Below are 57,671 nucleotides of genomic sequence, written 5' to 3'. Positions count from 1 at the left end.
ATTTACATTATAACTTATATTATAATAAAATGAGGGAAAATCAACTATAGAAAATTTGAAAGGGATGGTTTTAATGAATTTAAGCCCGTTTATTAAAGTAGATGATGTAGAACAGGCTCTTACATTTTATAAAAATGCGTTTGGTGGTAACGAAAAAATATTAAATGAAACAAACGGGAAAACCTTACATGCGGAGCTTCATGTTAATGAAACAGTTGTATTACATATTTCCAGTACATATGGTCGTGAATGGAGCAATGACAATACGAACATTATTTTAACTTTCGATGATTTGGCTACTCAAAAACAAGTGTATGATAAATTAAGTGAAGCAGGAGACCCTCATATGCCTCTGTCTAAAACATTTTTTAATGCGATGCATGGACAAGTGAAAGATCAGTTTGAAGTCAATTGGCTCATGAATTGTTTCTTAGACTAATAAGATAAAATGTTCAAATTTCGATTATATTAATGTAAAAGTGGTATTAATAACTAATAAAAGCTAATCACAATAGGGGATAAAATATGTTTATTAAAGAATCATTTGAAAATATTACAATTCAAGTTTTTGAAGAAAAATATAAATCAGCTTTATATCATTTTAAATTGAGCGAGCGTCAACAGATATATTCTTCTTTGCCCAAAGACGTGCTTGATGATGCGTTAAAGGACGAAGACAGAGTGGCTAACATCGCCTTAAATGATGAAGGCGAAGTAGTCGGTTTCTTTGTATTACATCAATATTATCAACATGAAGGTTACGATACACCTAAACAGGTTATATATGTTCGTTCTTTATCTGTAAATGAAGACTTTCAAGGGTTTGGATATGGTACAAAAATGATGATGTATTTGCCACAATATGTCCAAAAGCTATTTCCAAATTTTAATCATTTATACTTAGTCGTAGACGCAGAAAATAAAGGTGCATGGAATGTATATGAACGTGCAGGTTTTATGCATGCTGCTACGAAAGAAGAAGGGCCTATCGGTAAAGAACGTCTCTATTATTTAGATTTAGATTCTAAACATGTGTCTTCTTTAAAATTAACAGCAAATGGAGATACGTCATCTTATGATGTTTATATCATTGATATGATGAAAGATGATGATAAAGTAGGTTTTATAGCAATTGAGCAACACGGGCAACGTATGAATATCAATTCAATTGAAGTTGATAAATCAGAGAGACATAATGGTATAGCAGAAAGTGCGTTAAGACAATTACCTACATATATTCGAAAGCATTTTGAAGGTATCAAACTTATAACGATTACACTTTATGGGGAAAATAATGAATTAAAACCATTATGTATAAATAGTAATTTTGTTGAAATTGAAACAGCTGAAGATTTTTCTGTATTTGAAAAATATATAAATTATTAATAGTGTTTGCGAAATCAGGGATTGTCATTTATAATTTACTTTTGTTATTATTACTTAAGATGAATAGTACTGATTTGGATAAATGCATAAATGTCTCTGAAAGGAAGAATAAATAATGAGAATTCAAGATTACACTAAAGAAATGGTTGACGAGAAATCATTTATTGATATGGCCTATACATTATTACTTGAAAAAGGCGATACAATGAACTTATATGATATTATTGATGAATTTAAAGCATTAGGTCATTACGAAGACCACGAAATTGAGAATAGAATTGTTCAATTCTATACAGACTTAAATACAGATGGTCGTTTCCTAAATGTTGGAGAAAATATATGGGGCTTACGTGATTGGTATTCAGTAGCTGATATTGAAGAAAAAATAGCACCAACTATCCAAAAATTCGACATTTTAGACGACGACGATGAAGAAGATAAGACATTAAAATTACTTGGTGAAGATGAAGCTGACGACGATGATGACATCCCAGCAGTTACTGATGACCAAGAGACAATCGAAGAACCTGATGAAGAAGAAGTGGACGAAGAAATTCCTGAAAATGAAATCGTTATTGATGAAGATGATGACGAAGATGAAGATTTAGAAGAAGATGAAGAAGAATATGATGAAGAGGACGAAGATAAAGAAAATTAATCAATAATCTATCAATATTCATTTGACTTTTTCTGCGAAAATGATAAAATTTTATTCGGGCTCCTTTAATTAGGACGACGTGTATAAATATTATACGCTCCCCCTTGCAAATGCTGTGAGAGGGAGCGATTTTTTTATTTGAATTACTATACAAATTTTATAAAATTTTAATTTATGACGTTATTTATAGTGAATATAATGATATTTAAAAATTATAAAGCTTTGACGTTTAGATAAATTATAACCATTTCAATGATTAATGAAACATGCCATAAATTTTTGTTGGTATTGTGAGAATGACTGTTTTAATAATAGGAGGCAGAAAATGACAAAGTTTATTTTTGTAACTGGTGGAGTTGTATCTTCATTAGGTAAAGGTATCACAGCAGCATCTTTAGGACGTTTATTAAAAGATAGAGGGTTAAAAGTTACAATACAAAAATTTGATCCATATTTAAATGTTGATCCAGGTACAATGAGTCCATACCAACATGGTGAAGTATTTGTTACTGATGATGGTGCGGAAACAGATTTAGACTTAGGACATTATGAAAGATTTATTGATATTAATTTAAATAAATATTCAAATGTTACAGCTGGTAAAGTCTATTCACATGTTTTGAAAAAAGAACGTCGTGGTGATTATCTTGGTGGTACGGTCCAAGTAATCCCTCATATTACAAATGAAATTAAAGAACGTTTACTATTAGCGGGAGAAAGTACAAATGCTGATGTAGTTATTACTGAAATTGGTGGTACTACTGGTGATATTGAATCATTACCATTTATTGAAGCGATTAGACAAATTCGTAGTGATTTAGGTCGTGAAAATGTCATGTACGTACATTGTACACTTTTACCATTTATAAAAGCTGCCGGTGAAATGAAAACAAAACCAACGCAACACAGTGTTAAAGAACTACGTGGTTTAGGTATTCAACCTGACTTAATCGTAGTACGTACAGAATATGAACTAACACAAGATTTAAAAGATAAAATTGCTTTATTCTGTGATATTAACAAAGAAAGTGTAATTGAATGTCGTGATGCAGATTCACTCTATGAAATCCCTTTACAATTAAGTAAACAGGACATGGATGATATCGTAATTAGACGCTTAGAACTTAACGCTAAATACGATACTCAATTAGATGAATGGCAATATTTATTGGATACAGTCAATAGTTTAGATGGCAAAATAACTATTGGTTTAGTTGGTAAATATGTCAGTCTTCAAGATGCATATTTATCGGTTGTTGAATCATTAAAACATGCAGGTTATCCATTTAAAAAAGATATTGAAGTTAAATGGATAGATTCTAGTGAAGTAACTGATGAAAATGTACATGATATACTTAATGATGTTGATGGCATTTTAGTTCCTGGTGGATTTGGATTCAGAGCAAGTGAAGGAAAAATTTCTGCTATCAAATACGCGAGAGAAAATAATGTACCATATTTCGGTATTTGCTTAGGTATGCAACTTGCTACAGTAGAGTTTGCTAGAAATGTACTTGGCTTTGAAAATGCACACTCTGCAGAACTAGATCCTTCAACACCACATCCGATTATTGACCTATTGCCTGAACAAAAAGATATTGAAGATTTAGGTGGTACGTTAAGATTAGGTCTATATCCATGCCATATAAAAGAAGGAACTTTAGCGCATAAAATTTATGGCGAAGTTGATATAGAAGAAAGACATCGTCACCGTTATGAGTTCAATAATGAATATAGAGATCAATTAGAAGAAAAAGGCATGATATTCTCTGGAACTAGTCCAGATGGTAGATTAATCGAAATGGTAGAAATTCCGGAAAATGATTTCTTTGTCGCATGTCAATTCCATCCAGAATTCCTATCTAGACCTAATAGACCGCAACCTATATTCAAAGCGTTTATAGAAGCATCATTGAAACACCAACAGATTAAGTAAATATAGTTGTAAAAAGGCTGAAACGATAACATACGTTTCAGCCTTTTTTTAAATCAGATTGTCTATTAAATTTGATGAAATGCTAAAGATTTAAATCTCTAACCATTTCAACCATTTGTGTATATATATCATAATAAATATAATTAAATGCAATAGGATGTGGTATAACAATTTTATCGTAATCTTCCGTATAGACAATAGGTCTAGGCGTACTTAAATTAATAAAATGAAATAAATGATCCTGAAAGTTTTCTGTCTTTGGCTTATTACAAATTAAGACAAAATCTACATCGTTTGCAATTAATGCGTTAACGTCTTTTTCTACATCCTCAGTATAATAAGGAGAAAAGAGAAACACTCTATCTGTTGTATCAATATCTTCAAATGTATTGAGTGAGCGTAGCGCTATACTAGACTCTAATTTTTCATTACTGTTTAATATATAACTTTCAAAAAAATTCAAATCTCCATAACCTTTAACAAATACATTACCTTCACCGCCAATTGCTTGAATTAAGCATTGAGCTGCCATTTGAATATCTAAAGCTTGTGCTTCTATTCGATTAAAAACACCATTTAATTGTGTGTTCAAAATTTTAGACATATATGTACCTCCGTTCTATTCACTCAACTTATTGTAAATAATGGTAGTAAATATTGCAATTTTATATAAAAACATGAAAATTAAAGACTGATTTAAAAGTAATAAATTGAAAAAATAAATTAAAAACGCTTACAATTGAATAGAAGAATGCAAATTGTTTGGGATTTTGATATAATTAAATTGTAAAAATATGTGCTTAATGCACTAAGGAGGAACTTTCATGCCTTTAGTTTCAATGAAAGAAATGTTAATCGATGCAAAAGAAAATGGTTATGCGGTTGGTCAATACAACTTAAATAACTTAGAATTTACACAAGCGATATTAGAAGCTTCACAAGAAGAAAATGCTCCAGTTATTTTAGGAGTTTCTGAAGGTGCAGCACGTTATATGGGTGGATTCTATACAGTAGTTAAAATGGTAGAAGGATTAATGCACGATAAAGAAATTACGATTCCAGTTGCAATCCACTTAGATCATGGTTCAAGTTTTGATAAATGTAAAGAAGCTATTGATGCTGGATTCACTTCAGTTATGATTGATGCTTCTCATGAATCATTTGAAGATAACATAGCAATTACATCAAAAGTAGTTGAATACGCTCACGAACATGGTGTATCAGTAGAAGCAGAATTAGGTACAGTTGGTGGACAAGAAGACGATGTTGTTGCTGAAGGTGTTATTTATGCAGATCCTAAAGAGTGTCAAGAGCTTGTTGAAAAAACAGGTATAGATACATTAGCACCAGCATTAGGTTCAGTTCATGGACCGTATAAAGGTGAACCAAAATTAGGATTTAAAGAAATGGAAGAGATTGGTGCTTCAACAGGTTTACCATTAGTATTACATGGTGGAACTGGTATCCCAACTAAAGACATTCAAAAAGCGATTCCGTTTGGAACTGCAAAAATCAATGTTAATACAGAAAACCAAATTGCTTCTGCTAAAGCAGTACGTGAAGCTTTAGACAATGATCAAGAAATGTATGATCCTCGTAAATATTTAGGACCAGCACGTGAAGCAATTAAAACAACAGTAATTAGTAAAATTAAAGAGTTTGGTACATCAAATAGAGCTAAATAATCGGCTTATAATAAAAAGGTTAGTATTATATAACAATCTTGATGAATAAACTGAGAAGGCTGCGACAATTTTTAATGTCGCAGTCTTATTTTTTTATGTTATAATCTATGAGCATTAAAATTAAGTAAATTGAAAAAATTAATATAATTTTTAAACAGAAATAAGACAAGTAGGATTTGAATCCTATTAAATCGGGAATGAATATATCATTATAGTATACATAAAAGTGAAGCAATACATAAATTTAAATTAAAAAGGTTTTGTTTCATTGGTGTGTTTTGCAAACTGTATTTTTTTACTTTATAATGCAAATAATGTAATTAAATTGAAATACTGATTGAAAGGCAAAGGAGATCAAGCGAATGGCTCAAGAAGTAATAAAAATTAGAGGCGGTCAAACACTAAAAGGTGAAGTTAATAATCATGGTGCAAAAAATAGTGCTGTAGCAATTATTCCAGCGACAATATTAGCGGAAGATAAAGTTACAATAGAAGGGTTGCCACAAATCTCAGATGTTGAAACGCTTGTGAGTTTATTAGGTGATTTGAACATTAAGGCAAACTTAGAAGGTATGACCCTTGAAGTTGATCCAAATGAAATTGAAAATGCGCCGTTACCTAATAACAAAGTAGAATCATTACGTGCATCATACTATATGATGGGAGCAATGTTAGGTAGATTTAAAAAATGCGTGATTGGTTTACCAGGCGGTTGTCCATTAGGTCCACGACCAATTGATCAACATATCAAAGGTTTTAAAGCATTAGGTGCGCATATTGATGAATCCAGTGAAACATCTATGAAAATTGAAGCTGATCGTTTAATAGGAGCTAACATATTTTTAGATATTGTTAGTGTGGGTGCTACAATTAACATTATGTTGGCAGCAGTTCGAGCTGAAGGGCAAACTGTAATTGAAAACGCAGCGAAAGAACCTGAAGTTGTTGATGTAGCAAACTTTTTAACAAGTTTAGGTGCTAATATTAAAGGTGCTGGTACGAGTACTATTAAAATAAAAGGTGTTGAGCATCTTCATGGATCACATCATCAGGTGATTCCAGATAGAATCGAAGCAGGAACTTATATGTGTATTGCAGCAGCTTGTGGTGAAGATATTGTAATTAATAATATTATTCCTACTCATGTTGAGCCATTAACTGTTAAGTTGAAAGAGCTTGGTGTAGACATTAATGTCAGCGATGATAGTGCAACAATTAAGAGGAGTGCACCATATGCTAGTGTAGATATCAAAACATTAGTATATCCTGGTTTCGCCACAGATTTACAACAACCTATCACGCCGTTATTATTTATGGCTGATGGCGTATCTTTTGTGACTGAAACAATTTATCCTGCTAGATTCAAGCACGTAGAAGAACTTAAAAAAATGGGTGCTCATATTACATCAGATAATGGTACTGCTACTATCAAACCATCAAAATTAACTGGTGCAGAAGTATACGCGAGTGACTTACGTGCAGGTGCTTGTCTTATTGTAGCTGGTTTATTGGCTGAAGGTGTTACTACAATTTACAATGTAAAGCATATTTATCGTGGTTATACTAACATTGTTAAAACACTAAAATCACTTGGTGCAGACATTTGGACTGAAAAAATATAAAACATGTGGTATAATAATTATACTGAATGAATAAAACATAATTATAGTTTATGCAGTGGGAAATATAATTGATATGAGGTGATGACCATGGAGGTTTGCCCTTATCTAGAAGAGACCTTTAAAATAGTAGGCAGAAGTTGGAACGGTCTTATCATTAATTACTTGTCTAGATGCACAGAAAAATCTGCTCATTTTTCTGATATGAAGCGTGATTTGAAAACAATTACGCCTCGTGCGCTTAGCATAAAATTAACAGATCTAAATGAATGGGGGCTTGTAGAGAAAAAGATTATTTCTACTAGTCCTATGAACATTTTATACCAACTTACAGATAAAGGTGATGCCTTGGCAACGGCATTGGTTCCTATGGAAAAATGGGCCCAAGAATATATTGAGTTAGAAAGCTAAAGATTTTAGCTTTTTAATTTGATATTCTACGTAATATTTATTTACAGATAAATGTTATTTCGAGGTTATTTTTAACATACTTAGGTTAGCTATAAAGAAATCTTTGTTTAAAGATTTCTTTATAGCTTTTTTATTTATTGTTGAGCCATCTTTTTGCAATAATTTAAAATGACTTAGGTGATTGACATATCGTATTATGCTTAATAATTATAATTTTTAGGCTATCACTGTTATTTCATGTCGTCGTATAGATAGTTAATGCTCTTACAACAATGTGCAATTATCATGCGTGAAAGCCTGTAATAACAACGTTTGAAAAGATTTGATATGAGCAGATATGTTTTAAAATTAAAAATCTAGGTTAGAATAAAAATATGAACACAAATTAAGGAGTGAATAATAGATGAGAAACTTCACTAAACAATATATCAACGGACAATGGGTAGAAAGTTCAAGCGGAGAAACACTTGATGTTATCAACCCAGCAACAGAAGAAGTAGCAGGTAAAATTGCTAAAGGTAATAAAGAAGATGTTGATAAAGCGGTAGAAGCGGCAGATAATGTATATTTAGAATTTAGACACAGTTCTGTAGAAGAAAGAAAAGAACTCTTAGATAAAATCGTTCAAGAATATAAAAATAGAAAAGATGATATCGTTGACGCAATAACCGATGAATTAGGAGCTCCTTTAAAAGTATCTGAAAATGTCCATTACCAAATGGGATTAGATCATTTTGAAGCAGCACGAGACGCATTAGATAATTTTGAATTTGAAGAAAGACGCGGTGACGATTTAGTCGTCAAAGAAGCGATTGGTGTTGCAGGATTAATTACACCATGGAATTTTCCAACTAACCAAACTTCATTAAAATTAGCTGCAGCCTTTGCAGCGGGAAGTCCGGTCGTGTTAAAACCATCAGAAGAAACACCATTTGCAGCAATTATTTTAGCAGAAATATTTGATAAAGTTGGCGTACCTAAAGGCGTGTTTAACTTAGTAAATGGCGACGGCCAAGGTGTGGGAAATCCGCTTAGCGAACATCCAAAAGTGAGAATGATGTCCTTTACTGGATCTGGTCCAACTGGTGCGAGTATTATGAAAAAAGCAGCTGAAGATTTCAAAAAAGTATCATTAGAATTAGGGGGTAAATCTCCATATATAATTTTAGATGATGCTGATATCGATGGCGCTGCAAGTGCAGCTACTGGCAAAGTCGTTAATAACACAGGCCAAGTTTGTACTGCAGGAACAAGAACATTAGTACCAGCAAGTATAAAAGAAGAATTCTTAACAGCTGTTAAAGAAAAATTCAGCCAAGTTAAAGTTGGTAATCCTCGTGAAGAAGGTACACAAGTAGGACCAATTATTAGCAAAAAACAATTTGATCAGGTTCAATCATATATTGATAAAGGTGTAGAAGAAGGTGCCGAATTATTATATGGTGGTCCTGGAAAACCTGAAAACTTAGAAAAAGGTTATTTTGCAAGACCAACTATTTTTAATAATGTTGAAAATGATATGACAATTGCACAAGAAGAAATTTTCGGTCCTGTAATGTCTGTAATTACGTATAATGATTTAGACGAAGCTATTGAAATTGCAAATGATACGAAATATGGCTTAGCTGGTTATGTATATGGACAAGATAAAGAAAAACTTCACAAAGTAGCACGTTCAATTGAGGCTGGAACAGTTGAAATTAATGAAGCTGGACGTAAACCAGATTTACCATTCGGTGGTTACAAACAATCAGGTTTAGGACGCGAATGGGGAGATTATGGTATAGAAGAATTCTTAGAAGTTAAATCTATTGCAGGATATTATAATTCATAATCTATTATAAAAACTAAGCGAGATGTTGTAACAAAACAAACTGAGACAAAAATCTCACGCTTAAAAGTGACTAATCCATAGGTCTATGGATTAGTCACTTTTTTAATCTTGCGATTTCGATCGTGCATGCTTGCCTGGGGATATGATTCGATCCTGTAGTCTCTCATTCATATCATTTCCCTGGGCGTCAGCACGTTTCCAAATCGCTATAAGTGATGTGTCATCATACAAAAACATCTCCGTATTATTTAAAGAAGTAACTATTTTATAACAATAGAAAACATGATTTATCATATACAATTAATGGAAAGTTGAATTTTTAAATTCACCAAATAATTCAACTGAACATGAGTATAAATGATGGATTAGTCACTTTTTTAATCTTGCGATTTCGATCGTGCATGCTTGCCTGGGGATATGATTCGAGTTTGTAGTCTCTCATTCATATCATTTCCCCGGGCGTCAGCACGTTTTTAAATCGCTATAAACTAAGACTTAACTTATATTATTCGTTGAAACTGAAATTTTAATTCCTAATATAAGTACATCGCAATATGTAAATAACAACTTCTGTATTGTTTCAATAGCAATTGATAATTACGCTTGAGCTAAAGATATTTATATCTTGGGGCTTATTATATTTAGAAAATTTGAAATATAAAGTAAAGTTTTACAATTTAATATACTGTTTTATTAACTAATTAGCTTTAAAGCAGTATTTATAAATTTCAATTATTGAAATACATTTTGTAATTAAATAAAATATTTGCTATAGTTATAAAAGTAAATAGCGTAGTTCATTATGTTATTTAAAACTTATTTATGAAATGGGTGCAAGATAATGCCTGAAAAAGTACGAACATCACCTCAGTACGAATCGTTCCACGAGTTATATAAAAATTACACTACTAAAGATCTCACTCAAAAAGCAAAATCACTGAAATTAACAAATTATAGTAAATTAAATAAAAAAGAGTTAGTTCTTGCAATTATGGAAGCGCAAATGGAAAAAGATGGAAACTATTATATGGAAGGTATCTTAGATGATATCCAACAAGATGGTTACGGCTTCTTAAGAACTGTCAATTATTCAAAAGGTGAAAAAGATATTTATATATCTGCTAGTCAAATACGTCGTTTTGAAATTAAACGAGGCGATAAAGTAACTGGTAAAGTAAGAAAACCAAAGGATAATGAAAAGTATTATGGTTTGCTACAAGTAGATTTTGTCAATGATGAGAATGCAGAAGAAGTTAAGAAAAGACCACATTTCCAAGCATTAACACCATTATACCCAGAAGAACGCATCAAGTTAGAAACAACAAAAGAAAACTATTCTACGCGTATTATGGATTTAATTACTCCAATCGGTTTAGGACAACGTGGTTTGATTGTTGCCCCGCCTAAAGCTGGGAAAACATCATTATTGAAAGAAATTGCAAATGCCATCGCAATCAATAAACCTGATGCAGAATTATTTGTGCTACTTGTGGGTGAAAGACCAGAAGAGGTTACTGATATAGAGCGTTCTGTTGAATCGGCAGAAGTTGTTCACTCAACATTTGATGAACCTCCACAGCATCATGTCAAAGTAGCAGAATTACTATTAGAACGTGCAAAGCGTTTAGTAGAAATAGGTAAAGATGTCATTATTTTAATGGATTCCATTACAAGACTTGCACGTGCATATAACTTGGTTATCCCGCCAAGTGGACGTACACTTTCAGGTGGTTTAGATCCAGCATCATTACACAAACCTAAGGCGTTCTTTGGTGCAGCAAGAAATATTGAAGCTGGTGGTAGTATGACGATATTAGCTACTGCGTTAGTGGATACTGGTTCTCGTATGGATGATATGATATATGAAGAATTTAAAGGAACAGGAAACATGGAATTACATCTTGATCGTAAACTAGCTGAACGTCGTGTATTTCCAGCTATTGATATTGGTCGAAGTTCTACACGTAAAGAGGAATTGCTAATATCACCAAAAGATTTAGAATCACTTTGGCAACTGCGTAACATGTTTACAGATTCACTTGATTTTACAGAAAGATTTGTAAGAAAATTAAAACGAACAAAAACGAATCAAGAATTCTTTGAACAATTACAGGAAGCTGCCAAGGAGAGTACTAAAACTGGAAAGCCAATTATTTAAAGCGGCTTATCATTTAAAAATGTGATTTAGGGTTGCGTTTTAGTTTTATAACAATTATAATTATCAAGTATTGGGTAAAAAAACTCACAAACAACTCTGTTCCAGATGGTTCAGGGCAAAGGAGCTGAAAAAAATGAAACAAAATATTCATCCTGAATACCACAAAGTTATCTTTTTAGATACAACTACAGATTTTAAATTCTTAAGTGGTTCAACAAAATCTTCATCAGAAACGATGGAATGGGAAGATGGAAATGAATACCCAGTTATTCGTTTAGATATTTCTTCTGATTCACATCCGTTTTACACAGGACGTCAAAAATTCGCTGCTGCGGATGGTCGTGTGGAACGTTTCAACAAGAAATTCGGATTCAAATCAAGCAACGAATAATTGTTGTAATAAGGCATTCTCATTTTATGAGAATGCTTTTTTATTTAACATGGATGATGGAAAGGTAAAACCAAAAGAGTGCCGATGTTTTAGTACATTAATTACATATTAAATTACAAATAACTTAAGAGAAATTGATATTTTAAGATGGAAAATATGATATAATAAACCGATTATGTTTTGAAAAAGGGTGGAACGCATAATGAATGAAACTTATCATTCCGGCTGGATAGAATGTATAACTGGAAGCATGTTTAGTGGTAAATCTGAAGAATTAATTCGTCGCTTAAGACGTGGACTATATGCTAAACAAAAGGTGGTTGTATTTAAACCAGCAATAGATGACCGCTATCATAAAGATAAAATTGTTTCGCATAATGGCAATGCAATTGAGGCAATTAATATCTCAACAGCAGCTGAGATTTATAAACACGATTTATCAAATTTTGATATTATAGCAATCGATGAAGTTCAATTTTTTGAAAACAACATTGTTCATATTGTAGAAGAATTAGCTGAAAAGGGACATAGAGTGATTACTGCAGGTTTAGATATGGATTTCAGAGGTGAACCATTTGAACCGATACCTCATTTATTAGCAGTAAGTGAAGAAGTGACTAAACTACAAGCTGTTTGTGCAGTATGTGGCTCGTCATCAAGCCGTACACAACGGTTAATTGATGGCAATCCAGCAAAAATAGATGACCCTGTGATTCTCGTCGGCGCAAACGAAAGCTATGAACCTAGATGTAGGGCACATCATATCGTTGCACCAAGTAATCATGAGAAGGAGGAAATGTAGTGTTTGATCAATTAGACATTGTAGAAGAAAGATACGAACAATTAAACGAAATGTTAAGTGATCCTGAAGTCGTAAATAACCCAGATAATTTACGAAAATATTCAAAAGAACAGGCTGATTTGCAAAAAACAGTTGAAGTGTATCGCGAATATAAACAAGTTAAAGAAGATGTAACTGAAATAGATGAAATGTTACAGGAAACAAAAGATGAAGAAGAAGTTGAAATGCTCAAAGATGAAAAGCAAGAATTGAGCCAAAAAATTCCAGAATTAGAAGAAGAATTAAAATTCTTGTTAATTCCAAAAGATCCAAATGATGAAAAAGATGTAATTGTTGAAATTCGTGCAGCTGCTGGTGGAGATGAGGCTGCAATATTTGCTGGAGATTTATTTAGAATGTATTCTAGATACGCTGAAGCGCATAGTTATAAGACAGATATAGTAGAAGCTACTGAAAGTGACCATGGCGGATACAAAGAGATTAGTTTCTCTGTTTCAGGCACAGGCGCTTATAGTAAATTGAAATACGAAAATGGGGCACATCGTGTACAACGTGTACCAGCAACAGAGTCAGGTGGACGTATTCACACGTCTACAGCTACAGTTGCCGTATTACCAGAAGTTGAAGATGTTGAGATAGAAATTCGTAATGAAGATATTAAAATAGATACCTATCGTTCTAGTGGGGCAGGTGGGCAACACGTAAATACTACAGATTCAGCCGTTCGAATCACACACTTGCCAACGGGTGTTATTGCTACTTCATCAGAAAAATCTCAAATTCAAAACCGTGAAAAAGCAATGAAAGTGTTAAAGGCACGTTTGTTTGATATGAAATTACAAGAAGAACAACAAAAGTATGCAGCACAGCGTAAATCAGCTGTCGGTTCAGGTGATCGCTCAGAGAGAATTAGAACATACAATTACCCACAAAGTCGTGTAACGGATCATCGTATTGGATTGACATTGCAGAAATTAGAGCAAGTTATGGAAGGTAAGTTAGATGAGATTATTGATGCACTAACTTTAGCTGAACAAACAGATAAATTGAAAGAACTGAATGACGGTGAATTATAGAGAAAGATTGAAGATTGCACAAAGCAAATGTGAAGCAAAAGGTATTGAAGTAACAAGAGCTGAATGGTTGATGCTTGATTTATTTCAATGGCAAAAAACAGATTATTTGTTGCATGCTGACGAAATTATGACAGAAGCACACAACGTGTTGTTTGATAATGCGGAAGCAAGGATGTTACAAGGTGAACCTATTCAATATATTGTAGGCACACAATCTTTTTATGGTGAAATATTTAAAGTGAATGAACACTGTTTAATTCCGAGACCTGAAACAGAAGAAGTATTACTGCATTTTTATAATTTGGTGAAGTCTGGAGATAAAGTTGTAGATATAGGCACAGGTAGTGGCAACATACCTATTTTACTTAAAAAAATGAATCAATACTTGGACGTTTTAGCTACAGATTTATATGATGCAGCTTTATCGGTGGCAAAAGACAATGCTCAGTATCATGATGTAGATATTACATTTTTACAAGGTGATGCCTTAAATCCTTTAATAGAGAAAAATATTAAAGTGAATGGATTAATTTCAAATCCACCATATATAGCTGATAGCGAAAAAACTTTAATGGAAGATACAGTATTGAAATATGAACCTACCAGTGCTTTATTTGCTGAAAATAATGGTTTTCAAGTTTATGATAAGATTTTAGAACAATTGCCAGATGTATTATTACCCAATGCAATAGTTGTGTTTGAAATTGGTTATAAACAAGGCCTTACTTTAAAGAAAAAAATTGAAGAAAAATATCCTGCTGTTTGTGTTCAAATAATAAAAGATATTAACAATAATGATAGAATTATTTCTTTCGAATGGTAACTTAAGAAGTTGTGTGCTGAACATGATAAGTCATGAAGGTGCATAACTTCTTATTTTGTTTTAAAATTGAAATTAAGATGAAAGGGTGTGTATAGATGGAAACAAAAATATGGGATTTGAGGAATCATCTGACAGACGATGTTAATATAGATACTTATAATGAAATAAAAAATGTTTTTGAAGCTGGTGGACTCATCGCTATACCAACTGAAACAGTATATGGTTTAGGTGGCGATGCAAGAAATGAACAGACTATAAAAAATATTTATGCAGCAAAAGGTAGACCTTCAGATAACCCTCTAATCGTTCATATACATAATGTTAAACAATTAGATGCATTTACAAAGCATATTACACAAGAAGTTAGGATGCTAATGAATCAATTTTGGCCTGGTCCAATTTCATTTATTTTACCACTGAAAAAAGGTTTTTTATGTGAAAGTGTAAGTGGTGGACTTTCATCCATAGCAGTTAGGATGCCGAGTCACCCGATTGGAAGGAAAATATTAGAGTTTGTAGATATACCGATCGCTGCGCCCAGTGCTAATTTAAGTGGTAGACCTTCTCCAACTAATTTTGAACACGTATATCGTGATTTAAACCAAAGAATTGATGGTATTGTCAATGGTGACCAAAGTGAAGAAGGTCTAGAAAGTACAGTGTTAGATTGTACACAATATCCGTTTAGGATAGCTCGTCCAGGGTCTATTACCAAATCTATGATTGAAAATGTGTTGCCTGGATCTATTTCAACAAAAGAGGATTTGAATCAAGAAAAGCCCATAGCTCCAGGAATGAAATATAAACATTATGCACCAGATACCCCAATAACAATTGTATACGCGGTTCATCAACAACTATCCTCAAGTAAAGATTGGCGTAATGTCGCTTTTATATTTCCAAAAGATAAACTGAAATATATTCCTGAAAATGCAACTTTCATTCCACTATGTGAAAATGAAAGAGATATTAAAGGTGCAAATCATAATTTGTATCAAATATTGCATGATATAGATCAAAATGAAAATATTAAAGAGGCTTATATATTTGGATTTGAAAATCGTGATGATGCAGTTGCTATCATGAATCGTATGCAAAAGGCAGCAAATTATACCATTGTTAAAGGAGAAACTTTATGAAAATCGTTTTTGTCTGTACTGGAAATACTTGCAGAAGTCCGATGGCAGAAAGTATTGCAAAAGCTAAAATGCCAGATATTGAAGTTGCATCACGTGGCTTGTTTGCAATAGATGGTGCACCTACATCAGAATATACACGCGCTATTGTAAGAGAAAAACAATTACCAATACCAGAAAATGCTCAAAAGTTCACTGAAATTGATATGAATGCGGATCTTATTTTGACCATGTCAACAAGCCATAAAGAAGCAATTAAACAAATGTATGGTAAAGGTACACATATATTCACTTTAAGTGAGTATGTATTGCATGGTGATGATGTCGCTGATCCGTTCGGAGGAACTAAATCAGATTATATTGAAATTTATAATGAATTAAATTCATTGATTGGAAAATTAAAAAATAAAATATTAGAGTAAATAAATATGTGAAATTAGTATGAGTAACTCATTAAATACGTTATAATAATAACGTGTAGCAAATTTGCTAGCAATTAAATTTGTCTGATTGGACTTATGTATTTTGGCTTACTTTATATCAAAATAAATAAGGGGTGTTGAACATGGAGGATTTAAAAGCGTTATTAGATGAATTAAAATCTAAATCTTTCTTTAAAGACGATGAGCTTTGCATTATAGGTTGTTCTACTTCAGAAGTGATTGGCGAACGCATAGGTAGTGTTGGATCAATGGAGGTAGCAAAAGATATATTTGAAGCATTAAAAGAGATTGAAACGGAAACAGGCGTTTCTTTTGTATTTCAAGGCTGTGAACATATCAATAGAGCAATTACTATTGAAAAAGCAAATTTCGATCCCCTAACGATGGAAGAAGTAACCGTTGTACCTGATGTCCATGCTGGAGGTAGTTTAGCTACATATGCATATCAACATATGGCTGACCCTATAGTCGTTGAAACAATTAACGTTCCAAAAGGTATTGATATTGGCCAAACATTAATCGGTATGCATATTAAACATGTAGCGATACCTGAGCGTACAAGCGTGAAGCAAATTGGCGAAGCAATTGTTACAATCGCTTCTTCAAGACCTAAGAAAATTGGTGGCGAAAGAGCAAAATATAACTAATACAGAAACGAGGGTTTACTAATGTCATTTATTAAAGATCAAGATAAAGAAATTTATGAAGTGATTCAAAACGAGTTCAACCGTCAAAATAACAATATAGAGTTAATCGCATCAGAAAACTTTGTGTCGGAAGCAGTTATGGAAGCTCAAGGTTCCGTATTAACTAACAAGTATGCTGAAGGTTATCCAAACAGAAGATATTACGGTGGTTGTGAATACGTAGATGTATCTGAAACATTAGCTATTGAAAGAGCTAAGCAATTGTTTGGTGCAGAACATGTTAACGTTCAACCACATTCTGGTTCACAAGCAAATATGGCTGTTTATCTCGTTGCATTAGAACACGGAGATACTGTATTAGGTATGAATTTAAGTCATGGTGGACACTTAACTCATGGTGCACCAGTAAACTTTAGTGGTCAATTTTATAACTTTGTCGAATATGGTGTCGACAAAGAGAGTGAACAAATAGACTATGACGAAGTTTTAAAAGTAGCAAAAGCGCATCAACCTAAATTAATTGTTGCTGGCGCATCTGCATACTCAAAAACAATAGACTTCAAACGTTTTAGAGAAATTGCTGATGAAGTTGGCGCTAAATTGATGGTGGATATGGCGCATATCGCCGGATTAGTAGCTGCGGGTCTACACCCAAGCCCAGTAGAATACGCTGATTTTGTAACTACGACAACACATAAAACATTACGCGGCCCTCGTGGTGGTATGATTTTATGTAAAGAAGCATACAAAAAGCAAATTGATAAAACAATCTTCCCAGGTATTCAAGGGGGCCCTTTAGAACATGTTATTGCTGCTAAAGCTGTAGCGTTTGGTGAAGCACTTCAAGATGATTTCAAAACATATCAACAACAAGTGATAAAAAATGCAAAAGCATTAGCTGATACATTAAATAAAGAAGGTTTTAGAGTAGTATCTGGTGGTACTGATAATCATTTAGTATGCGTAGATGTAAAAGGATCAGTCAATATTACTGGTAAAGTAGCAGAAGAAGCCTTGGACTCAATAGGTATTACTTGTAATAAAAATACAATTCCGTTTGATCAAGAAAAACCTTTTGTAACAAGTGGCTTAAGACTTGGTACGCCAGCAGCTACAACACGTGGTTTTGATGAAGCGGCATTTGAAGAAGTAGCCAAAATTATTAGCCTAGTGCTAAAAGATCCTGAAAATGAAACAACATTAAAAGAAGGACAAGAAAGAGTTAAAGCATTAACTACGAAACATCCTTTATATAATTAAATTGGAGGAAGTAATTATGGGCAACGTACATGTTTTTGATCACCCACTTATTCAACACAAATTAAGTTACATTAGAGATGTACATACAGGTACAAAAGAATTTAGAGAACTCGTAGATGAAGTTGGTATGTTGATGGCATACGAAGTAACTAGAAATCTAGAGTTACAAGATGTAGAAATTGAAACACCAGTCACTAAAATGATAGCTAAGAGACTAACAGGTAAAAAATTAGCATTTATTCCCATTTTAAGAGCGGGACTTGGTATGACACAAGGTATCTTAAATTTAGTGCCGGCAGCAAGAATAGGTCATGTTGGGTTATACAGAGATCCCGAAACACTAGAAGCAGTTGAGTATTTTGTAAAACTACCACAAGATATTGAAGAAAGAGAAATTGTAGTAGTTGATCCAATGCTAGCGACTGGTGCTTCCGCAATTGAAGCGATTAATTCACTTAAAAAACGTGGCGCTAAACACATCAGATTTATGTGTCTGATTGCAGCTCCAGAAGGTGTAGAAAAATTACAAGAAGCACATGAAGATGTTGATATTTATATCGCAGCATTAGATGAGAAATTAGATGACCATGCTTATATTACACCTGGTTTAGGTGACGCTGGTGACCGTTTATTCGGTACAAAATAGTTTAACCCAGGAGTGGAGTAGTATGAAAAAAGTTATGACTGTTTTTGGGACACGTCCTGAAGCGATAAAGATGGCACCGCTCGTTTTAGAGTTGGAGAAAGATTCTGAATTACAACCAATCGTTGTAGTGACTGCGCAACACAGAGAAATGTTAGATTCTGTCTTGAAGAGCTTTGACATAACACCTGATTATGATTTGAATATTATGAAACAGGGTCAATCATTGTCTGATATAACTTCTCGCATACTCATTCGATTAGAGGATGTGATAAAGGAAGCGCAACCAGATATGATACTTGTTCACGGAGATACTATGAGTACATTCGCCGGAAGCTTAGCAGCATTATATAATCAAGTCCCAATCGGACATGTCGAAGCTGGTTTACGAACTTGGAATAAATACGCTCCATTTCCTGAAGAAATGAATAGACAAATGGTAGGAGTAATGTCTGATTTAAACTTTGCTCCTACCAATAATGCTGCAAACAATTTGATCGCTGAAAACAAACCAGAAGACACGATCGTAGTGACAGGCAATACTGCGATTGATGCTATGAAAACGACAATTCATAATGGTTATCAATCAGAAATCATAGCTAAGCATAAAAACAAACGTATTATTCTCTTAACTGCGCATAGACGAGAAAATATTGGAGAACCTATGGCACATATTTTCAAAGCAGTACGTGATATTGTCGAAGCATACGAGGATGTTGTTGTCGTATATCCAATACATAAAAACCCTAAAGTACGCGAAATTGCAGATTATTATTTGTCAAACCACACGAGAATCGAGCTTGTAGAACCATTAGAAGTTGTTGATTTTCATAATTTTGCACACCAGTCTTATTTAATTTTAACTGATTCTGGTGGAGTACAAGAAGAAGCGCCTTCATTAGGCAAACCAGTGCTCGTACTAAGGGATGTAACAGAAAGGCCAGAAGGTGTGGCAGCGGGTACATTAAGAATTGTAGGTACAAATACAAAGGACATTTTTGCAGCAACCAAAGAGCTATTAGACAACAAAAATTTATATGAGACGATGAGCACAGCTCAAAATCCATATGGAGATGGCAATGCATCATATAGAATTTGTCAAAATATTAAATATTTTTTCGGTTTAATTGATAAAAAACCTTCTTCTTTCAAATAATTATGTATTTATGTGTCATTTTTGTGACATTCTTGTAAAAAATTGAATTACAATTTGAATAGAATTGACACGTAAAGTACCCTATATTATTATTAGAATTGTATGATTGGAATGGTTTTCATATATGAAAGATAAGGTGAAGCGAGGCACTGAAATGAAACGTTTCAACATCATTTTTAATCAGTACATACAATACTATTTATATTGTATTATTGTACTTGTAATTGTGTTTATTTTCACATACTCTACATTTATATTAGGTCTTATAATTGGTATGATCGGATCGCTAATCAATACTTTTACTTTTGAATATTATTTGGCGAAAGCAAAAGAAAAGGATAACATACATATTTCAACGGGCAACATTTGGAGATATTTGATAGTGATATTAGCTTGTACGACATGGTATTTTTATAAGGACTATATAAACATTTTTGGAGTAGTTGTTGGTTTAATGATTTCTTATGTTTTAATTGTTTTCAAACCATTTTTACACAAGAAATAAAATTTATAATGAAAGAGGTGAGAAAGCATGGATCATAAAGACCCTCTAGTCAGTTGGAATGTGTTCGGTCTAGACATCGTGTTTAATCTATCATCGATTATGATGATGTTGATTACGGCGTTTATTGTTTTTGTAATAGCTATTATTTGTACACGTAACCTCAAGAAACGTCCAACAGGCAAACAAAACTTTATTGAGTGGGTTTTTGATTTCGTAAGAGGGATTATTGAAAGTAACATGGCTTGGTCAAAAGGCGGTCAGTTCCATTTCTTAGCCGTTACATTAATCTTTTTCATATTTGTTAGTAATATGCTTGGATTACCGTTTCAATTAATTTCGGGACACACCCTGTGGTGGAAATCTCCCACAGCCGATCCAACTGTGACACTAACATTATCAACTCTGATAATACTATTAACACATTATTATGGAGTTAAAATGGTTGGAACTAAAGGATATTTCCAAAATTATACAAAGCCAATATTCCTATTGCCCATCAATGTATTTGAAGAATTCACTTCAACATTGACGCTAGGATTACGACTTTACGGAAATATTTTTGCAGGTGAATTATTGCTAGGATTATTAGCAGGTTTAGTATTCAACTTCCCAGCATGGGGTTGGCTAATCGGAATACCTGGCCTAATCGTATGGCAAGGGTTCTCAATTTTTATCGGTACGATTCAGGCATATATATTTGTAATGCTTTCGATGGTATATATGTCACACAAAGTACAAAAGAGTCATTAAATTAAAAAATAAAAAGAACAAATTAGGAGGATTTTTAAATGAATTTAATCGCAGCAGCAATCGCAATCGGCTTATCAGCACTTGGTGCAGGTATTGGTAATGGTCTTATCGTTTCAAGAACAGTAGAAGGTGTCGCTCGTCAACCAGAAGCACGTGGTCAATTAATGGGTATTATGTTCATCGGTATCGGTTTAGTTGAGGCGTTACCAATTATAGGTGTAGTTATCGCTTTCATGTCACTATAAGTAAACTAGTCTTTATGGCGAAGTCTTCTGGGCTCTCGCCGTTCGTTTTTATCAAAATACCTTATGATTATACTGGATGAAAGGAGTGTCTATGAAAGTGACTGCTACGACTAATATGTTCGTTCTAGGTGCGGCTAGTGGCGGCGGTGTACAATGGGGAACAATCATTGTTACGATTGCTACATTTGCCATTTTACTTTTACTATTGAAAAAGTTTGCTTGGGGCCCACTTAAAGAAGTGATGGACAAACGTGAACACGATATTAATAAAGATATCGACGATGCTGAACAAGCTAAATTAAATGCTCAAAAACTAGAAGCACAAAACAAACAAACACTAAAAGAAACACAAGAAGAGGTTCATAAAATTTTAGAAGAGTCTAAAATACAAGCCCGTAAACAGCACGAAGAAATCATTCACGAAGCCAACATTAGAGCCAATGGTATGATTGAAACAGCACAAAATGAAATAAACAGTGAAAAAGAACGTGCACTTGCGGATATTAACAATCAGGTTTCTGAACTTTCAGTACTTATTGCTTCAAAAGTACTTCAAAAAGAAATTTCAGAAAAAGATCAAAAAGAATTAGTTGAAAAGTACATTAAAGAGGCAGGCGATAAATAATGGCTAATGTAGCAAAAAAATATGCAAAAGCGTTATTTGATACTGCTAAAGAAAAAGCGTTACTCGATCAAATGTATGAAGAATTTTCAACAATTGACGAAGCAGTACAACCTGAAGTTGGAAAATTAAAAGAATTAGACACAGATCCGCAAAAAGATGTAACACAACGTCAACGTTTTGTTGCTATTATTTTTGGACATGCAAATCAATATTTACAGAATATGTTTATGGTGCTTGCAAGTAATCGCCACCTTACATATACACATGAAATATTTTTAGCTTTTGAAACCTTATATAATGAATATCATAATCAAGACTTTGCAGTTATTGAATCAGTTTATAAACTATCTGAGGATGAAATAGCAAGTATTGATTCAATTATAAAATCACGTACAAAACTTTCAAAACTAATGATAACAAATGAAATAAATCCAGATCTTATCGGTGGCATCCGAGTTAAAGTCGGTACGAAAGTGATGGATGCAAGTATTAAAAATGATCTTGCCAAACTTGAAAAGCAATTTATTAGAGTGAAATAAAAATTGAAGGAGTGACATAGATGGCCATTAAAGCTGAAGAAATCAGTGCATTACTTCGCTCACAAATAGAAAATTATGAGTCAGAAATGGCTGTTACTGATGTAGGTACAGTTCTGCAAATTGGTGATGGTATCGCTTTAATCCACGGATTAAATGACGTTATGGCTGGTGAGCTTATTGAATTTAATAACGGCGTTCTAGGTTTAGCACAAAACTTAGAAGAATCCAATGTCGGTGTAGTAATTTTAGGCCCTTACGCGGATATAAAAGAGGGAGACGAAGTAAAACGAACTGGACGTATCATGGAAGTTCCAGTTGGTGAGGAGTTACTTGGTCGTGTCGTTAACCCATTAGGACAAGCAATTGATGGTCAAGGACCAATCAATACTACAAAAACACGTCCTGTAGAGAAGAAAGCAACTGGTGTAATGGATCGAAAATCTGTAGATGAACCATTACAAACAGGTATCAAAGCAATTGATGCACTTGTACCAATTGGTCGTGGGCAGCGTGAATTAATTATCGGTGACCGTCAAACAGGTAAAACAACGGTTGCCATTGATACAATTTTGAACCAAAGAGATCAAGATACAATTTGTATATACGTTGCTATCGGACAAAAAGACTCAACGGTTCGAGCAAATGTTGAAAAATTACGTCAAGAAGGTGCATTAGATTATACAATTGTTGTTTCTGCTTCAGCAGCAGATCCAGCACCTATGCTTTATATCTCGCCATATTCTGGTGTAGCAATGGCTGAAGAATTCATGTTTGCTGGCAAAGATGTTTTAATCGTTTATGATGATTTAACAAAACAAGCTGCAGCTTACCGTGAATTATCACTATTATTACGTAGACCTCCAGGTCGTGAAGCTTATCCTGGTGACGTATTCTACTTACATAGTAGATTATTAGAGAGAGCAGCTAAATTAAATGATGATTTAGGTGGCGGTTCAATCACAGCGTTACCTATTATTGAGACACAAGCAGGCGATATTGCTGCTTATGTTCCTACAAACGTAATTTCTATTACAGATGGACAAATATTCTTGCAATCTGACTTATTCTTCTCTGGTGTTAGACCAGCGATTAATGCAGGACAATCAGTATCACGTGTTGGTGGTTCTGCACAAATTAAAGCGATGAAAAAAGTTGCCGGAACTTTACGTCTAGATTTAGCATCATATCGTGAATTAGAATCATTCGCGCAATTTGGGTCTGATTTAGATGAATTTACTGCTAAAAAATTAGAACGTGGTAAACGTACAGTTGAAATATTAAAACAAGATAAAAACAAACCACTACCTGTAGAAAATCAAGTTTTAATTATTTATGCTTTAACAAAAGGACATTTAGATGATATCCCAGTAGTTGATATTACGCGTTTTGAAGACGAGTTGAATCAATGGGCTAAATCGAAAGCATCTGATTTATTAAATGAAATCAAAACGACGGGTGCTTTACCTAATGATGAATCATTTGAATCAGCAATCAATGAATTCAAGAAGAGTTTTAGCAAATCAGAGGAAGCATAATAGTTAATGTAGATAAAAGGTGGTGAGATAATGGCATCTCTTAAAGAAATCGATACACGAATAAAATCAACAAAAAAGATGAAACAGATTACGAAAGCAATGAACATGGTTTCTAGTTCGAAATTGCGTCGTGCTGAAAAAAACACGAATCAATTCAGACCATATATGGCTAAAATGCAAGATGCAATTACAGCCGTTGCTGGTGCGGACAAAAATTCACATCATCCAATGTTACAACAGCGAGAAGTGAAGAAAAGTGGTTATATCGTAATTACTAGTGACCAAGGCCTTGCAGGTGCATACAATGCAAATGTATTGAAACATCTGATGAAAGATATTGAACGCAAACATAGTAGTAGTGATGAATATTCCATCTTAGTTTTAGGTCAAACAGGTGTTGATTTTCTTAAAAATAAAGGATATGAGATTCATGATTCTTTAACAGAAGTTCCTGATCAACCTTCATTTAAAGAGATACAAGCAATTGCTAAAAAAGCGATAGATTTGTATAACGACGAGATTGTGGATGAGGTAAAAATTTATTACAGTCACTTCGTAAGTGTTTTAGAAAACACACCTTCGATGAAAACTGTGCTTCCATTGTCTCCTGAAGATTCAAGCTTAGGACATGGTCAAATGTCTTCATATGAATTTGAACCAGACAAAGAAGCAATATTAAGTGTTATTTTACCTCAATATGTTGAAAGTTTAATATATGGAACGATTTTAGATGCAAAAGCAAGTGAACATGCTACACGTATGACGGCTATGAAAAATGCATCTGATAATGCGACAGATATCATTGATGATTTATCTATCGAGTATAACAGAGCGAGACAAGCAGCAATCACTCAACAAATTACTGAAATCGTTGGTGGCGCAGTTGCACTTGAATAATGATTAAAGGAGGAAAATAGCATGGGATTAGGCCGTGTAACACAAGTTATGGGTCCAGTAATTGATGTTCGCTTTGAGCACAATGAAGTTCCAGAAATTAATAATGCCTTAGTTCTCGATATAGAAAGAGAAGAAGGTAATGTTGAATTAACGTTAGAAGTTGCATTACAACTTGGCGATGACGTAGTACGAACAATCGCAATGGATTCAACTGATGGTGTTAAACGTGGTACAGAAGTTAGAGATAGCGGAAATAGTATTAGCGTACCAGTTGGTAATGAAACATTAGGTAGAGTATTTAATGTATTAGGTGATACGATAGATTTAGATGAAAACATAGATGACTCAGTGCGTCGTGATCCAATTCATAGAGAAGCACCTGCATTTGATCAGTTATCTACTAAAGTTGAAATTTTAGAAACAGGTATCAAAGTCATTGATTTATTAGCACCATATATTAAAGGTGGTAAAGTTGGATTATTCGGTGGTGCCGGTGTTGGTAAAACCGTATTAATTCAAGAATTAATCAATAATATCGCTCAAGAGCACGGCGGTATATCAGTATTTGCTGGTGTAGGTGAACGTACTCGTGAAGGTAATGACCTATATTTTGAAATGAGTGATAGTGGTGTTATTAAAAAGACAGCAATGGTATTTGGACAAATGAACGAACCACCTGGTGCGCGTATGCGAGTAGCACTTTCTGGTTTAACTATGGCTGAATATTTCCGTGATGAACAAGGACAAGATGTTCTATTATTCATAGATAACATCTTTAGATTTACACAAGCTGGTTCAGAAGTTTCTGCGTTATTAGGTCGTATGCCTTCAGCTGTTGGTTACCAGCCAACGTTAGCAACTGAAATGGGACAATTACAAGAACGTATTACTTCTACAACTAAAGGTTCTGTAACATCAATTCAAGCGGTATTCGTACCAGCCGATGATTATACTGACCCAGCACCAGCTGCAGTATTTGCCCACTTAGATTCAACTACAAACTTAGAACGTAAATTAACTGAAATGGGTATTTATCCTGCAGTTGATCCTTTAGCATCTACTTCTAGAGCGCTTGACCCATCAATTGTTGGCCAAGAACATTATGAAGTAGCACGTGAAGTACAATCTACTTTACAAAAATATAGAGAGTTACAAGATATTATAGCTATTTTAGGTATGGATGAACTTTCTGAAGAAGATAAACAAACTGTAGAACGCGCACGTCGTATTCAGTTCTTCTTATCACAAAACTTCCACGTTGCTGAACAATTTACTGGCCAAAAAGGATCTTATGTGTCTGTTCAAAAAACAGTAGAAGGCTTCAAAGCAATATTAAATGGTGATTACGATCATATTCCAGAAGACGCATTCCGTCTAGTTGGAAGTATGGATGAAGTAATTGAAAAAGCTAAAGATATGGGTGTTGAAGTTTAAAATTAGGAGGTATGGATAATGAATACATTAAGCCTAAATATTGTCACTCCTAATGGTTCTGTTTACGACCGAGAAGATGTCACTCTTGCAGTATTACAAACTACTGCTGGAGAAATCGGTGTCATGTATGGACATATTCCAACAGTTGCAGCACTTGAAATTGGCTATGCCAAAATTAATTTTGACGGTGGTTCAGAATATATTGCAGTGAGTGAAGGTTTTGTTGAAGTAAGACAAGATAAATTATCAATCATTGTTCAAACTGCAGAGCCTGCGAATGAAATTGATGTCGCTAGAGCAGAATTAGCAAAATCAAGAGCAGAATCTCATTTAAACAATGAAGAAGATAGCAGTGACATAAATAGAGCCAAACGCGCATTAGATCGTGCTAATAACCGTCTTCGTGTCGCTCAATTACAATAATGAATATAAGATATTCTATTATGTTTATCAAAAAAGTCGACAAAGTATAAAACTTTGTCGACTTTTTTCTATTTTTTGATTAAGACATGTTAAAATCAAAATTTTAGCGTATGATTATCAATGACATATTGATTTAAGTAATAGCTTGTATTTACTATATTAAAATATTTTTATGAAGACTTACATTTACATATGATTTTTCATAATCATTTATAAAGGAAGAAAATAATTGATAAATGACTAAAATAATTAAAAGTATTTAATTTTAATTGTTATGCATATATGTCATATATAATGGGAAAATAATACTAAATTGACGCTTTATTATTTAAATGTCAGTTATCTCATTATTAAGTATCTTTTGCATAGTGTTTCGTGTAAAATATATAAATAGTGTTTAGCAAGGAGAATAATTATGGAATATTTGGGACAGTTTTCAATTGTACATCTCATCTTACATGTCCTTTGTATTTGCATTGCCTATTGGGCATTGAATGCAGTGAGATTGGAACAATTTTTTAAAAAAGGTTTTCCAGTACAAGTTCAAATTTGTATGATATTTTTAGCAATATTAATCGGGACTTCAGTCAGCAATTTTATTGTAGATTTGTTACAATTTTCTACACAAATAAAATATTTGGCACAATAATTCAAATAATTGTATATTACGCATGATTATCGATATAATTTAGTAGTAAGTTTGATTGAAAATTAAAGGCAATTTATAAGTAGTTAAGTGGAGGATTTAAGATGGATAAGATAGAAATTAATGGTGGTAAAAAATTAACTGGTGAAGTGAAAGTTTCAGGTGCAAAAAATGCAGTATTACCAGTATTGACAGCATCACTATTAGCATCAAAAGGCGTGAGCAAGTTAAAAAATGTACCAGCACTTAGTGACGTAGAAACAATTAATAATGTAATATCAACATTAAATGCTGATGTTTCTTATAATAAAGAGCAAGAAGAAGTTACAGTAGATGCAACAAAACAATTAAATGAAGAAGCACCATATGAATATGTAAGTAAGATGAGAGCAAGTATTCTTGTTATGGGCCCATTATTGGCACGATTAGGTCATGCCAAAGTGGCTTTACCTGGTGGTTGCGCTATTGGTTCTAGACCGATTGAACAGCATATTAAAGGTTTTGAAGAGCTTGGTGCAGAAATCCATATGGATGGTGGTTTTATATACGCAAACACAACTAATGGATTGAAAGGTACAACGATTCACTTAGATTTTCCTAGCGTAGGTGCGACACAAAATATTATAATGGCAGCTTCTTTAGCTGATGGTAAAACTGTTTTAGAAAACGTCGCACGAGAACCAGAAATCGTTGATTTGGCTAATTATATCAATGAAATGGGTGGAAATGTATTAGGAGCCGGTACGGACACGATCACGATTGAAGGCGTTGAAGCTTTATATGGCGTTGAGCATTCAATTATACCTGATAGAATAGAAGCAGGTACATTATTAATTGCCGGTGCAATTACAAGAGGAAATGTTTTAGTAAACGGTGCAATCAAAGAACATATGACGAGCTTAGTTTATAAACTAGAAGAAATGGGAGTTAATCTAGAATATTTTGATGATGCAATTCGTGTAAGTGCCGAAAACGAATTGAAACCAATAGATATCAAAACTCTTCCGCATCCTGGTTTCCCTACAGATATGCAATCACAAATGATGGCGTTATTATTAACTGCAAAAGGGCACAAAGTAGTAACTGAAACTGTGTTTGAAAATAGATTTATGCATGTCGGTGAATTTAAAAGAATGAATGCTAAAATTACTGTAGAAGGTAGAAGTGCAAAAATTGAAGGTAAAAGTGAACTTCAAGGTGCTCAAGTTAAAGCAACAGATTTACGTGCTGCAGCAGCACTAATTTTAGCAGGCCTAGTGGCTGAAGGTACAACATATGTTACTGAATTAAAACACTTAGACAGAGGATATGTTGATTTACATGGTAAATTGAAAGCATTAGGTGCTGATATCAAAAGAACACAAGATTAATGTTATAATATATTAATAAATTGGAAATAGATAGAAGTATAGTTGGAGGAAGCAAATTATGGAAACAATTTTTGACTACAACCAAATAAAAGAGATTATTCCACATAGGCAACCATTTTTATTAATTGATCGTGTCGTAGAATACGATGAAGGTCAACGATGTGTGGCCATTAAGCAAGTTTCAGGTAATGAACCATTCTTTCAAGGTCATTTTCCAGAATATGCTGTAATGCCTGGTGTATTAATTACTGAAGCTTTAGCCCAAACAGGTGCAGTTGCTATGTTAAATAGTGAAGCAAATAAAGGTAAACTTGCACTATTTGCTGGTATCGATAAATGTCGTTTTAAAAAACAAGTAACCCCAGGAGATACTTTGCGCTTAGAAGTTGAAATAACGAAGCTCAGAGGTCCTATAGGTAAGGGTAGTGCTAAAGCAACAGTTGATGGACAATTAGCATGTAGTTGTGAGTTAACATTTGCTTTGCAAGATAAATAGTATATAAAAATAGTGTTACAGACTGTTTTCAACAGAATGTAACACTATTTTTTATTTATCAATTTTTTCATCTTTAAGTCTTGGTTTAGATTGCATCAATCTATTAAATGATTTCTTCAAGTCGTCGCCAGTTAAACCTTCATCTATTAATTGTTCTAATAAACTTTCAGCGTAAACTTGTCTCAATGTGTAAATATGACATTCACAAACAACAGAAATTGTATCTTCTAATTGAATGATATGTTTAATGGTCGCATCAAACAAAGCTGGATCGTTAGCAGGTCTAGTGATAACGACACGTATGTCTAGTAATGTCTCGTTTTCCATATATGCTTTCATAGTTTCATAGTGATAATCTGATATGACGATTTCAAGCAACCAGCCAGTGCCACTGTTTTCCTTATTGATAATGACACCATCTTCTAATTCGTACTCAGTCACGCCACCATTCTCTGATACGATTTGAAATCGAACGGCTTTAAATGTTTTCATCGTCTCACATCCATTTAATTAATTTAAACTCTACAAAAAATGCATTTATATTATTATTATAACGTAATTTTCTATGAGAAAGGTGAAAAAAGTAGAAATAAGTATTCGATTACTATTTTAAATTTTAAAAAATGTGTTTTGACGGAATCATGTGAATTTTTTATGATTAGCTTATAAAGGAGGTGACATATGATTAACAGTATTGTCATTGTAGGGAGACTAACAAAAGACCCTAAAATTTATGATAAGGAGGGAAATAAACTAGCTACATTTTGCGTAGCTGTTTCAAGAAATTATAAAGATAAAAATCAAAAAGATATTTGTGATTATTTATTCTGTAAAGCATTCGGAAAAATTGCTAATAATGTCGAAAAATATATCAATCAAGGCTCATTAGTTGGTATAACTGGACAAATGCAATCGAGAAAATTTGAAAAAGAAGGACAGATGCATTTTGTATCAGAAGTTTTTATTGAAACTATTAAATTTATGTCCCCACGCTCTAAAAATGAAGATGAAGCACTTTTTGACCCACTTCCAATAGTCCCAAATCAAGAACTTATTAATAAATTTCATTTAGAGGAAAACGATATTTATGAAATTGTATAAAGTTTCAGGCATTTCCAACTCCCCATTAATTTAACCCATCAAATCTAATATACATTTAATCCTACTATTGAATTATACTTCTATCAGGCTATTCCTATTAACTCAAAAATGATTCAATAGGAATAGCTAATATACATACTTATATAGCAAACATATCCATTATAAAAAAGCCAAAATTCATACTAATATAATACAGAATAATCAGATAAATTACAATATCATTACACAACATACTTTTTATTATTACTAGTATAAACTTTCATAGCAGTTTTTAAAGTGAAAAGTTATGCTTTTATACTATTTTGAAAATGTAATACCCGTGTAAAGAAAAGGTGTACTTTTTTATTTGGCTGTAACCTGCTACTGTTTTTTAGATGTTATAGTTGTACTTGCAAATTAATCATAACGAAAAAAATTATTTACCTTATAGGAGGAATTTTTAAAAATGAAAAAAACAGTATTAGCTTCAACATTAGCAGTAGGCTTAGGCGTAACAGGATTCGCAGCAGGAAACTCAGCAGACGCAGCTGAACAAGGTGTTGACAAAGCAGAATTAGCAAACTTAGCACAATCTAATCCAGAACAATTAAATGCATCACCTGTACAAGAGGGTGCATATAACTATAATTTTAATTTCAATGGTACAAACTATAATTTTGAATCAGATGGCCAAACATGGTCATGGAGTTTTGGTGGAGGTTCTAGTGAAGATGTTTCATCAGAACAAACAACTTCTGTTGAACAACCTCAACAAACACAAACTGAACAACCAGCACAAGAAGCACAAACTGAGCAACCAGCTCAACAAGCTGCTCCACAAACTGAACAAACACAACAACCACAACAAGAAGCAACTACAAAAGCTTCAAATCAATCATCAAGTTCAAATGAAGCTTCAAATAGTTCATCAGGTGTGAATGCACACTTACAACAAATCGCGCAACGTGAATCAGGTGGCGATATTCATGCTACAAATCCATCATCAGGTGCTTCAGGTAAGTTCCAATTCTTACAAAGTACATGGGATTCAGTAGCTCCAGCTGAATATCAAGGTCAACCAGCAGCTAACGCACCAGAATCAGTTCAAGATGCTGCAGCTCAAAAATTATATGACGAAGTTGGCGCTTCACAATGGGTTACTGCATAATATAACAATAATGTAATATATTATTATACAAAGCTAAGACAATTTAATTGTCTTAGCTTTTTTTATTATATAGGAAATAGTGCAGGTAAACTTAGAGACTAACTCATTTTTTCTATCTTAAATATCGGAAGTATATAAGTGGTAATATAATCATATTTCTGTATAAATGTTTGGAGAAAATTCATACCATGAATTCTCTTTTGTTAAATATTTTTCAAATGGTCATAGTTGATATAACTCATTTTATTGCAATAGGTGGTATACTTTGATATGTTTTATATAAATACATTATAAAAACTACTAGGGGAGCCTTATGGCTGAGATGAGAAATTCAGACCCTTATAACCTGATTTGGTTAAGACCAACGTAGGAAAGTAGCGTTCATTAATATTTGGAAAATTGCTCTAATATATTTATTAATAAACTACATTCCTACGGGGATGTAGTTTTTTTTAATTAGGAGGGCTAAATTTGTTGTTTTCACAGGAATTAAAAGAAGCTTCAAAACCAATTATTGAGGATATTTATAATGATTCGTTTATTCAAGAAATGTTACACGGTACGATTTCTAACGAAGCTTTGAAATTTTACTTAAGAGCAGATGCTTCGTATTTAAAAGAATTTGCAAATATATATGCATTGCTAATACCAAAAATGAATAGATTGGAAGAAGTCCAATTTTTAGTAGAACAAATTCAATTTATAGTTGATGGTGAAGTAGAAGCACATGAAATATTAGCGGCATACGTACAAGAAAACTATGATGAAATCGTCCAAGAAAAAGTTTGGCCACCAAGTGGAGACCATTATATCAAACATATGTATTTCAATGCTTATTCAAAAGAAAATGCAGCATATACTAATTGCAGCAATGGCACCATGTCCGTATGTGTATCAGGTGATTGCTAAAGAAGCATTGAAAGATAATGAATTAAATAAAGACTCAATTTTATCAAAATGGTTTGAATTTTATAGCACAGAAATGGATGAATTAGTAAATATCTTCGATGGTTTAATGGACCGGTTAACTCAAAATATTTCTGTTGAAGAAAAAGAGGCAATAAAATCTTGTTTCTTACAAAGTACGATACATGAACGAAATTTCTTTAATATGGCTTATATACAAGAAAATTGGTTATATGGAGGTCAAACAAATGAATAAACCTAAAATAGCATTAACGATTGCAGGAACAGACCCTACAGGTGGCGCAGGTGTCATGGCAGATTTGAAATCATTTCATGCATGTGGTGTATATGGTATGGCAGCAATAACTAGTATTGTGGCACAAAATACAAAAGGCGTACAGCACATTCATAATCTAGATTCAACATGGTTAGAAGAGCAAATGGAAAGTGTATTTTCCGATGAACTGCCACATGCTTTGAAAACTGGTATGATTGCATCAAAAGAAATGATGGAGATTATTCAAACATATTTAAAAAAATATGATGATATTCCTTATGTAATTGATCCGGTTATGTTAGCGAAAAGTGGTGATTCACTAATGGATGATGATGCTAAAGCTAACTTACAAAATATTTTATTGCCTTATGCTACAATAGCGACACCTAATTTACCAGAAGCTGAGGAAATTACTGGCATTACTATTAATGATCAACAATCGATTTATCAAGCTGGCAATATATTTATCAATGAAATTGGTAGCAAAGGTTTAGTTATAAAAGGTGGGCATTCAAATGATGAAAATAAATCTATAGATTATTTATTTACACAAGATGATGTGTATACTTTTGAAGAACCAAGATATGATACCAAACATACACATGGTACTGGATGTACTTTTTCAGCCGTTATTACCGCAGAGTTAGCTAAAGGGAAATCTATGTTTGATGCAGTTCAAAAAGCAAAAAAATTTATTTCTCTTAGTATTAAACATACACCTGAAATTGGTTTTGGTAGAGGACCAGTAAACCATTTTGCATATATGAAGGAAGTTGGTTTAGATGATGAATAATTTGGAAAAATTAAGAGCGGATCAACCGCTTGTAATATGTTATACGAATGATGTAGTGAAAAATTTTACTGCGAATGGTTTGTTAAGTCTTGGTGCTAGTCCAGCAATGAGTGAGGCACCTGAAGAAGCATATGATATGCTGACAGCTGCAAAAGCATTGTTAATAAATATCGGTACGTTAACAAAAGAAAGAGAACAAGATATTTTTAAAATCGCAAAAACAGCGAATCAACTTGGCAAACCGATTATATTTGATCCTGTTGCTGTAGGTGCTTCACAATATCGCAAAGATTTTTGCAAAAGATTTCTGAATGAAATAAAAGTTACTGTTATTAAAGGTAATGCTTCTGAAATTTTAACGTTAATTAACAGTGATACAAAAATGAAAGGAACTGATAGTGATAATAGTTTAGATTCAGTATCGATTGCAAATGAGGCATATGAACATTTTAATACGTCGATTGTTATCACTGGCAAAGAGGATGTCATTGCTCAAAATGAACGCATATTTAAACTATCTAACGGATCTTCATTGTTGGCAAAAATAACTGGTGCTGGTTGTTTATTAGGAGCTATAGTTGCAAGTTTTGTTGAATCAGAAGATCCATCTATAAATGCATTAATAGAAGCGGTATCTATATATAATATCGCTGCTGAACAAGCTGAACAAATTTCAGCAGGACCTGGTACTTTTAAAGTGGAGTTATTAAATGCATTATACAACATTACTTTTGAAACATATCTACAATATCATAATAAGCAAGAGGTGTAACTATGTTTAATAAGGAGTATTTAAAGCTATATTTTATTTGTGGAACGCAAGATATACCAAAGAATAAATCAATCATAGATGTTGTGACTGAAGCTTTAGAATCTGGGATTACAATGTTTCAATTTCGAGAAAAAGGAGAGGGTTCATTAACTGGAAATGCTAAAATAGAGCTTGCACAAAAGTTATTCTCTTTATGTAAAAGTTACAGTGTTCCTTTTATTGTTAATGATGATGTAGACTTAGCAAATGCTATAGATGCAGATGGAATACATGTAGGACAAAATGATGCAAATGTTGATGTATTCGCTAGTGCATTTACCGATAAAATAATAGGACTTAGTGTAAGTGATTTAGAAGAATATCAAGCATCTGACTTATCCAACGTTGATTATATCGGTGTTGGACCGATGTATCATACTGAATCGAAATCAGATGCTAAAACTCCAGTAGGGCCGGAAATGATTCAAACATTAAGAACTAAAGTTCAAGGTTTTCCAATCGTTGCAATTGGAGGTATTCATACAAAAAATGCTGAAATAATTATGAAGCATGGTGCAGATGGATTATCAATCATTTCAGCCATCGCGAAAAGTTCAAATATCCCAGAAACTGTACAACAATTTTTACAAACTGTTGAATAATGCGGAAAATTTCTTTTTTTGTTTTCTACTTTCCTTTGAGTATGATAAAATAAATTTTATGTGAATATATCATTAGAGGTGGAAAAATGAAAAAGAAAGCGCTACTACCTTTATTATTAGGTGTAATGGTCTTATTAGCAGGCTGTGACTATTCTAAACCTGAAAATAGAGATGGATTTTTCTTTAATACGTTTGTAGAACCGATGGACAAATTAATTCATTGGTTGGGAACAAGTTTTAACAATGATTATGGTTTAGCAATAGTAGTACTTGTATTGGCAATACGTGTTGTATTATTGCCTTTCATGTTATCAAACTATAAAAATAGTCATATGATGCGAGAAAAGATGAAGGTTGCAAAACCAGATATCGATGCAGTTCAAGAAAAAGTTAAGCGTTCAAGAACGCAAGAAGAAAAAATGGCTGCAAACCAAGAAATGATGGAAGTATATAAAAAATACGATATGAATCCAATGAAGAGCATGTTAGGTTGTTTACCAATCTTAATTCAAATGCCAATCATTATGGGCTTATTCTTCGTATTAAAATACCCTTCAAGTGGTGGATTTACTGAACACCCAAATTTCTTATGGTTCAATTTGTCACAACCTGATATTTGGATTACAATTATCGCTGGTATTTTATACTTCTTACAAGCATATGTATCAAGTAAGAGTATGCCGAATGAACAACGTCAAATGGGATATATGATGATGATTATTTCTCCAATTATGATTGTTTGGATTTCTTTAAGTTCTGCGTCTGCATTAGGTCTTTATTGGTCAGTCAGTGCGGCATTCTTGATTGTACAAACTCAAGTTGCCAACATGTATTATTCTAACCTTGCTAAAAAGGAAGTTGCTCCAATGATTGAAGCAATGAAGAATAATGATTCTGATAAACCTAGCAAAGGCAAGAATACACAAGTAGCTCCTAAGAAATCTAAAAAGAAATAGTGCGTCATATCATTAATTAAAATGACAACCTGGTACATAATAAATAGCAGGTATAAAGCATTAGAAGCGTCTGAGACATAAAGTTCTTGGATAAGTAAAAAAGGCAATTTCTATTGAAATAATATAGAAATTGCCTTTTTCATTTTGTGATTGATTTTGTGACAGCTACATCATTCGGATACGATTATAAAGTAGTTTTTCTATTTTACTACCAGAGCATACGGATTGTGAGTAAATATATAGAATAATTTTTAATATCATTTTGATATGATGTAACACTACAATGATGTTTGCATTCATCAAGTACATTTTTAGGGATTGTTACAAAGATTTCATTAACATGTCGTGATAAATACATATAAATGCGACGTATTTTGGCGGAACTCTTGAGGGAATAGGACAAGCTGAAGACTACTGGCTGAATCTGTTCCCTAAGAAAGCGAGCCAACAATACGGAGTATGGAATAAAAAGAAGCACTTAGATGAATTAAAAAAATCATCTGAGTGCTATTTTTCTGGAATTTATGTCTCAATATCCTCTGTTTATTTTAAATAAATGTAATTTAATTTCGATAGTTAATAAACCATCAAATTTTAAAAGTCAATCTGTAACTACCATTATTAAAATTTTAAAAATACCATTCTTTAAAAAAAGTATCTACATAATTTTTCATATATTCATGGCGTTGTTGTGCCAAATTTTTTGCAGTTTTAGTATGCATAAGAGATTTAAGTTTAAATAATTTTTCATAAAAGTGTTTAATTGCAGAAGGCTTCCAATCAAAATATGGTTGATTAGATTCATCTATGTTATAGGATTGATGCTCAATCCACATAGGTTCACCGAAATAACCTGCAAATTGAAACGTGCGTGCTATACCAATTGCACCAATAGCATCTAAACGATCTGCATCACGAACTATTTGTCCTTCAATTGACAATTGAATATGATCATTCTTACCATTTTTATAACTTATATGTTCAATGATATGTAATATATTTTGTTGTACCGTAAAATCAAGTTCCAAATGATTAAGAAATTGTACTAATTTTATTTTTGCTTCTTTGGTATTGGTAAGTTTTTCGTCTATGGTGTCATGTAAAATACTTGCTAACTGAATGGTGAGTAAATGACCTTGTTGTTCATTCATAGCAATATATTTTGCCAATCTTGTAACACGTTTTACATGTGCAACATCATGTCCAGTTGTATCATCACAGTGAAAAGATGTCATATAGTCTTGTGCTTTAGAGATTATGTCATTATCCGTCATATAAAATTGCCTCCATTTTGAGAAAATTAAATTAGTAAATAAAATTTGAGGTTAAAATATTTTTGAAAAATATTTTAATATGTTCAAGTAGTGAGAAAAAATCAAAATTTTTAAGATTTTCTAAGATAAAACGCCGTATGGATACATAAGAATGACCCAAAAGTATGTATATACTTTAAAAATTCATATATAAAGAAACATATTTTAGACACGTACAATTACTAAGATTAAAAATGTCCGAGACATATGATAAGCCTCGGACTACTAATTATTCTATAAAATAGGGGATAATAATCTTGAGATGCCTTCTTTAAATTTGACCCATAAACTTCTCTGTTCATATAATGCTTTCGTTAGTCTATAAGAAACGTTTAAATCATTTTCAAAAGCCACTCTTAAAGCTTTAGCTATATGTGTGTCATAGATAAATGCATTTATCTCAAAGTTTAATGTGAAGCTACGGTGATCCATATTTGTTGTACCAACACTGGCAACTTCATCGTCAATCACAAGAGTTTTAGAATGTAAGAACCCGTTATTGTAGTGGAAAATATTCACACCAGCATCTAATAAAGAAGCAACGTTATTGTATGTTGCCCAATAAACAAAAGGATGGTCCGGTTTATTGGGTATCATGATATTAACATTCACGCCACCTAATGACGCAATTTTAACAGCGTCTAGAAATGCTTGGTCGGGTATAAAATATGGCGATTGTATATAAATAGAATGCTTTGCAGAAGCAATCATTTTTAAATAACCGTATTTTATCTGTTCCCACGTTTCATCAGGACCACTTGAAGCAATTTGTACACCGGTTGTGCCACCTGAATCTACATCTGGGAAATAGCGTTCTTCATATTTTAAGTTATCACGTGTTGAGTGTGAGTTCCAGTCTAGCATAAAGCGTAGTTGTAAAGCGTTAACAGCATCACCAACAATACGGAGATGTGTATCTCTCCAATAGCCAAACTTTTTCTTAAGTCCCAAATATTCGTCACCGACGTTAAAACCACCTACGTAACCGATATGTCCATCGATAACAACAATTTTTCTATGATTACGGTTGTTCATTCTCAAATTGATTAATGGTAATTTAGAAGGGAAGAATGCTTCTACGAGTCCACCTTTTTTTCTAAAAGCTTTAAAGTCTTTAATTGATAAACCTCTAGAGCCCATATCATCATAAAGCATTTTCACTTCGACACCTTCATTAAGCTTATGTTCTAATGCTGTCAATATTCGTTTTCCTAAATGATCATTACGGAAAATATAGTATTGAATATGTATATAATCTTTGGCATTATATATATCTTCAATGAGTGAATCAAATTTTTCTTTTCCATCTACAAAAATGGTTATATCATTATCAGTAGTTAAGAAAGCCGCATTATTATACAATAACATTTGCACCATATCTTTAAATTTCACGATCTGATGATTGCCTTTAGAAAAGTCGTCATTTTTCAAGGCTTCTAGTTGTTCATTTACAATCATTTCAATGCCGACTTTATCTTCTTCATCTAAACTAAAGATATGTTCTCGTTGGATTTGGCGACCAAAAAGTAAATATACGATAAAACCTAAAATAGGTATAAGACCCAAAACCAATATCCATGCCCAAACAGAACCTGCAGATCGTCGCTCCATAAAGATAATTGTAAATGCAAAGATTAGGTTTAATATAAATGCGCCAATCAGAATGACATTAATGATGACGTTCGTATGGTTGTAAGTTATAGCAAAAATATCTATCATATTAAACCTCCAAATTGCTATTCAATTAATTTACAATTGATAAATTCTTAATCATTGTAACATGGTACCACGTTTTTATCACTTGACTAATACCTGACAGGGGTATATTATAAAAACTATATTAAGAGGAGGCGTTGAACCATGGCCGAATTGCAAAAAGCGCATCATTCTGAACAAATTAAATCAAATTTAAAATCTCGTTTGAACCGCATTGAAGGACAAGTGAGAGCAATCAATCGTATGGTAGATGAAGATGTATATTGTGATGATGTACTTACACAAATAAGAGCAACAAGATCAGCACTTAACAGTGTTGCTACGAAACTGTTGGATCATCATATGAAAAGTTGTATCATGGATAAAGTAAATCAAGGTGAACAACAAGAAGCGATGGATGAGTTATTAGTGACTTTTCAAAAGTTAATGAAAGACTAGATCAGGTGACGTTAATGGAATCACAAATTATTTATTTAAGTAAAATAAACCATAAACAAGATAAGCTTCAAATAGAAAATAAATTATCACAAATCATCGGTGTGAACCATGTCTTAGTTGATATTGAAAAAGCTCAAGTGTTTATAGAATTTGAAACACCAGCGAGTTTAAACAATTTAGAAAAAGACATATATGATTTAGGATTTGAAATTTTATATTAAGTTTGCCAATGCTATTGAAATGTTATCTTACGCATATCATGTCATATAAGATTGGTATGAAATTATCAATAAACTCGCACTAACTTATATTCTATTTTTGAATTTTAATAGTTAAAATAATTATTAAGTGAAAATTTTAAAACTACGTAATAAAACAAAAATTATTTTATAAAAATAAAGAAAATTTCAATAACATGTAGTAATTTGTAAATAAATAGGGTAAAATAGAATAGAAGCTAGAAGTTAGGAGTGATGATATGAGTAAAGATAACGAAAAGATTCAAAATGTAGTTAAACTATTATCATCATTAGGGGTAAACATAAAGAAAACTAAATCAAGATTAGAAGTCATGCATACTTTACCAACGACTGTGAAAGCCGCTAACGAATTGAAATAGTGAGTTACCCGTACTAAGAATAAAGCATATATGCAAAATTTAAGAGGCTGAGACAAATTTATTGTCTCAGCCTCTTATTGTTATATTGACAGCCAGTCTTAAATGGTTGGACAGAAGCAATCATTTTAAATAAATTAGATTGCTTCATAGCTCATTTAGTGCGTGTGATTGAATGGTAAGTTCAAATTCATAAATAAAAGCGTTGGAAACATCTTGATCTATCTTTTATCAATTGATTTATTCAACAAAATAAACACCACCACTGTTTAATTTATATATATTATAATATTTTTCGTATAATATTGGCAGTGATTTGAGCCGACACCTGCGGAATCGCACTAGCCGAAGACTACAGGCTAAGGCAGTGCCCGCGGAAAGCGTGTACAAAAAACTGCCGACAAAGTCGGAGACTTTGTCGACAGTTTGAGATAAGTATTTATTTGTTTTGTGTTGTATATTGTCTAGATTGGTGGTAATAAATTGATAATATAACACCTATACCACACATTAAACTCCATAATGAGCTACCACCATAACTAATAAATGGTAATGGTATACCAGTAATTGGTAATAGTTGAATAGTCATACCAATATTTTCTAAGATATGGAATAGTATCATAGTCGTAAATCCAATGATGAAAATTTTACTAAATGGTAATTCTATTTTAGTAGCAAGTCGTACTAGATGAAAAATAAACGCTAGAAAAATCAATATCAAAATGACAGATCCTATAAAACCAAATTCTTCCCCGATAACCGAGAAAATAAAATCAGTGTGATTTTCTGGAATATAAACTTCACCTTGATTGAATCCCTTTCCAAATAATTGACCAGATCCAATCGCTTTAAGTGACTCAGTTAAATGAAATCCATCCCCACTACTATAAGTATAAGGATCGAGCCAAGAATTGATACGGCTTAATTGATAAGGTTGAATGCCGAAACTATTTTCTAAAATAGAAGGTTTATAAATTATTGATAATATTACTGTCGACGCGATAACGACTGCACCTATTAATAAAGGGGCTAGTATTTTCCACGTTATTCCACTGATTATCATAACCCCGATAATAATCGCAAAAATAACTAGTGTCGTACCTAAATCATTTTGCAATAATATAAGTACCATTGGTATAAAGGCTATACCGATAATTTTAAAGAATAATTTAAAATCAGTTTCTAAAGATTTGTTAAAAGTAAATTGATTATGTTTTGTTACAATTTTAGCTAATGCTAAAATCATAACTATTTTCATAAATTCAGATGGTTGGACACTGATTGGACCAAATGTATACCAACTTTTTGCTCCATTAATAATCGGTGTGATGGGAGTTTCTGGAATAATCAGTAATAATAACAATGAGAAACAAAGTATAATATAAAGTAAATATGTATATTTCATAAGTTTTTTAGGTGAAATTAACATTATTAACAATGCGATGATTGCTCCAAAAACATAATATAATATCTGACGTATACTAAAGTTAGCGCTATATTGGCCTCCACCCATAGCAGAACTAATTAATGTAATACTAATGATAGCGAATAATGCGATGAAGCCAACTAAAATCCAGTCTATTTTTCGGATCCAATGATTATTTTTTGATTGACGTGAAGTATTCATTTCTTACTCCTTTGGAAAACTATTATTTCAATAATATGTAGTATATATAGATTTTACCGAACTTTATACGATTTTGCTAGAAGTAGGGTATGTAAAACTTAAATAATTATTATGCGAGTATTTAAAGTTTTCACTTTAAATACTTAAAAAACTTCAATATACTAATAAAAAACAATGATTTTACTACTACATAACAAATGCAAAATGCTAATAAATCGTGATATGATGTAGTTTAAGAATTCTATATGGAGGCTAAAATATGGCTAAAGAAAATGTTTGTATCGTATATGGAGGTAAAAGTGCTGAACATGATGTTTCAATATTAACAGCACAAAATGTCTTAAATGCGATTGATAAAGAAAAATATCAAGTGGACATTATTTACATAACAAACGATGGTGATTGGAAAAAGAAAGAAAATATCGTAGATCCTATAGATGACATAGATACGTTACGATTAGTTGAAGTTCCTGCTGGAGAAATTTCCAAATTATTGAATGAAGGAAGCCTAGGCACAGCATATAGTGCAGTTTTCCCATTATTACATGGACCGAATGGTGAAGATGGGACAATTCAAGGTTTATTTGAAGTATTAGATATACCATATGTTGGTAATGGTGTGTTAGCAGCCTCAAGTTCAATGGATAAACTTGTGATGAAACAACTATTTGCACATAGAGGATTACCTCAGTTACCCTATGTAAGTTTCTTAAGAAGCGAATATCAAAAATATGAAAACAATATTCTTAAATTAGTACATGATAAGTTAGAATACCCTGTATTTGTGAAACCTGCGAATTTAGGCTCAAGCGTAGGTATTAGTAAGTGTAACGATGAGGAAGAATTAAAAAGAGGTATAGAAGAAGCATTTCAATTCGATCGTAAATTAGTGATTGAGCAAGGCATCGATGCTAGAGAAATTGAAGTTGCTGTCTTAGGTAATGATTATCCTGAAACGACATGGCCTGGCGAGGTAGTTAAAGATGTTGCCTTTTATGATTATAAAGCTAAATATAAAGATGGGAAAATCAAATTAGATATTCCAGCTGACTTAAATGATGAAGTGAAAATGACTGTAAGAAATATGGCTGTAGAAGCTTTTAAAGCAACCGATTGTTCAGGATTATTACGTGCAGATTTCTTTGTAACTGAAGATAATCAAATTTTTATTAATGAAACAAATGCAATGCCTGGTTTCACTGCTTATAGTATGTATCCAAGTTTATGGGAAAATATGGGTGTCAGCTATGCAGAACTCATAAGTAAATTAATTGAATTAGCAAAAGAAAAACACGAAGATAAAAAGAAAAATAAATACAAAATTGACTGAGGCGGTTAAATCATGATTGAAGTAACTTTAGAACAAATCCAAGAATGGATTCCTTGTGAGATTAATAATGATTATTTAGATTACACAATTAAAGGTGTTTCTATAGACTCAAGAAAAATTGACGAACAAAATTTATTTATTCCATTTAAAGGAGAACACGTAGATGGACATAAATTTGTGAATCAAGCATTGAAAGATGGTGCTGGTGCAGCATTTTATCAGAAAGACAGTGTATTAGATCCTCAAATTTCCGGTCCGATTATTTGGGTAGATGATACATTGGAAGCATTGCAGCAATTAGCCAAAGCATATTTGGCGTTTGTTAATCCGCATGTGATTGCTGTTACTGGGTCTAACGGTAAAACAACGACTAAAGATATGATTGAAAGTGTATTGAAGCCTCAATTCAAAGTGAAAAAAACGCAAGGAAATTATAACAATGAAATCGGTATGCCATTAACCATTTTGCAATTAGATCAAGACACAGAAATTTCTATTTTAGAAATGGGTATGTCAGGTTTTCATGAAATTGAAGCATTATCACAATTAGTTAATCCAGATATTGCAATCATTACTAATATTGGTGAATCACATATGCAAGATTTAGGATCGCGTGAAGGTATAGCGAAAGCTAAATCCGAAATTACAATTGGCCTTAAACCTCATGGCTTATTTATTTATGATGGTGATGAACCATTATTAAAGCCGCATGTTGATAAATTAGTGGATTTAGATTTAATCAGTATAGGTAAAAAAGAAAATAATGATTTGGTCTGTCAAATTGACAATATAGATGATACAGGTATTGTTTTTAATATTAATGGAGCTGAAAATTATGAATTACCTATCTTAGGTGAACATAATATGAAAAATGCGACTATAGCTATTGCTGTTGGTAAAAGATTGAATCTGATTTACGAAACGATATATCAAAATATTCAAGATGTTCAACTCACAGGTATGAGAATGGAGCAACATCATACTGATTCAGGTATACTTGTTATTAATGATGCATATAATGCTAGTCCAACTAGCATGAAAGCGGCAATTGATACACTCAGTAGTATGGAAGGCCGAAAAATACTTGTATTGGGTGATGTCTTAGAATTGGGTCCTGACAGCCAAATAATGCATGAAGCGGTTGGAGATTATTTAGTTAATAAACAAATCGATGCGTTATATACTTATGGAAAAGAAGCGGCCCACATTCATCATACAGGTAAAACATTTGTAAAGTCCGCGGAACACTATACAGATAAAATAGCATTGATTAAGTCATTAAAAGCAAATATTGAACCACAAGATAAAATATTAATAAAAGGTTCAAGAGGGATGCAATTAGAAGAAGTTGTAGAAGCACTAATTTAAAATTATAGACACCACATTTTTCATCACTTTTAATAATGAAAATAGTGGTGTTTTATTTTTTGTTTGTTTAAAAAATAGTATGTAGCAATATTTAATAACTTGAATCAGTATATTTAAGTTACTAAATATTTGAAAATTGCTAATAATTATCAAGATAAATTAATCTACAAATTTTTTTCAAAAGAAAAAAATAAATACCGAAAAATAAAATTAAACGCTTACAACCTATATATCACAGTATTTTATCAGTGTAATGTGATTATAAATGTGGAAATTTAGACCATTATAATAAATTTGGTTTATTGCGATTATAGACTTGAGGTGGTACTATAAAGAAGTTGAAGAAACTTAGATGAACATATATGTAGAGAAATACAGATAAATAAAGGAGAATTATATTGCAAAATTTTAAAGAATTAGGGATCTCAGATAAAACGGTAGAAACCCTAGTATCAATGGGGTTCGATGAGGCCACTCCTATACAAAAAGAGAGTATCCCTCTTGCCTTAGAAGGTAAGGATGTTCTTGGTCAAGCGCAAACAGGTACAGGAAAAACAGGCGCTTTTGGTATTCCACTTATTGAGAAAGTGGCAGGACAAGATGGAGTTCAATCATTAATATTAGCACCAACAAGAGAATTGGCGATGCAAGTTGCTGAATCACTTAGAACGTTTGCGACAGGTCAAAATGTACAAATAGTAACTGTATTTGGTGGCATGCCAATAGATCGTCAAATTAAATCACTTAAAAAGGGACCACAAATTGTTGTAGGTACACCTGGACGTGTTATCGATCATTTAAATCGTCGTACATTGAAAACAAACGATATTCATACATTAATATTAGATGAAGCTGATGAAATGATGAATATGGGCTTTATTGATGATATGAAATTTATTATGGATAAAATACCAGCATCACAACGTCAAACAATGCTGTTTTCAGCAACAATGCCAAAAGCTATTCAAACATTAGTGCAACAATTTATGAAATCACCAGAAATTGTTAAAACTATGAATAATGAGATGTCAGATCCTCAAATAGATGAATATTACACAATTGTAAAAGAATTAGAAAAATTTGATACATTTACAAATTTCTTAGATGTACATCAACCAGAGTTAGCAATTGTTTTTGGTCGTACTAAACGTCGTGTTGACGAACTAACAAGTGCGTTAATTTCAAAAGGTTATAAAGCTGAAGGTTTACATGGTGATATCACACAGGCTAAACGTTTAGAAGTATTGAAAAAATTTAAAAACGATCAATTGGATATCTTAGTTGCTACAGATGTTGCAGCAAGAGGCCTTGATATATCTGGCGTGAGTCATGTTTACAACTTTGATATACCTCAAGATACAGAAAGTTATACACACAGAATTGGCCGTACAGGTCGTGCTGGTAAAAAAGGTGTAGCAATCACTTTTGTTAACCCAATTGAAATGGATTATATCCGTCAAATTGAACAAGCAAACAAACGACAAATGACAGCATTGAGACCACCTCATCGTAAAGAAGTGCTTAAAGCACGTGAAGACGACATTAAAGGTAAAGTTCAAAACTGGATGTCAAGAGATAGCGAACCAAGATTAGAGCGTATTGCAACAGAATTACTTGAAGAATATAATGATGTGAATTTAGTAGCAGCATTACTACAAGAGTTAGTTGAATCAAACGATGAAGTTGATGTTCAATTAACATTTGAAAAACCATTATCTCGAGGCAAAGGTCGTCAAGGTAAAGGTGGACCAAAACGTGGCGGTGGAAACCATAAACGTGGTGGCGGCAAATTCGATAGCAGAAATCGTCGTCCAAATAAAGGCGGCTTCAACAATAAAAAGAAAAATGATAGATCATCAGATAGAAACAACAAAAAATCAATGAAGGGTCGCACATTCGCCGACCATAAAAAATAAAATACTTTATCATATATGAATTTTAGGTTTAGTCACTCCAATTTATTGGGGTGACTTTTTTATATCTTAAAGTAACCCAGACGTGTTAAAAACGATTAGAAAATGTATATAACTATAAAAACAATTAGAAACTATTTGAATGATCATCTAGTTCTAAGACTATAATGAAGCAAGCATATCGCTATGTTATAATGAATTGAAAAATTTTATTAAGGAGTGTAATTATGACTAACGACCAACAATTTAGGCGAAGCCCTAAGCAAGCAATGAGATATTATTACATACTTGAAGTTATTGAATTGATTGTTAGTTTAATATTTATGGTGGCATTAGTGTTTTTATGGAGTCATTATAATTGGTGGCATTTTTTAATTTACATATTTATTGCAATAATACTATTTGATGTTATCTATATGCTATTAAGACCTTGGTTGAAGTATAAATACACATTTTATTGTGTAAAAGACCACTATATTGAAATAAAAAAGGGATTATTTTTTAAAAAGTATGAAATTGTTAAATTTGAGCGTACACAATTTTTAAAAAGAAAAAGCAATCCATTATTAAGACAATTACATATATCAAAGCTAACTTTGATGACAGCTGGACATTCACTCGATTTCCCATTGATGTTAACAAAGGAAATTGAAGTATTTGAACATAACATTTTAGAATACTTACGAGGAGCTGATTACGATGTATAGTCCTCAAAAATTACATCCAATTTCTTATATTACTGGAATAATAGAAGCGATTAAACAAAATATTATTTTAATTATCATTTTTTTAGTTTTTAATTTACGTAACTTTGATTTTACTGATTATAAATCATATATTTATCCAGGAATTGTTACTATTATTTTTTTAATCTCGTTTGTATTACAAATATTAAAGGTTTATAACACTAGGTACTGGATTGAAAATGATCATTTTATCTTGGCTACAGGTATTTTTAGCAAAGAAAAAAAAGAGTTAAATATACGGAGAATTCAAACGCTAGATACCTCACAAGGTATTATTAATCAAATTGTTGGTGGGGTAATACTTCAAATTAAAACACCAAGTGATGGTATAGAGTTAGATACTGTATCAAAAAAGCAAAGTGATTTTATCCAGCAAACCTTAAAAGAAAAACAACAAAGCTTAACTCAAAATAGCGAAATCAGTGACACTGATAGTTCGTTTGCAGAGCAGGATACTGAAAAAGAGCAAAATATGCAGTCACCCGCTATTAATATCTATAAATTAAATTTTAAAGAACTTTTATTTATGGCTTTAACGAGTGGTGTAATTGGTGTAGCTTTTGCAACACTTTCACCAATTATGTTTGCACTTAATGACATTATACCTTGGGACAAAATTACAGATACATTTTCTGAAATCTTTCAAGCTACGTTTATGATTATTTTAATGATTGTTGTATTGGTCATTGTAGCAAGTTATATTTTTGGAACTGTCATTGAGATAATAAGAAATTTCAATTATACGGTTACGCAGCAAGGTACACAATTAAATATTCAATATGGTTTGTTTAATGTTAAAAGCATTACTGTACCCACTGACCGAGTGCAAGCAATCGTAGAACGTCAATCATTTTTAAGGAAGTTATTCGGCTATACTTCAATTCATTTCGTTATTACCAGTGACATGGACAGTCTAGATAAAGATGATGTTACACTAGGTGGTAATGTTATGATCTTGCCATTTATTAAGAGAAAAAAAGCATTTGAACTTATAAAGCAACTTATTCCAGACATGAAGTTCACTAAACCGAAACTAGGCATGCCTTGGAGAGGGTTTCATAGATATTTTTGGAGAGAGTCACTTGTATTACTTATCGGTGCAGCGATTGCTACTTATTATTGGTCTGTCTGGTCGTTTGTCATTGCAGGGTGCTTAATTTTATTAATGATTCTTCACAGCTTTATCGTTATTAAGTATTCAGGCTTAAACTTAAATCGTGATGAATTAGTTGTACGGAATGTAACCATGTTTGGCTTTAAAAGCACATACTTTAAACACAATAAATTATTAGGGATGCAAATGTCAGAAAATCCTTTTCTAATTCGTAGTAGTCTATCGAACTTTAAGTTTATAATTGCTAAAGCTGCTGGTAGCGCAGAAATAGGATTGAAATATAGTGAGGTTACTAATGTGGAGAAACTAAAGTCGTGGTATTTGAGAGGTGATTTTGATGAATGAATATAGTTATATGGATAAATCTGGTAAAACAATAATGCGTATTAGTTCTATAATTACAGTAATCCTATTAATTTTAATTTTATCAATTGTTACAATAATTGATAAAATATGGCTACATTTCATAAGCTCTAAAGTATTGTTTTGGTTATGGACGATAAATATCACACTTGCATTAATTGTTATAATTGTTGGTGGGATTATAGCACCAATTTATAGATATAAAATATTTAGATATAAGCTAGAAAACCAAGAAATAACGGTTAGAAATGGTTTGTGGTTTGTTAATGTAGTGAACATCCCTTTGTTTCGTATTCAAAATGTAGATACACGTGAAGGTATCTTAATGCGAAAATATAATTTAGCGAGTTTAACCTTGTCTACAGCTGGTGGGAATACTGAAATAAAGTTAATTGACAAAAATAAAGCAAATGCTTTAAAGCAAGAAATAAAAAATGGTAATCATTCTATGCAACAAAGTTTATAATATAAATACTTGTCATAGAAAGTTAGGAGCAGCTAATGATATATGGTATTGGCATTGATTTAATTGAAATTGATAGAATAAAAAAACTTTACCACAGACAAGACAAATTAGTAGAACGTGTTCTGTCAAAAAATGAGCAAAATTGCTTTCACCAGTTTAAAAGCGAAGCTCGTAAAATAGAATTTTTAGCGGGAAGGTTTACCTGTAAAGAAGCTTTTAGCAAAGCGCTCGGTACCGGACTCGGAAAAAAGATTGCATTAAATGAAATTGACTGTTTTAATGATGAACTTGGTAAACCATGTATAAATTATGATGGTTTTACAGTTCATGTAAGTATTACACACACAGAACATTACGCGATGAGTCAAGTCATTATAGAAAAATAAAACTATTTTAATATAAAGATTTGGCTATCTCTATTTAATTGTTATAAACTTAACTTAATGTATGTCAAAGCGTAATTTTATTTTTTGAAATGGAGGTCTCGTTTCATGACTGATAAGTATTATAGATCCACCTATTTAAACGTAGATTTAAATGCAATTGTGGCAAATTTTCAGGTTTTTCAAAAATTACATCCAAATAAAACGGTGATGCCAATCGTAAAAGCAAATGCTTATGGGCTTGGTAGTGTGAAAATAGCGCGTCATCTAATGGATTATGGGGCTGATTTTTTTGGCGTAGCAACTTTAGATGAAGCGATAGAATTAAGAATGCACGGTATAGATGCCAAAATTTTAATACTGGGAGTTATACCTACATATAATATAAATAAAGCTATACAACACCGTGTAGCCATTACTGTTCCATCAAAAGCATGGTTAGTTGAAGCATTAGAAGAAATTCCAGTAGATAACGACAAAGATTTATGGTTGCACGTAAAAATAGATACTGGTATGGGAAGATTAGGTATTAAAGATACAAATGAGTACAAAGAAGTTATTGAGCTGATTAATAATCATGAGCATTTAGTATTTGAAGGCGTGTTTACACATTTTGCATGTGCAGATGAACCTGGAGAATCGATGAATCAGCAACAAAGTTTATTTGAATCAATTGTAAAAGAAGATGAAAAACCACAATATATACATTCACAAAATTCTGCAGGTGCATTGATGAAAGATAGCCAATTCTGTAATACAGTACGGGTGGGTATATCATTATATGGTTACTATCCCTCAGGATATGTCAAAGACAGTGTGAAAATACATTTAAAACCAAGCGCACAATGGATTAGTGAAATTGTACAAACAAAAGTCTTACAACATGGAGAATCTGTAAGTTATGGCAGTATTTATACAGCAACAGAACCTACAAAAATAGGTATCATTCCCGTTGGATATGCAGATGGTTTTCCAAGAATGATGACCGGATTTTCTGTCAATGTTAATGGCAGACAATGTGAAATTATTGGAAAAGTTTGCATGGATCAAATAATTATTAAAATTCCAGAAGAAATTCAAACAGGAGATAAAGTGATATTGTTGGATCATCATTCAGACAGTCAACAATCTGTGGAAGCGCTGGCATATCAACAACATACAATCAATTATGAAGTTTTATGTCGTTTAAACAGAAGGTTACCACGTATATATTATGGTACCCAAGACCTAGAAATCCTCAATGAATTACTAAAATAGTATAGTCACTGTATTTAAAATTTGTTATTATATATCTAACAAGAAATCTCAATATATTCTATTTTAGTCACATGGAGGTCTTTATTCATGGCAAGTTTTAATCAAAACAGAAATCATAGTATTGAACAACTTTTAAAAGAAGGCTATTCTCAAATGGCTGACTTGAATCTCTCCCTTGCGGCGGAAGCATTTCCATTTGAATGTGAAGCTTGCGATTGCAATGAAGTCTACATTATATCTAAGAATAACAATGAATGATGAGAAGAGGAGACGTTTATTTAGCTGATTTGTCACCAGTACAGGGTTCTGAACAAGGGGGAATAAGACCCGTAGTCATTATACAAAATGATACTGGTAACAAGTATAGTCCTACCGTAATTGTAGCTGCAATTACAGGTAGGATTAATAAGGCTAAAATACCCACACATGTAGAAATAGAAAAAAGCAAGTATAAACTCGACAAAGATTCTGTTATATTGTTAGAGCAAATACGGACTTTAGATAAAAATAGATTAAAAGAAAAGCTGACATATTTATCTGAAGAAAAAATGCAAGAAGTTAATAATGCTATAGATATTAGTCTAGGTTTACATAATATTAGAAATCATAGAACATAATTTTTAAAAGCGAGCGTAATAAAATAACGAATGATAGACATCAATTCCTTATACATGCAACAAACACTTAATCGCAAGATAATTTGAAATAGAACAGAGAAAACATATCATGTGTTTGTAATCAAATATTTTTGAATAGGATGTTTAAGTTGAAAAGCTTTAGGTTATCCTAAAGCTTTTTTCGATATCAACGTAAATCATATATTTAAAAATATTTTGTTTTGCTAGAAATAAAAACTGTATTGCTTGTTTAATCATTTAATACACATACATATAACAGAATATATTCATGTTAAAACCGATGTATGCGATTTATATTTGCATTTTGAGGAGGAAATACTGAGTGAAAGAGTTCAAAAATCAATATAAAGCGCTAATTGACGAAAGTCTACACACAGTAAATGAGACAGATTTATTAAAAAAGTGTGAAGGCTTTACTGAAGAAGTGAAAAGAAAAGACTTACTACCTGAAGACATCGTTGAAATTCATAAAAATTATGTTCAAGTCTTAGAGTTAGATAATGAACAAATTACTCAAACATTCAATGTGCTTAAAGAGGTAGTAAAAGGATTTGGCTATAATTATAGAGATTATCAAGATCTTGTAAATCGATTACAATATCATGATAAAGAAATCGACTTAGCATCTCGTTTACAACAAACTATGCTTAAGACTGATATTCCTCAATTTGATAGTATACAAATCGGTGTAATTTCTGTAGCGGCGCAAAAGGTGAGCGGTGATTACTTTAATTTAATAGATCATAAAGATGGTACAATGAGCTTTGCGGTAGCAGATGTTATAGGTAAAGGTATACCTGCTGCTTTAGCTATGAGTATGATCAAATTTGGTATGGATTCATATGGACATTCACAATTGCCAAGCGATGGGCTTAAAAGATTGAATCGCGTAGTAGAAAAAAATGTGAATCAAAATATGTTCGTAACGATGTTTTATGGATTATATGAAGAGTTAAATCACTTGTTATATTGTAGTTCTGCCGGCCATGAACCGGGGTATATTTATAGAGCTGAAACTGAAACATTCGAAGAAATTAAAGTGAGAGGTCGTGTTTTAGGTGTCAGCCAACAAACAAGATACAATCAGCAAGAAATACCAGTTCATTTAGATGACTTAGTCATCATTTTTACAGATGGTGTCACTGAAGTTAGAAATGAAGCAGGCGACTTTTTAGATAAAAGTTATCTACTCGACATGATAAAAAAGTATAAACATATGCATCCACAAGATATCGTTCAACTTTTATATGAGGCAATTTTAAAAATACAGAATCCAGAAAAAAGAGATGATTTAACAATATTGATTATAAAAAGAGTGAATTAGAGAAGATTAATGATTAAAATAAAAGGGTATAACGGTTATTAATGAGACTATGCTTAGGAGTGTAATTTATGAATCTAAATATTGAAACAATATCACATGATACACATTATGAAGTCAAAGTTGGCGGAGAATTAGATGTTTATACTGTTCCAGAACTTGAAGAGGTACTCGTGCCGATGAGACAAGAGGGAACGCATGACATATATGTAAATTTGGAAAATGTAAGTTATATGGATTCAACTGGTTTAGGGCTATTTGTAGGAACATTAAAAGCTTTAAATCAAAATGATAAAGAATTATATATATTAGGTGCTTCAGATCGAATAAGTCGACTATTTGATATCACAGGTTTAAAAGATTTGATGCATGTTAATGAAGGAACGGAGGTCGAATAACATGCAACTTAAACAAGATTATATAGAAATGCGTTTACCAGCATCAGCAGAGTATGTAAGCTTAATACGTTTGACATTATCAGGTGTATTTTCTCGTGCTGGAGCTTCATATGACGATATAGAAGATGCCAAAATAGCAGTGAGTGAAGCAGTAACAAATGCAGTAAAACATGCATATAAAAACGATGCTACAGATATAGGTATGATTAACCTTTGTTTTGAAATTTTCGATGATAAAATTAAAATAGTTATTTCCGATCAAGGTGAAAGTTTTGATTATGAAGAAACTAAAGCAAAATTAGGACCATACAAAGATAATGAAAATATAGATTTCCTTAGAGAAGGAGGTCTTGGTTTATTTTTAATTGAATCTTTAATGGATGAAGTTACAGTAGATAAAAACTCTGGTGTAACCATTAGTATGATTAAGTATATAAAAAAAGAGCAGGTGCGAAATAATGGCGAGAGAGTCGAAATCAGTTAATGACGTATCACCTGAACAAATCAACCAGTGGATAATGGAGCATCAAAATAATGAGAATACAGATGCACAAGATAAACTTGTTAAACATTATAAAAAGTTGATTGAATCATTGGCATATAAATATTCAAAAGGTCAATCTCATCACGAAGATCTCGTTCAGGTTGGTATGGTTGGTTTAATTGGCGCAATTAACCGATTCGACCTATCTTTTGATAGAAAGTTCGAAGCTTTTTTAGTACCAACTGTAATTGGTGAGATTAAGCGTTATCTACGTGATAAAACGTGGAGTGTGCACGTTCCAAGACGAATTAAAGAAATCGGACCCCGTATTAAGAAAGTTACTGATGAGTTAACAAATGAGTTAGAGCGTTCACCTTCTATTGCTGAAATTGCTGATAGGTTAGAAGTCAATGAAGAAGATGTGCTCGAAGCTATGGAAATGGGGCAAAGTTACAATGCTTTAAGTGTAGACCATTCCATAGAAGCGGATAAAGATGGCTCGACTGTTACACTATTAGATATTATGGGGCAACAAGATGATAATTATGATTTAACAGAAAAGCGTATGATATTAGAAAAAATACTTCCAATTTTGTCTGAGCGTGAAAGAGAAATTATACAGTGCACATTTATTGAAGGTTTGAGTCAAAAAGAAACAGGTGAAAGAATAGGTTTAAGTCAAATGCATGTATCTCGTTTACAACGAACGGCTATAAAAAAACTGCAAGAAGCAGCAAATCAATAAAATACATGCTAAAAGCAGAATTCATTTAATGAATTCTGCTTTTTTATACTTCGTTTACTTTTATAAAAAGAATCAATATTACGTAATATGTTAGAATATATTAGTAATAGTAATTAATTTTTTTATTTATGAGTGGAGGATACTATGGATAGTAATTTAATACAATCTATAAAAGAAAAATATAAATTTTCAAGTAAACAAATAAATGCAGTATTAACTTTGCTTGAAGAAAAAAATACGGTACCATTTATTGCGCGTTATCGTAAAGAACAGACTGGCGGTTTGGATGAAGTAGAAATAAAGCAAATTAATGATGAGTACCAATATATGGTCAATCTTCAAAAAAGAAAAGAAGAAGTTATACATAATATTGAAGAACAAGGTCTATTGACTACAGAATTAAAAACTGACATTTTAAAGCAAACTAAGCTACAAAGAGTTGAAGATTTATATAGACCTTATAAACAGAAAAAGAAAACAAGAGCTACGGAAGCTAAGAGAAAAGGTTTAGAACCTCTTGCAAAATGGCTTAAAAGCTCTAGTTTAGACATGACAATAGAAGAAAAAGCAACACAATTTTTAAATGAAGAAATAGAAAATGTAGAACAAGCAATACAAGGTGCACAAGACATTATCGCTGAAAAAATTTCAGATGAACCAAAATATAGAACTAAAATTCTTAAAGATACTTTCCAACACGGGAAAATCGTTACACAAAAGAAAAAGAATGCTGAAGATGAACAAGAAATTTTTTCAATGTATTACGATTATTCAGAACCAATAAAGAAAATTGCTAACCATAGAACATTAGCAATCAATCGTGGAGAAAAAGAAAAAATATTAACCGTCAAAGTAGAAATGGATATTCAGGGAATTGAAAATTTTATTCGTAAGTATGAAGTAATATATCATCACGATGGTTCGAATATCATTGAAAATGCGATTTCTGATAGTTTAAAACGATTAATTATGCCTTCGATCGAAAGGGAAATTAGAGGGGATTTAACGGAAAAAGCTGAAAATCATGCTATTGATGTATTTAGTGAGAATTTAAGAAATCTTTTATTACAACCACCAATGAAAGGTAAACAAATTCTAGGAGTGGATCCTGCTTTTAGAACAGGGTGTAAATTGGCTATAATAAATCCTTTTGGAACTTTTATTGCTAAGGGAGTTATATATCCCCATCCACCAGTAAATAAAAAAGAAGACGCGGAAAAAACATTTGTTCAATTTGTAAATAATTATGACGTTGATTTAATTGCTATTGGCAATGGTACTGCTAGTAGAGAAACAGAACAATTTGTAGCTTCAATGATTCAGAAACATAAATTAAAAACACAATTTATTATTGTTAACGAAGCTGGAGCTTCCGTTTATTCAGCTTCAGAAGTCGCTCGTTCAGAGTTCCCAGATTTTCAAGTAGAAGAACGTAGTGCTGTTTCGATTGGAAGAAGAGTGCAAGATCCATTAAGTGAACTTGTGAAAATCGACCCAAAATCAATTGGAGTTGGTCAATATCAACATGATGTTAATCAAAAAGCATTGGAAGGCGCGTTAACGTTTGTTGTTGAAACAGCTGTTAACCAAGTGGGGGTAGATGTAAATACGGCTTCACGTTCATTACTGCAATATGTCTCTGGTTTGTCTTCTACTATAGCTCAAAACATAATTTTATATCGTGAAGAAAATGGACCTATTAAACATAATAAGGATATTGCCAAAGTTAAAAGATTAGGTGCTAAAACATTTGAACAAAGTATTGGTTTTCTAAGAATTATAAATGGCAATGAACCTTTAGATAATACATCAATTCATCCAGAAAGCTACCACGCAACCTATCAATTGTTAAATGAAATCGGTTTTGGTGCAGAAGATTTAGGAAATGATGATTTGAAAGCGGCATTAAATCATGTGGATTTGACTAACATGGCTGCAAAACTAAACATTGGAAAACCAACGCTTGAAGATATTATCAAATCATTAATTGCACCTAATAGAGATCCTCGTGATGAATTTGAGACACCAATTTTAAAATCAGATGTCTTATCAATAGAAGATTTATCAAAAGATATGAAATTAAGTGGTACTGTAAGAAATGTCGTTGACTTTGGAGCATTTGTGGATATAGGTGTTAAACAAGATGGACTTGTACACATTTCAAAATTATCTAAGAAATTTGTTAAAAATCCTATGGAGGTTGTCAGCGTTGGAGATATTGTCGATGTTTGGATATTAGACATCGATGACAAGAAAGGGAAAGTTTCATTAACTATGATTGATCCTTATGGATAATGAAAAGCTACAAAAATTGACAGAGTATATTTCTATCACAGTTTTTGAAAGGCCTTTTAAACACAGCGCTTATTTTAATAAACGACTTAGAACAACAGGTGGCCGTTATATACTAAACACACACAATATAGAAATAAATGAAAAACAATATGATGCTTTTGGAGAAAATGCCGTTATTGATATTATTAAACATGAATTATGTCATTACCATCTTCATATTCAAGGAAAGGGATATAAGCATAGAGATAAAGATTTCAAGGTGTTAAGTGCACAGACAGGTTCTCCGAGATTTTGTTCAGCAATTGAAAGTTATGAAGATAGGGTTAGATACATCTATAAATGTTCAAACTGTGGTGCGAAATATACTAGAATAAGAAAAGTAAATATAAATAAGATGTTTTGTGGACGTTGTAAAGGTAAACTGATAGAAAAAAAACGTGTTTAAAATCGTGAATTTAATTAAAAAGAGAGTTGATACTTTTCAACTCTCTTTTTATTATGAATCACTTATCATTTGATATTTTTAAATGAAAGTAACCAAATTTATATGAACATTGTGTATTTAAGTGGACAAAACACCTTAAAATGAATATTTACTCTAATTTATTATTTGTATGTGTTGACGTTGTATAATTTATGTTATATGATATTAAACGTTGCGAAAATAATATGAAATTAAATGAAGGAGTTATTAAGTTTGTTAAAGAAATTTTAAAAACTTATTGACAAAACATTTCAAACATATTACAATGAAATACGTTAACTTGATAAACGAAAGTTTTTAGCGTCAACCGAGCGGCCGTGGCGGAATGGCAGACGCGCTAGGTTGAGGGCCTAGTGGGATTTATCCCGTGGAGGTTCAAGTCCTCTCGGCCGCATCAAAATACTTTACATATCATTTATAAAAATATGCGGGTGTAGTTTAATGGCAAAACCTCAGCCTTCCAAGCTGATGTTGTGGGTTCGATTCCCATCACCCGCTCCATTGAGAAATTTTAAAATGAACATTGAAAACTGA

The 57,671-nt window shown here is 32.4% G+C and carries 61 protein-coding genes, 2 tRNA genes, 2 pseudogenes and 1 riboswitch; of the genes and pseudogenes, 59 read left to right on the top strand and 6 right to left on the bottom strand.

What is annotated here, in order from left to right:
* The first annotated feature begins 73 nt into the window (after positions 1–73).
* From KA856_RS10620 to KA856_RS10605, 4 genes are all read left to right on the top strand, one after another.
* Complete coding sequence (locus KA856_RS10620) at positions 74–439, top strand: VOC family protein (protein ID WP_181187764.1); 366 nt, start codon at positions 74–76, stop codon at positions 437–439.
* An 86-nt stretch (positions 440–525) separates the two neighbouring features.
* On the top strand, positions 526–1,386 hold the full coding sequence (locus KA856_RS10615; RefSeq protein WP_107384760.1) for a GNAT family N-acetyltransferase: 861 nt from the start codon (positions 526–528) through the stop codon (positions 1,384–1,386).
* A gap of 115 nt (positions 1,387–1,501) precedes the next feature.
* Positions 1,502–2,044, top strand: coding sequence for a DNA-directed RNA polymerase subunit delta (gene rpoE / locus KA856_RS10610; RefSeq protein ID WP_107384759.1), 543 nt, complete (start codon positions 1,502–1,504; stop codon positions 2,042–2,044).
* A gap of 325 nt (positions 2,045–2,369) precedes the next feature.
* Positions 2,370–3,980 (top strand): CTP synthase, encoded by a 1,611-nt coding sequence (locus KA856_RS10605; RefSeq protein WP_107384758.1) that lies wholly within the window; start codon positions 2,370–2,372, stop codon positions 3,978–3,980.
* Positions 3,981–4,062: 82 nt separating this feature from the next.
* Here KA856_RS10605 and KA856_RS10600 read toward each other — a convergent pair whose 3' ends face one another.
* Positions 4,063–4,584, bottom strand: a complete 522-nt coding sequence (locus KA856_RS10600) for a DUF2529 family protein (RefSeq protein WP_107384757.1) — start codon at positions 4,582–4,584, stop codon at positions 4,063–4,065.
* Between the two features lie 220 nt (positions 4,585–4,804).
* Here KA856_RS10600 and fdaB point away from each other — a divergent pair, with 220 nt between their 5' ends.
* From fdaB to fabZ, 27 genes are all read left to right on the top strand, one after another.
* Positions 4,805–5,665, top strand: a complete 861-nt coding sequence (fdaB, locus tag KA856_RS10595; protein ID WP_107384756.1) for a class IIb fructose-bisphosphate aldolase FdaB — start codon at positions 4,805–4,807, stop codon at positions 5,663–5,665.
* A gap of 362 nt (positions 5,666–6,027) precedes the next feature.
* Positions 6,028–7,287 (top strand): UDP-N-acetylglucosamine 1-carboxyvinyltransferase, encoded by a 1,260-nt coding sequence (locus tag KA856_RS10590; protein WP_107385295.1) that lies wholly within the window; start codon positions 6,028–6,030, stop codon positions 7,285–7,287.
* 87 nt (positions 7,288–7,374) lie between these two features.
* Entirely contained in the window at positions 7,375–7,695 is a 321-nt protein-coding gene (locus KA856_RS10585) for a winged helix-turn-helix transcriptional regulator (RefSeq protein WP_107385296.1), read from the top strand.
* Between the two features lie 403 nt (positions 7,696–8,098).
* Positions 8,099–9,529: an aldehyde dehydrogenase family protein gene (locus tag KA856_RS10580; RefSeq protein WP_107385297.1), complete on the top strand. Its 1,431-nt coding sequence runs from the start codon at positions 8,099–8,101 to the stop codon at positions 9,527–9,529.
* Positions 9,530–10,370: 841 nt separating this feature from the next.
* Positions 10,371–11,687: a transcription termination factor Rho gene (rho, locus tag KA856_RS10575; RefSeq protein ID WP_107384850.1), complete on the top strand. Its 1,317-nt coding sequence runs from the start codon at positions 10,371–10,373 to the stop codon at positions 11,685–11,687.
* Between the two features lie 133 nt (positions 11,688–11,820).
* Positions 11,821–12,078, top strand: a complete 258-nt coding sequence (locus tag KA856_RS10570) for a type B 50S ribosomal protein L31 (RefSeq protein WP_019468287.1) — start codon at positions 11,821–11,823, stop codon at positions 12,076–12,078.
* A 202-nt stretch (positions 12,079–12,280) separates the two neighbouring features.
* On the top strand, positions 12,281–12,880 hold the full coding sequence (locus KA856_RS10565; RefSeq protein ID WP_107384849.1) for a thymidine kinase: 600 nt from the start codon (positions 12,281–12,283) through the stop codon (positions 12,878–12,880).
* Positions 12,880–13,956 (top strand): peptide chain release factor 1, encoded by a 1,077-nt coding sequence (gene prfA / locus KA856_RS10560; RefSeq protein ID WP_019468289.1) that lies wholly within the window; start codon positions 12,880–12,882, stop codon positions 13,954–13,956. Before KA856_RS10565 ends, prfA begins: the two co-directional genes overlap by 1 nt.
* A complete protein-coding gene (gene prmC, locus KA856_RS10555; RefSeq protein ID WP_210138672.1) occupies positions 13,940–14,779 on the top strand; it encodes a peptide chain release factor N(5)-glutamine methyltransferase in 840 nt (279 codons plus the stop codon). The genes prfA and prmC overlap by 17 nt, the downstream gene beginning before the upstream one ends.
* 95 nt (positions 14,780–14,874) lie before the next feature.
* Complete coding sequence (locus KA856_RS10550; protein WP_107384847.1) at positions 14,875–15,918, top strand: L-threonylcarbamoyladenylate synthase; 1,044 nt, start codon at positions 14,875–14,877, stop codon at positions 15,916–15,918.
* Entirely contained in the window at positions 15,915–16,337 is a 423-nt protein-coding gene (locus KA856_RS10545; protein WP_210138671.1) for a low molecular weight protein arginine phosphatase, read from the top strand. The genes KA856_RS10550 and KA856_RS10545 overlap by 4 nt, the downstream gene beginning before the upstream one ends.
* 143 nt (positions 16,338–16,480) lie before the next feature.
* Positions 16,481–17,005: a TIGR01440 family protein gene (locus KA856_RS10540; RefSeq protein ID WP_107384845.1), complete on the top strand. Its 525-nt coding sequence runs from the start codon at positions 16,481–16,483 to the stop codon at positions 17,003–17,005.
* 21 nt (positions 17,006–17,026) lie between these two features.
* Positions 17,027–18,265 carry a serine hydroxymethyltransferase gene (glyA, locus tag KA856_RS10535; RefSeq protein WP_107386306.1) on the top strand — a complete coding sequence of 413 codons (1,239 nt, stop codon included), beginning with the start codon at positions 17,027–17,029 and terminating at the stop codon, positions 18,263–18,265.
* A 16-nt stretch (positions 18,266–18,281) separates the two neighbouring features.
* Positions 18,282–18,911, top strand: a complete 630-nt coding sequence (gene upp / locus KA856_RS10530) for a uracil phosphoribosyltransferase (RefSeq protein ID WP_019468295.1) — start codon at positions 18,282–18,284, stop codon at positions 18,909–18,911.
* Positions 18,912–18,933: 22 nt separating this feature from the next.
* Complete coding sequence (wecB, locus tag KA856_RS10525) at positions 18,934–20,064, top strand: non-hydrolyzing UDP-N-acetylglucosamine 2-epimerase (protein ID WP_107384842.1); 1,131 nt, start codon at positions 18,934–18,936, stop codon at positions 20,062–20,064.
* A gap of 154 nt (positions 20,065–20,218) precedes the next feature.
* The gene (locus KA856_RS10520) at positions 20,219–20,569 is read left to right on the top strand and encodes an ATP synthase subunit I (protein WP_107504823.1); all 351 of its coding nucleotides are present in this window, start codon (positions 20,219–20,221) and stop codon (positions 20,567–20,569) included.
* A gap of 27 nt (positions 20,570–20,596) precedes the next feature.
* Positions 20,597–21,319, top strand: a complete 723-nt coding sequence (atpB, locus tag KA856_RS10515) for a F0F1 ATP synthase subunit A (protein WP_119535534.1) — start codon at positions 20,597–20,599, stop codon at positions 21,317–21,319.
* A 38-nt stretch (positions 21,320–21,357) separates the two neighbouring features.
* The gene (gene atpE / locus KA856_RS10510; RefSeq protein ID WP_002482721.1) at positions 21,358–21,564 is read left to right on the top strand and encodes a F0F1 ATP synthase subunit C; all 207 of its coding nucleotides are present in this window, start codon (positions 21,358–21,360) and stop codon (positions 21,562–21,564) included.
* Between the two features lie 97 nt (positions 21,565–21,661).
* Positions 21,662–22,189 (top strand): F0F1 ATP synthase subunit B, encoded by a 528-nt coding sequence (locus KA856_RS10505; protein WP_107384851.1) that lies wholly within the window; start codon positions 21,662–21,664, stop codon positions 22,187–22,189.
* Positions 22,189–22,728, top strand: coding sequence for a F0F1 ATP synthase subunit delta (locus KA856_RS10500; RefSeq protein WP_107384840.1), 540 nt, complete (start codon positions 22,189–22,191; stop codon positions 22,726–22,728). Before KA856_RS10505 ends, KA856_RS10500 begins: the two co-directional genes overlap by 1 nt.
* 20 nt (positions 22,729–22,748) lie before the next feature.
* Positions 22,749–24,263: a F0F1 ATP synthase subunit alpha gene (gene atpA, locus KA856_RS10495; protein ID WP_210138670.1), complete on the top strand. Its 1,515-nt coding sequence runs from the start codon at positions 22,749–22,751 to the stop codon at positions 24,261–24,263.
* A gap of 30 nt (positions 24,264–24,293) precedes the next feature.
* Entirely contained in the window at positions 24,294–25,160 is an 867-nt protein-coding gene (gene atpG / locus KA856_RS10490; protein ID WP_107384838.1) for an ATP synthase F1 subunit gamma, read from the top strand.
* 21 nt (positions 25,161–25,181) lie between these two features.
* Complete coding sequence (gene atpD, locus KA856_RS10485) at positions 25,182–26,594, top strand: F0F1 ATP synthase subunit beta (RefSeq protein ID WP_107384837.1); 1,413 nt, start codon at positions 25,182–25,184, stop codon at positions 26,592–26,594.
* Between the two features lie 18 nt (positions 26,595–26,612).
* Positions 26,613–27,017 carry a F0F1 ATP synthase subunit epsilon gene (locus tag KA856_RS10480; RefSeq protein ID WP_019468303.1) on the top strand — a complete coding sequence of 135 codons (405 nt, stop codon included), beginning with the start codon at positions 26,613–26,615 and terminating at the stop codon, positions 27,015–27,017.
* Between the two features lie 415 nt (positions 27,018–27,432).
* Complete coding sequence (locus KA856_RS10475) at positions 27,433–27,666, top strand: DUF1146 family protein (RefSeq protein ID WP_019468304.1); 234 nt, start codon at positions 27,433–27,435, stop codon at positions 27,664–27,666.
* Positions 27,667–27,767: 101 nt separating this feature from the next.
* Positions 27,768–29,033 carry a UDP-N-acetylglucosamine 1-carboxyvinyltransferase gene (gene murA / locus KA856_RS10470; protein ID WP_107385330.1) on the top strand — a complete coding sequence of 422 codons (1,266 nt, stop codon included), beginning with the start codon at positions 27,768–27,770 and terminating at the stop codon, positions 29,031–29,033.
* 58 nt (positions 29,034–29,091) lie between these two features.
* A complete protein-coding gene (gene fabZ, locus KA856_RS10465; RefSeq protein ID WP_046207765.1) occupies positions 29,092–29,529 on the top strand; it encodes a 3-hydroxyacyl-ACP dehydratase FabZ in 438 nt (145 codons plus the stop codon).
* 51 nt (positions 29,530–29,580) lie between these two features.
* On the opposite strand, the gene KA856_RS10460 is transcribed toward fabZ, so the two are convergent.
* Positions 29,581–30,021 (bottom strand): YwpF-like family protein, encoded by a 441-nt coding sequence (locus KA856_RS10460; protein ID WP_019468307.1) that lies wholly within the window; start codon positions 30,019–30,021, stop codon positions 29,581–29,583.
* Positions 30,022–30,210: 189 nt separating this feature from the next.
* Between KA856_RS10460 and KA856_RS10455 the strand changes: the two genes are divergently transcribed.
* The 7 genes and pseudogenes from KA856_RS10455 to yidC all read left to right on the top strand — a co-directional run bounded on the left by KA856_RS10455 (position 30,211) and on the right by yidC (position 36,122).
* Entirely contained in the window at positions 30,211–30,630 is a 420-nt protein-coding gene (locus tag KA856_RS10455; RefSeq protein WP_107386673.1) for a single-stranded DNA-binding protein, read from the top strand.
* 445 nt (positions 30,631–31,075) lie between these two features.
* Positions 31,076–31,777, top strand: a complete 702-nt coding sequence (locus KA856_RS10450; protein ID WP_210138669.1) for a transglycosylase family protein — start codon at positions 31,076–31,078, stop codon at positions 31,775–31,777.
* A 292-nt stretch (positions 31,778–32,069) separates the two neighbouring features.
* A riboswitch (TPP riboswitch) is annotated at positions 32,070–32,167 on the top strand.
* 81 nt (positions 32,168–32,248) lie between these two features.
* Positions 32,249–32,939, top strand: a pseudogene (tenA, locus tag KA856_RS10445) (thiaminase II).
* Complete coding sequence (thiD, locus tag KA856_RS10440; protein WP_210138668.1) at positions 32,932–33,753, top strand: bifunctional hydroxymethylpyrimidine kinase/phosphomethylpyrimidine kinase; 822 nt, start codon at positions 32,932–32,934, stop codon at positions 33,751–33,753. Before tenA ends, thiD begins: the two are co-directional and overlap by 8 nt.
* Positions 33,746–34,525 carry a hydroxyethylthiazole kinase gene (gene thiM, locus KA856_RS10435; RefSeq protein WP_182467395.1) on the top strand — a complete coding sequence of 260 codons (780 nt, stop codon included), beginning with the start codon at positions 33,746–33,748 and terminating at the stop codon, positions 34,523–34,525. Before thiD ends, thiM begins: the two co-directional genes overlap by 8 nt.
* 2 nt (positions 34,526–34,527) lie before the next feature.
* Positions 34,528–35,166, top strand: coding sequence for a thiamine phosphate synthase (thiE, locus tag KA856_RS10430; protein ID WP_210138667.1), 639 nt, complete (start codon positions 34,528–34,530; stop codon positions 35,164–35,166).
* Positions 35,167–35,252: 86 nt separating this feature from the next.
* On the top strand, positions 35,253–36,122 hold the full coding sequence (gene yidC / locus KA856_RS10425) for a membrane protein insertase YidC (RefSeq protein WP_107385189.1): 870 nt from the start codon (positions 35,253–35,255) through the stop codon (positions 36,120–36,122).
* Between the two features lie 168 nt (positions 36,123–36,290).
* On the opposite strand, the pseudogene KA856_RS13910 reads toward yidC, so the two are convergent.
* The 3 genes and pseudogenes from KA856_RS13910 to cls all read right to left on the bottom strand — a co-directional run.
* Positions 36,291–36,474: pseudogene (locus KA856_RS13910) on the bottom strand (IS5/IS1182 family transposase); the annotation flags it as partial.
* A gap of 277 nt (positions 36,475–36,751) precedes the next feature.
* Positions 36,752–37,396 (bottom strand): HD domain-containing protein, encoded by a 645-nt coding sequence (locus KA856_RS10420; protein ID WP_210138666.1) that lies wholly within the window; start codon positions 37,394–37,396, stop codon positions 36,752–36,754.
* A gap of 273 nt (positions 37,397–37,669) precedes the next feature.
* Positions 37,670–39,154 carry a cardiolipin synthase gene (cls, locus tag KA856_RS10415; RefSeq protein ID WP_107504822.1) on the bottom strand — a complete coding sequence of 495 codons (1,485 nt, stop codon included), beginning with the start codon at positions 39,152–39,154 and terminating at the stop codon, positions 37,670–37,672.
* A 141-nt stretch (positions 39,155–39,295) separates the two neighbouring features.
* Between cls and csoR the strand changes: the two genes are divergently transcribed.
* The 3 genes from csoR to KA856_RS10400 all read left to right on the top strand — a co-directional run bounded on the left by csoR (position 39,296) and on the right by KA856_RS10400 (position 40,208).
* Positions 39,296–39,589, top strand: a complete 294-nt coding sequence (csoR, locus tag KA856_RS10410; RefSeq protein ID WP_107384549.1) for a copper-sensing transcriptional repressor CsoR — start codon at positions 39,296–39,298, stop codon at positions 39,587–39,589.
* A 14-nt stretch (positions 39,590–39,603) separates the two neighbouring features.
* Positions 39,604–39,810 carry a putative copper chaperone CsoZ gene (csoZ, locus tag KA856_RS10405; RefSeq protein WP_107384548.1) on the top strand — a complete coding sequence of 69 codons (207 nt, stop codon included), beginning with the start codon at positions 39,604–39,606 and terminating at the stop codon, positions 39,808–39,810.
* A gap of 257 nt (positions 39,811–40,067) precedes the next feature.
* The gene (locus tag KA856_RS10400) at positions 40,068–40,208 is read left to right on the top strand and encodes an Lmo0850 family protein (protein WP_002482742.1); all 141 of its coding nucleotides are present in this window, start codon (positions 40,068–40,070) and stop codon (positions 40,206–40,208) included.
* A gap of 436 nt (positions 40,209–40,644) precedes the next feature.
* Here KA856_RS10400 and KA856_RS10395 read toward each other — a convergent pair whose 3' ends face one another.
* The gene (locus KA856_RS10395; RefSeq protein ID WP_107384547.1) at positions 40,645–41,832 is read right to left on the bottom strand and encodes an FtsW/RodA/SpoVE family cell cycle protein; all 1,188 of its coding nucleotides are present in this window, start codon (positions 41,830–41,832) and stop codon (positions 40,645–40,647) included.
* A gap of 259 nt (positions 41,833–42,091) precedes the next feature.
* On the opposite strand from KA856_RS10395, the gene KA856_RS10390 reads away from it, so the two are divergent.
* From KA856_RS10390 to KA856_RS10305, 18 genes are all read left to right on the top strand, one after another.
* Positions 42,092–43,162 (top strand): D-alanine--D-alanine ligase, encoded by a 1,071-nt coding sequence (locus KA856_RS10390; protein WP_210138665.1) that lies wholly within the window; start codon positions 42,092–42,094, stop codon positions 43,160–43,162.
* A 12-nt stretch (positions 43,163–43,174) separates the two neighbouring features.
* Complete coding sequence (locus KA856_RS10385) at positions 43,175–44,530, top strand: UDP-N-acetylmuramoyl-tripeptide--D-alanyl-D-alanine ligase (RefSeq protein WP_210138664.1); 1,356 nt, start codon at positions 43,175–43,177, stop codon at positions 44,528–44,530.
* Positions 44,531–44,928: 398 nt separating this feature from the next.
* Complete coding sequence (cshA, locus tag KA856_RS10380; RefSeq protein WP_107384544.1) at positions 44,929–46,446, top strand: degradosome RNA helicase CshA; 1,518 nt, start codon at positions 44,929–44,931, stop codon at positions 46,444–46,446.
* Positions 46,447–46,670: 224 nt separating this feature from the next.
* Entirely contained in the window at positions 46,671–47,150 is a 480-nt protein-coding gene (locus tag KA856_RS10375; protein WP_107384543.1) for a PH domain-containing protein, read from the top strand.
* A complete protein-coding gene (locus KA856_RS10370; RefSeq protein ID WP_107384542.1) occupies positions 47,143–48,648 on the top strand; it encodes a PH domain-containing protein in 1,506 nt (501 codons plus the stop codon). Before KA856_RS10375 ends, KA856_RS10370 begins: the two co-directional genes overlap by 8 nt.
* On the top strand, positions 48,641–49,132 hold the full coding sequence (locus KA856_RS10365; protein WP_210138663.1) for a PH domain-containing protein: 492 nt from the start codon (positions 48,641–48,643) through the stop codon (positions 49,130–49,132). The genes KA856_RS10370 and KA856_RS10365 overlap by 8 nt, the downstream gene beginning before the upstream one ends.
* A 35-nt stretch (positions 49,133–49,167) precedes the next feature.
* Positions 49,168–49,518 carry a holo-ACP synthase gene (acpS, locus tag KA856_RS10360; RefSeq protein WP_107384540.1) on the top strand — a complete coding sequence of 117 codons (351 nt, stop codon included), beginning with the start codon at positions 49,168–49,170 and terminating at the stop codon, positions 49,516–49,518.
* A gap of 105 nt (positions 49,519–49,623) precedes the next feature.
* Positions 49,624–50,772 carry an alanine racemase gene (gene alr, locus KA856_RS10355; RefSeq protein WP_210138662.1) on the top strand — a complete coding sequence of 383 codons (1,149 nt, stop codon included), beginning with the start codon at positions 49,624–49,626 and terminating at the stop codon, positions 50,770–50,772.
* An 87-nt stretch (positions 50,773–50,859) separates the two neighbouring features.
* Positions 50,860–51,030: a type II toxin-antitoxin system antitoxin MazE gene (mazE, locus tag KA856_RS10350; RefSeq protein WP_019468009.1), complete on the top strand. Its 171-nt coding sequence runs from the start codon at positions 50,860–50,862 to the stop codon at positions 51,028–51,030.
* A complete protein-coding gene (locus KA856_RS10345) occupies positions 51,027–51,389 on the top strand; it encodes a type II toxin-antitoxin system PemK/MazF family toxin (protein ID WP_019468010.1) in 363 nt (120 codons plus the stop codon). Before mazE ends, KA856_RS10345 begins: the two co-directional genes overlap by 4 nt.
* Positions 51,390–51,732: 343 nt before the next feature.
* Positions 51,733–52,734: a SpoIIE family protein phosphatase gene (locus tag KA856_RS10340; RefSeq protein WP_107384538.1), complete on the top strand. Its 1,002-nt coding sequence runs from the start codon at positions 51,733–51,735 to the stop codon at positions 52,732–52,734.
* 68 nt (positions 52,735–52,802) lie between these two features.
* Positions 52,803–53,129 (top strand): anti-sigma factor antagonist, encoded by a 327-nt coding sequence (locus KA856_RS10335; RefSeq protein ID WP_019468012.1) that lies wholly within the window; start codon positions 52,803–52,805, stop codon positions 53,127–53,129.
* A 1-nt stretch (position 53,130) separates the two neighbouring features.
* A complete protein-coding gene (gene rsbW, locus KA856_RS10330) occupies positions 53,131–53,613 on the top strand; it encodes an anti-sigma B factor RsbW (protein WP_019468013.1) in 483 nt (160 codons plus the stop codon).
* Entirely contained in the window at positions 53,588–54,358 is a 771-nt protein-coding gene (sigB, locus tag KA856_RS10325; RefSeq protein WP_107384537.1) for an RNA polymerase sigma factor SigB, read from the top strand. The genes rsbW and sigB overlap by 26 nt, the downstream gene beginning before the upstream one ends.
* Before the next feature lie 144 nt (positions 54,359–54,502).
* Positions 54,503–56,653 (top strand): Tex family protein, encoded by a 2,151-nt coding sequence (locus KA856_RS10320; RefSeq protein WP_210138661.1) that lies wholly within the window; start codon positions 54,503–54,505, stop codon positions 56,651–56,653.
* Entirely contained in the window at positions 56,646–57,098 is a 453-nt protein-coding gene (locus tag KA856_RS10315) for a SprT family protein (RefSeq protein ID WP_107386319.1), read from the top strand. Before KA856_RS10320 ends, KA856_RS10315 begins: the two co-directional genes overlap by 8 nt.
* Before the next feature lie 350 nt (positions 57,099–57,448).
* A tRNA-Leu gene (locus tag KA856_RS10310) sits at positions 57,449–57,531 on the top strand.
* Between the two features lie 33 nt (positions 57,532–57,564).
* A tRNA-Gly gene (locus KA856_RS10305) sits at positions 57,565–57,638 on the top strand.
* Positions 57,639–57,671: the final 33 nt, after the last annotated feature.

The sequence above is a fragment of the Staphylococcus sp. GDB9P120P genome (genome assembly GCF_017893435.1).
Taxonomy (GTDB): Bacteria; Bacillota; Bacilli; order Staphylococcales; family Staphylococcaceae; genus Staphylococcus; species Staphylococcus cohnii.
This window is presented reverse-complemented; position numbering and strand designations above follow the sequence as displayed.

What these genes read in the sequence shown, in the direction of transcription:
- KA856_RS10315 (WP_107386319.1), top strand. Translation starts at nt 56,646, where the DNA reads ATGGATAATGAAAAGCTACAAAAATTGACAGAGTATATTTCTATCACA.
- KA856_RS10600 (WP_107384757.1), bottom strand. Translation starts at nt 4,584, where the DNA reads ATGTCTAAAATTTTGAACACACAATTAAATGGTGTTTTTAATCGAATA.
- sigB (WP_107384537.1), top strand. Translation starts at nt 53,588, where the DNA reads ATGGCGAGAGAGTCGAAATCAGTTAATGACGTATCACCTGAACAAATC.
- fabZ (WP_046207765.1), top strand. Translation starts at nt 29,092, where the DNA reads ATGGAAACAATTTTTGACTACAACCAAATAAAAGAGATTATTCCACAT.
- thiD (WP_210138668.1), top strand. Translation starts at nt 32,932, where the DNA reads ATGAATAAACCTAAAATAGCATTAACGATTGCAGGAACAGACCCTACA.
- fdaB (WP_107384756.1), top strand. Translation starts at nt 4,805, where the DNA reads ATGCCTTTAGTTTCAATGAAAGAAATGTTAATCGATGCAAAAGAAAAT.
- rsbW (WP_019468013.1), top strand. Translation starts at nt 53,131, where the DNA reads ATGCAACTTAAACAAGATTATATAGAAATGCGTTTACCAGCATCAGCA.
- atpG (WP_107384838.1), top strand. Translation starts at nt 24,294, where the DNA reads ATGGCATCTCTTAAAGAAATCGATACACGAATAAAATCAACAAAAAAG.
- KA856_RS10400 (WP_002482742.1), top strand. Translation starts at nt 40,068, where the DNA reads ATGAGTAAAGATAACGAAAAGATTCAAAATGTAGTTAAACTATTATCA.
- KA856_RS10605 (WP_107384758.1), top strand. Translation starts at nt 2,370, where the DNA reads ATGACAAAGTTTATTTTTGTAACTGGTGGAGTTGTATCTTCATTAGGT.
- prmC (WP_210138672.1), top strand. Translation starts at nt 13,940, where the DNA reads ATGACGGTGAATTATAGAGAAAGATTGAAGATTGCACAAAGCAAATGT.
- KA856_RS10345 (WP_019468010.1), top strand. Translation starts at nt 51,027, where the DNA reads ATGATGAGAAGAGGAGACGTTTATTTAGCTGATTTGTCACCAGTACAG.
- rpoE (WP_107384759.1), top strand. Translation starts at nt 1,502, where the DNA reads ATGAGAATTCAAGATTACACTAAAGAAATGGTTGACGAGAAATCATTT.
- csoR (WP_107384549.1), top strand. Translation starts at nt 39,296, where the DNA reads ATGGCCGAATTGCAAAAAGCGCATCATTCTGAACAAATTAAATCAAAT.
- thiM (WP_182467395.1), top strand. Translation starts at nt 33,746, where the DNA reads ATGAATAATTTGGAAAAATTAAGAGCGGATCAACCGCTTGTAATATGT.
- KA856_RS10590 (WP_107385295.1), top strand. Translation starts at nt 6,028, where the DNA reads ATGGCTCAAGAAGTAATAAAAATTAGAGGCGGTCAAACACTAAAAGGT.
- alr (WP_210138662.1), top strand. Translation starts at nt 49,624, where the DNA reads ATGACTGATAAGTATTATAGATCCACCTATTTAAACGTAGATTTAAAT.
- KA856_RS10450 (WP_210138669.1), top strand. Translation starts at nt 31,076, where the DNA reads ATGAAAAAAACAGTATTAGCTTCAACATTAGCAGTAGGCTTAGGCGTA.
- mazE (WP_019468009.1), top strand. Translation starts at nt 50,860, where the DNA reads ATGGCAAGTTTTAATCAAAACAGAAATCATAGTATTGAACAACTTTTA.
- KA856_RS10580 (WP_107385297.1), top strand. Translation starts at nt 8,099, where the DNA reads ATGAGAAACTTCACTAAACAATATATCAACGGACAATGGGTAGAAAGT.
- atpA (WP_210138670.1), top strand. Translation starts at nt 22,749, where the DNA reads ATGGCCATTAAAGCTGAAGAAATCAGTGCATTACTTCGCTCACAAATA.
- atpE (WP_002482721.1), top strand. Translation starts at nt 21,358, where the DNA reads ATGAATTTAATCGCAGCAGCAATCGCAATCGGCTTATCAGCACTTGGT.
- KA856_RS10335 (WP_019468012.1), top strand. Translation starts at nt 52,803, where the DNA reads ATGAATCTAAATATTGAAACAATATCACATGATACACATTATGAAGTC.
- glyA (WP_107386306.1), top strand. Translation starts at nt 17,027, where the DNA reads ATGTCATTTATTAAAGATCAAGATAAAGAAATTTATGAAGTGATTCAA.
- KA856_RS10375 (WP_107384543.1), top strand. Translation starts at nt 46,671, where the DNA reads ATGACTAACGACCAACAATTTAGGCGAAGCCCTAAGCAAGCAATGAGA.
- murA (WP_107385330.1), top strand. Translation starts at nt 27,768, where the DNA reads ATGGATAAGATAGAAATTAATGGTGGTAAAAAATTAACTGGTGAAGTG.
- KA856_RS10370 (WP_107384542.1), top strand. Translation starts at nt 47,143, where the DNA reads ATGTATAGTCCTCAAAAATTACATCCAATTTCTTATATTACTGGAATA.
- KA856_RS10385 (WP_210138664.1), top strand. Translation starts at nt 43,175, where the DNA reads ATGATTGAAGTAACTTTAGAACAAATCCAAGAATGGATTCCTTGTGAG.
- KA856_RS10480 (WP_019468303.1), top strand. Translation starts at nt 26,613, where the DNA reads ATGAATACATTAAGCCTAAATATTGTCACTCCTAATGGTTCTGTTTAC.
- wecB (WP_107384842.1), top strand. Translation starts at nt 18,934, where the DNA reads ATGAAAAAAGTTATGACTGTTTTTGGGACACGTCCTGAAGCGATAAAG.
- KA856_RS10615 (WP_107384760.1), top strand. Translation starts at nt 526, where the DNA reads ATGTTTATTAAAGAATCATTTGAAAATATTACAATTCAAGTTTTTGAA.
- atpD (WP_107384837.1), top strand. Translation starts at nt 25,182, where the DNA reads ATGGGATTAGGCCGTGTAACACAAGTTATGGGTCCAGTAATTGATGTT.
- KA856_RS10320 (WP_210138661.1), top strand. Translation starts at nt 54,503, where the DNA reads ATGGATAGTAATTTAATACAATCTATAAAAGAAAAATATAAATTTTCA.
- KA856_RS10565 (WP_107384849.1), top strand. Translation starts at nt 12,281, where the DNA reads ATGAATGAAACTTATCATTCCGGCTGGATAGAATGTATAACTGGAAGC.
- KA856_RS10395 (WP_107384547.1), bottom strand. Translation starts at nt 41,832, where the DNA reads ATGAATACTTCACGTCAATCAAAAAATAATCATTGGATCCGAAAAATA.
- KA856_RS10420 (WP_210138666.1), bottom strand. Translation starts at nt 37,396, where the DNA reads ATGACGGATAATGACATAATCTCTAAAGCACAAGACTATATGACATCT.
- KA856_RS10550 (WP_107384847.1), top strand. Translation starts at nt 14,875, where the DNA reads ATGGAAACAAAAATATGGGATTTGAGGAATCATCTGACAGACGATGTT.
- KA856_RS10545 (WP_210138671.1), top strand. Translation starts at nt 15,915, where the DNA reads ATGAAAATCGTTTTTGTCTGTACTGGAAATACTTGCAGAAGTCCGATG.
- KA856_RS10585 (WP_107385296.1), top strand. Translation starts at nt 7,375, where the DNA reads ATGGAGGTTTGCCCTTATCTAGAAGAGACCTTTAAAATAGTAGGCAGA.
- KA856_RS10540 (WP_107384845.1), top strand. Translation starts at nt 16,481, where the DNA reads ATGGAGGATTTAAAAGCGTTATTAGATGAATTAAAATCTAAATCTTTC.
- KA856_RS10365 (WP_210138663.1), top strand. Translation starts at nt 48,641, where the DNA reads ATGAATGAATATAGTTATATGGATAAATCTGGTAAAACAATAATGCGT.
- thiE (WP_210138667.1), top strand. Translation starts at nt 34,528, where the DNA reads ATGTTTAATAAGGAGTATTTAAAGCTATATTTTATTTGTGGAACGCAA.
- KA856_RS10460 (WP_019468307.1), bottom strand. Translation starts at nt 30,021, where the DNA reads ATGAAAACATTTAAAGCCGTTCGATTTCAAATCGTATCAGAGAATGGT.
- rho (WP_107384850.1), top strand. Translation starts at nt 10,371, where the DNA reads ATGCCTGAAAAAGTACGAACATCACCTCAGTACGAATCGTTCCACGAG.
- cls (WP_107504822.1), bottom strand. Translation starts at nt 39,154, where the DNA reads ATGATAGATATTTTTGCTATAACTTACAACCATACGAACGTCATCATT.
- KA856_RS10520 (WP_107504823.1), top strand. Translation starts at nt 20,219, where the DNA reads ATGAAACGTTTCAACATCATTTTTAATCAGTACATACAATACTATTTA.
- KA856_RS10500 (WP_107384840.1), top strand. Translation starts at nt 22,189, where the DNA reads ATGGCTAATGTAGCAAAAAAATATGCAAAAGCGTTATTTGATACTGCT.
- KA856_RS10620 (WP_181187764.1), top strand. Translation starts at nt 74, where the DNA reads ATGAATTTAAGCCCGTTTATTAAAGTAGATGATGTAGAACAGGCTCTT.
- KA856_RS10390 (WP_210138665.1), top strand. Translation starts at nt 42,092, where the DNA reads ATGGCTAAAGAAAATGTTTGTATCGTATATGGAGGTAAAAGTGCTGAA.
- acpS (WP_107384540.1), top strand. Translation starts at nt 49,168, where the DNA reads ATGATATATGGTATTGGCATTGATTTAATTGAAATTGATAGAATAAAA.
- atpB (WP_119535534.1), top strand. Translation starts at nt 20,597, where the DNA reads ATGGATCATAAAGACCCTCTAGTCAGTTGGAATGTGTTCGGTCTAGAC.
- upp (WP_019468295.1), top strand. Translation starts at nt 18,282, where the DNA reads ATGGGCAACGTACATGTTTTTGATCACCCACTTATTCAACACAAATTA.
- yidC (WP_107385189.1), top strand. Translation starts at nt 35,253, where the DNA reads ATGAAAAAGAAAGCGCTACTACCTTTATTATTAGGTGTAATGGTCTTA.
- KA856_RS10455 (WP_107386673.1), top strand. Translation starts at nt 30,211, where the DNA reads ATGATTAACAGTATTGTCATTGTAGGGAGACTAACAAAAGACCCTAAA.
- KA856_RS10570 (WP_019468287.1), top strand. Translation starts at nt 11,821, where the DNA reads ATGAAACAAAATATTCATCCTGAATACCACAAAGTTATCTTTTTAGAT.
- csoZ (WP_107384548.1), top strand. Translation starts at nt 39,604, where the DNA reads ATGGAATCACAAATTATTTATTTAAGTAAAATAAACCATAAACAAGAT.
- KA856_RS10475 (WP_019468304.1), top strand. Translation starts at nt 27,433, where the DNA reads ATGGAATATTTGGGACAGTTTTCAATTGTACATCTCATCTTACATGTC.